Source organism: Thioalkalivibrio sp. ALE25 (assembly GCF_000377285.1).
GTDB lineage: Bacteria > Pseudomonadota > Gammaproteobacteria > Ectothiorhodospirales > Ectothiorhodospiraceae > Thioalkalivibrio.
The window spans coordinates 57,672-115,342 of sequence record NZ_KB897930.1 but is presented as its reverse complement, the minus strand read 5'-3'; the positions used below and the strand labels follow the sequence as shown (position 1 = coordinate 115,342).

The 57,671-nt window shown below is 66.0% G+C and carries 46 protein-coding genes (1 of these 46 only partly in view); 25 read left to right on the top strand and 21 right to left on the bottom strand.

All coding sequences use genetic code 11. The annotated features are described in order from the left end of the window. From C996_RS0106610 to C996_RS0106520, 19 genes are all read left to right on the top strand, one after another. Nucleotides 1–1,602, top strand: the 3' portion of a protein-coding gene (locus C996_RS0106610) for a methyl-accepting chemotaxis protein (RefSeq protein WP_018866666.1). Its footprint begins 645 nt before the window's first position; 1,602 of the gene's 2,247 nt are visible here — the last part of the coding sequence; its start codon lies off the left edge, out of view; it ends in the stop codon at nucleotides 1,600–1,602. Between the two features lie 20 nt (nucleotides 1,603–1,622). After that, nucleotides 1,623–2,444, top strand: coding sequence for a protein-glutamate O-methyltransferase CheR (locus C996_RS0106605; RefSeq protein ID WP_018866665.1), 822 nt, complete (start codon nucleotides 1,623–1,625; stop codon nucleotides 2,442–2,444). Continuing rightward, on the top strand, nucleotides 2,444–3,067 hold the full coding sequence (gene cheD, locus C996_RS0106600) for a chemoreceptor glutamine deamidase CheD (protein WP_018866664.1): 624 nt from the start codon (nucleotides 2,444–2,446) through the stop codon (nucleotides 3,065–3,067). The genes C996_RS0106605 and cheD overlap by 1 nt, the downstream gene beginning before the upstream one ends. Continuing rightward, entirely contained in the window at nucleotides 3,068–4,147 is a 1,080-nt protein-coding gene (locus C996_RS0106595) for a chemotaxis response regulator protein-glutamate methylesterase (RefSeq protein WP_018866663.1), read from the top strand. It begins immediately after the preceding gene. An 11-nt stretch (nucleotides 4,148–4,158) separates the two neighbouring features. Further along, nucleotides 4,159–5,358 carry a methyl-accepting chemotaxis protein gene (locus C996_RS0106590; protein WP_026279228.1) on the top strand — a complete coding sequence of 400 codons (1,200 nt, stop codon included), beginning with the start codon at nucleotides 4,159–4,161 and terminating at the stop codon, nucleotides 5,356–5,358. 123 nt (nucleotides 5,359–5,481) lie between these two features. Further along, complete coding sequence (locus tag C996_RS0106585) at nucleotides 5,482–5,787, top strand: STAS domain-containing protein (protein WP_018866661.1); 306 nt, start codon at nucleotides 5,482–5,484, stop codon at nucleotides 5,785–5,787. 8 nt (nucleotides 5,788–5,795) lie between these two features. Next, nucleotides 5,796–7,574, top strand: a complete 1,779-nt coding sequence (locus C996_RS0106580; RefSeq protein WP_018866660.1) for a SpoIIE family protein phosphatase — start codon at nucleotides 5,796–5,798, stop codon at nucleotides 7,572–7,574. Further along, the gene (locus tag C996_RS0106575) at nucleotides 7,571–9,730 is read left to right on the top strand and encodes a bifunctional diguanylate cyclase/phosphodiesterase (protein WP_018866659.1); all 2,160 of its coding nucleotides are present in this window, start codon (nucleotides 7,571–7,573) and stop codon (nucleotides 9,728–9,730) included. The genes C996_RS0106580 and C996_RS0106575 overlap by 4 nt, the downstream gene beginning before the upstream one ends. Before the next feature lie 272 nt (nucleotides 9,731–10,002). Next, nucleotides 10,003–10,722: an SDR family NAD(P)-dependent oxidoreductase gene (locus C996_RS0106570; protein WP_018866658.1), complete on the top strand. Its 720-nt coding sequence runs from the start codon at nucleotides 10,003–10,005 to the stop codon at nucleotides 10,720–10,722. A gap of 434 nt (nucleotides 10,723–11,156) precedes the next feature. After that, complete coding sequence (locus C996_RS0106565; RefSeq protein ID WP_018873518.1) at nucleotides 11,157–11,360, top strand: cold-shock protein; 204 nt, start codon at nucleotides 11,157–11,159, stop codon at nucleotides 11,358–11,360. 348 nt (nucleotides 11,361–11,708) lie between these two features. Further along, complete coding sequence (gene murJ, locus C996_RS0106560) at nucleotides 11,709–13,289, top strand: murein biosynthesis integral membrane protein MurJ (protein ID WP_018866657.1); 1,581 nt, start codon at nucleotides 11,709–11,711, stop codon at nucleotides 13,287–13,289. Nucleotides 13,290–13,343: 54 nt separating this feature from the next. Continuing rightward, nucleotides 13,344–14,306: a bifunctional riboflavin kinase/FAD synthetase gene (locus C996_RS0106555; RefSeq protein ID WP_018866656.1), complete on the top strand. Its 963-nt coding sequence runs from the start codon at nucleotides 13,344–13,346 to the stop codon at nucleotides 14,304–14,306. 33 nt (nucleotides 14,307–14,339) lie between these two features. After that, nucleotides 14,340–17,186 (top strand): isoleucine--tRNA ligase, encoded by a 2,847-nt coding sequence (gene ileS / locus C996_RS0106550; RefSeq protein ID WP_018866655.1) that lies wholly within the window; start codon nucleotides 14,340–14,342, stop codon nucleotides 17,184–17,186. Then, nucleotides 17,186–17,689, top strand: a complete 504-nt coding sequence (gene lspA, locus C996_RS0106545) for a signal peptidase II (RefSeq protein ID WP_018866654.1) — start codon at nucleotides 17,186–17,188, stop codon at nucleotides 17,687–17,689. Before ileS ends, lspA begins: the two co-directional genes overlap by 1 nt. Nucleotides 17,690–17,703: 14 nt before the next feature. Then, nucleotides 17,704–18,138 (top strand): peptidylprolyl isomerase, encoded by a 435-nt coding sequence (locus C996_RS0106540; protein ID WP_018866653.1) that lies wholly within the window; start codon nucleotides 17,704–17,706, stop codon nucleotides 18,136–18,138. Nucleotides 18,139–18,164: 26 nt separating this feature from the next. Beyond that, nucleotides 18,165–19,115 carry a 4-hydroxy-3-methylbut-2-enyl diphosphate reductase gene (ispH, locus tag C996_RS0106535; protein ID WP_018866652.1) on the top strand — a complete coding sequence of 317 codons (951 nt, stop codon included), beginning with the start codon at nucleotides 18,165–18,167 and terminating at the stop codon, nucleotides 19,113–19,115. Nucleotides 19,116–19,294: 179 nt separating this feature from the next. After that, nucleotides 19,295–20,149, top strand: coding sequence for a formyltetrahydrofolate deformylase (gene purU / locus C996_RS0106530; protein ID WP_018866651.1), 855 nt, complete (start codon nucleotides 19,295–19,297; stop codon nucleotides 20,147–20,149). Nucleotides 20,150–20,259: 110 nt separating this feature from the next. Next, complete coding sequence (locus C996_RS0106525; RefSeq protein ID WP_038035702.1) at nucleotides 20,260–21,105, top strand: S1C family serine protease; 846 nt, start codon at nucleotides 20,260–20,262, stop codon at nucleotides 21,103–21,105. Nucleotides 21,106–21,159: 54 nt separating this feature from the next. Then, nucleotides 21,160–22,110 (top strand): hypothetical protein, encoded by a 951-nt coding sequence (locus C996_RS0106520; protein WP_018866649.1) that lies wholly within the window; start codon nucleotides 21,160–21,162, stop codon nucleotides 22,108–22,110. A gap of 390 nt (nucleotides 22,111–22,500) precedes the next feature. Here the strand turns inward: C996_RS0106520 and C996_RS0106515 are convergent, their stop codons facing one another. From C996_RS0106515 to C996_RS0106470, 10 genes are all read right to left on the bottom strand, one after another. Continuing rightward, nucleotides 22,501–23,607 (bottom strand): nucleotidyltransferase family protein, encoded by a 1,107-nt coding sequence (locus C996_RS0106515; RefSeq protein WP_018866648.1) that lies wholly within the window; start codon nucleotides 23,605–23,607, stop codon nucleotides 22,501–22,503. Next, nucleotides 23,604–24,509, bottom strand: a complete 906-nt coding sequence (locus tag C996_RS0106510) for an HprK-related kinase A (protein ID WP_018866647.1) — start codon at nucleotides 24,507–24,509, stop codon at nucleotides 23,604–23,606. The genes C996_RS0106515 and C996_RS0106510 overlap by 4 nt, the downstream gene beginning before the upstream one ends. Beyond that, nucleotides 24,506–24,811, bottom strand: coding sequence for an HPr-rel-A system PqqD family peptide chaperone (locus tag C996_RS0106505; protein WP_018866646.1), 306 nt, complete (start codon nucleotides 24,809–24,811; stop codon nucleotides 24,506–24,508). Before C996_RS0106505 ends, C996_RS0106510 begins: the two co-directional genes overlap by 4 nt. Nucleotides 24,812–24,861: 50 nt before the next feature. After that, entirely contained in the window at nucleotides 24,862–25,635 is a 774-nt protein-coding gene (locus C996_RS0106500; RefSeq protein WP_018866645.1) for a hypothetical protein, read from the bottom strand. A gap of 254 nt (nucleotides 25,636–25,889) precedes the next feature. Next, nucleotides 25,890–26,624, bottom strand: coding sequence for a bifunctional 2-polyprenyl-6-hydroxyphenol methylase/3-demethylubiquinol 3-O-methyltransferase UbiG (locus tag C996_RS0106495; protein ID WP_018866644.1), 735 nt, complete (start codon nucleotides 26,622–26,624; stop codon nucleotides 25,890–25,892). A 13-nt stretch (nucleotides 26,625–26,637) separates the two neighbouring features. After that, nucleotides 26,638–27,360 (bottom strand): GAF domain-containing protein, encoded by a 723-nt coding sequence (locus C996_RS0106490; protein ID WP_018866643.1) that lies wholly within the window; start codon nucleotides 27,358–27,360, stop codon nucleotides 26,638–26,640. A 152-nt stretch (nucleotides 27,361–27,512) separates the two neighbouring features. Then, nucleotides 27,513–30,848 (bottom strand): VanZ family protein, encoded by a 3,336-nt coding sequence (locus tag C996_RS0106485; RefSeq protein WP_018866642.1) that lies wholly within the window; start codon nucleotides 30,846–30,848, stop codon nucleotides 27,513–27,515. A gap of 279 nt (nucleotides 30,849–31,127) precedes the next feature. Beyond that, a complete protein-coding gene (tviB, locus tag C996_RS0106480) occupies nucleotides 31,128–32,417 on the bottom strand; it encodes a Vi polysaccharide biosynthesis UDP-N-acetylglucosamine C-6 dehydrogenase TviB (RefSeq protein WP_018866641.1) in 1,290 nt (429 codons plus the stop codon). A gap of 102 nt (nucleotides 32,418–32,519) precedes the next feature. Beyond that, nucleotides 32,520–33,650, bottom strand: a complete 1,131-nt coding sequence (locus C996_RS0106475) for a hypothetical protein (RefSeq protein WP_018866640.1) — start codon at nucleotides 33,648–33,650, stop codon at nucleotides 32,520–32,522. 309 nt (nucleotides 33,651–33,959) lie between these two features. Next, the gene (locus C996_RS0106470; protein WP_018866639.1) at nucleotides 33,960–35,072 is read right to left on the bottom strand and encodes a sugar-transfer associated ATP-grasp domain-containing protein; all 1,113 of its coding nucleotides are present in this window, start codon (nucleotides 35,070–35,072) and stop codon (nucleotides 33,960–33,962) included. 533 nt (nucleotides 35,073–35,605) lie between these two features. On the opposite strand from C996_RS0106470, the gene C996_RS0106460 reads away from it, so the two are divergent. After that, nucleotides 35,606–36,565 carry a polysaccharide deacetylase family protein gene (locus tag C996_RS0106460; RefSeq protein WP_018866637.1) on the top strand — a complete coding sequence of 320 codons (960 nt, stop codon included), beginning with the start codon at nucleotides 35,606–35,608 and terminating at the stop codon, nucleotides 36,563–36,565. 39 nt (nucleotides 36,566–36,604) lie between these two features. Here the strand turns inward: C996_RS0106460 and C996_RS0106455 are convergent, their stop codons facing one another. The 3 genes from C996_RS0106455 to C996_RS0106445 are packed head-to-tail and all read right to left on the bottom strand — an operon-like array spanning nucleotide 36,605 to nucleotide 40,432. Next, the gene (locus tag C996_RS0106455) at nucleotides 36,605–37,570 is read right to left on the bottom strand and encodes a sulfotransferase (protein WP_081623682.1); all 966 of its coding nucleotides are present in this window, start codon (nucleotides 37,568–37,570) and stop codon (nucleotides 36,605–36,607) included. Between the two features lie 58 nt (nucleotides 37,571–37,628). After that, the gene (locus tag C996_RS0106450) at nucleotides 37,629–38,864 is read right to left on the bottom strand and encodes a pyridoxal-dependent decarboxylase, exosortase A system-associated (RefSeq protein ID WP_018866635.1); all 1,236 of its coding nucleotides are present in this window, start codon (nucleotides 38,862–38,864) and stop codon (nucleotides 37,629–37,631) included. Further along, nucleotides 38,861–40,432: an acyl-CoA ligase (AMP-forming), exosortase A system-associated gene (locus C996_RS0106445; protein WP_018866634.1), complete on the bottom strand. Its 1,572-nt coding sequence runs from the start codon at nucleotides 40,430–40,432 to the stop codon at nucleotides 38,861–38,863. Before C996_RS0106445 ends, C996_RS0106450 begins: the two co-directional genes overlap by 4 nt. 235 nt (nucleotides 40,433–40,667) lie before the next feature. Between C996_RS0106445 and C996_RS0106440 the strand changes: the two genes are divergently transcribed. Then, the gene (locus tag C996_RS0106440; RefSeq protein WP_018866633.1) at nucleotides 40,668–42,092 is read left to right on the top strand and encodes a putative O-glycosylation ligase, exosortase A system-associated; all 1,425 of its coding nucleotides are present in this window, start codon (nucleotides 40,668–40,670) and stop codon (nucleotides 42,090–42,092) included. Between the two features lie 7 nt (nucleotides 42,093–42,099). Continuing rightward, nucleotides 42,100–43,962, top strand: a complete 1,863-nt coding sequence (locus C996_RS0106435; RefSeq protein WP_018866632.1) for a hypothetical protein — start codon at nucleotides 42,100–42,102, stop codon at nucleotides 43,960–43,962. Nucleotides 43,963–43,977: 15 nt separating this feature from the next. Here the strand turns inward: C996_RS0106435 and C996_RS0106430 are convergent, their stop codons facing one another. After that, the gene (locus tag C996_RS0106430) at nucleotides 43,978–44,979 is read right to left on the bottom strand and encodes a glycosyltransferase family 2 protein (RefSeq protein ID WP_018866631.1); all 1,002 of its coding nucleotides are present in this window, start codon (nucleotides 44,977–44,979) and stop codon (nucleotides 43,978–43,980) included. Between the two features lie 451 nt (nucleotides 44,980–45,430). Here C996_RS0106430 and C996_RS0106425 point away from each other — a divergent pair, with 451 nt between their 5' ends. Beyond that, nucleotides 45,431–46,546 (top strand): polysaccharide pyruvyl transferase family protein, encoded by a 1,116-nt coding sequence (locus C996_RS0106425; RefSeq protein ID WP_018866630.1) that lies wholly within the window; start codon nucleotides 45,431–45,433, stop codon nucleotides 46,544–46,546. A gap of 115 nt (nucleotides 46,547–46,661) precedes the next feature. Here C996_RS0106425 and C996_RS14765 read toward each other — a convergent pair whose 3' ends face one another. Together C996_RS14765 and C996_RS0106415 are read right to left on the bottom strand one after the other, a co-directional pair. Then, nucleotides 46,662–47,747, bottom strand: a complete 1,086-nt coding sequence (locus C996_RS14765) for a phosphotransferase (protein ID WP_231367137.1) — start codon at nucleotides 47,745–47,747, stop codon at nucleotides 46,662–46,664. Between the two features lie 262 nt (nucleotides 47,748–48,009). Continuing rightward, on the bottom strand, nucleotides 48,010–49,812 hold the full coding sequence (locus tag C996_RS0106415; RefSeq protein ID WP_018866628.1) for an ABC transporter ATP-binding protein: 1,803 nt from the start codon (nucleotides 49,810–49,812) through the stop codon (nucleotides 48,010–48,012). Nucleotides 49,813–50,071: 259 nt separating this feature from the next. Here C996_RS0106415 and C996_RS0106410 point away from each other — a divergent pair, with 259 nt between their 5' ends. Then, on the top strand, nucleotides 50,072–51,685 hold the full coding sequence (locus C996_RS0106410) for an amino acid adenylation domain-containing protein (RefSeq protein ID WP_026279227.1): 1,614 nt from the start codon (nucleotides 50,072–50,074) through the stop codon (nucleotides 51,683–51,685). Nucleotides 51,686–51,695: 10 nt separating this feature from the next. Here the strand turns inward: C996_RS0106410 and C996_RS0106405 are convergent, their stop codons facing one another. The 5 genes from C996_RS0106405 to C996_RS0106385 form a co-directional block, all read right to left on the bottom strand. After that, the gene (locus C996_RS0106405; protein ID WP_018866626.1) at nucleotides 51,696–52,517 is read right to left on the bottom strand and encodes a GNAT family N-acetyltransferase; all 822 of its coding nucleotides are present in this window, start codon (nucleotides 52,515–52,517) and stop codon (nucleotides 51,696–51,698) included. A gap of 106 nt (nucleotides 52,518–52,623) precedes the next feature. Then, the gene (locus C996_RS0106400; RefSeq protein ID WP_018866625.1) at nucleotides 52,624–53,592 is read right to left on the bottom strand and encodes a glycosyltransferase; all 969 of its coding nucleotides are present in this window, start codon (nucleotides 53,590–53,592) and stop codon (nucleotides 52,624–52,626) included. Then, on the bottom strand, nucleotides 53,589–54,470 hold the full coding sequence (locus C996_RS0106395; protein WP_018866624.1) for a hydrolase 1, exosortase A system-associated: 882 nt from the start codon (nucleotides 54,468–54,470) through the stop codon (nucleotides 53,589–53,591). The genes C996_RS0106400 and C996_RS0106395 overlap by 4 nt, the downstream gene beginning before the upstream one ends. Further along, the gene (locus C996_RS0106390; RefSeq protein ID WP_018866623.1) at nucleotides 54,467–55,270 is read right to left on the bottom strand and encodes a hydrolase 2, exosortase A system-associated; all 804 of its coding nucleotides are present in this window, start codon (nucleotides 55,268–55,270) and stop codon (nucleotides 54,467–54,469) included. The genes C996_RS0106395 and C996_RS0106390 overlap by 4 nt, the downstream gene beginning before the upstream one ends. A gap of 7 nt (nucleotides 55,271–55,277) precedes the next feature. Then, entirely contained in the window at nucleotides 55,278–55,526 is a 249-nt protein-coding gene (locus C996_RS0106385) for a phosphopantetheine-binding protein (RefSeq protein WP_017941958.1), read from the bottom strand. Nucleotides 55,527–55,794: 268 nt separating this feature from the next. On the opposite strand from C996_RS0106385, the gene C996_RS0106380 reads away from it, so the two are divergent. Beyond that, on the top strand, nucleotides 55,795–57,618 hold the full coding sequence (locus C996_RS0106380; protein ID WP_018866622.1) for an asparagine synthetase B: 1,824 nt from the start codon (nucleotides 55,795–55,797) through the stop codon (nucleotides 57,616–57,618). Nucleotides 57,619–57,671: the final 53 nt, after the last annotated feature.

The following is a 57,671-nucleotide window of genomic DNA, read 5'->3' as shown; positions in this document are numbered from 1 at the left end:
TGGAACGAGGCGGACCGCGAGCGCGCGCGCTTTGCGGCCGCGATCAACGGCGCCTCGTCCTCGCTCATGATGTGTGACGAGAACATGACCATCACCTTCGCCAACGCCGCCCTGACCGCGATGTTCCAGAAACACCGCGAGGCCTTCACCAAGGCGTTTCCAGGCTTCGACCCATACAACATGGTGGGTCAGTCCATTGACCAGTTTCACTCGGTCCCGTCGCATCAGCATTCCATCCTGAAGGACCCGTCCAGGCTGCCGTACGAAACCGAAATCAGCCTGGGCGACCTGCGCTTCTGGATTAACGCGACCGCGATCATCGACGACGACGGCAATTATGCCGGCAACATGCTGGAGTGGCGGGATGTCACCGAGATGCGGACCGCCGAGGCCGAGATCGATGCCCTGATCCGCGACGCGGCAAGCGGCAACCTGGGCGAACGCCTGGAGACCGAGCGCTACAGCGGATTCACCCAAAGTATCGCCGAGAGCCTGAACGAGCTGCTCGACGCCGTCGTCCCGCCGGTGCGCGAGGGCTCTCGGGTGATGCAGGCCATGGCCGAGGGCGATCTGAGCGTGCGCATGCAGGGCGAGTTCCGCGGCGAATTCGCCGAGTTCCGCGACGCCATCCACACCTCGCTGGAGAACCTCGACCAGCTCGTGGGGCAGATCCTCGAAGGCGCGGGCAACGTCCGTTCGGCCTCGGCCGAGATCGCCCAGGGCAATACCGACCTGTCCCAGCGCACCGAGGAACAGGCCTCCTCGCTGGAGGAGACCGCCTCGTCAATGGAAGAGATGACCTCCACGGTCAAGTCCAACGCGGACAACGCCAAGCAGGCCAATCAGCTCGCCAGCGCCGCCCGCGACAAGGCCCAGGAAGGCGGCGAGGTGGTCGACAAGGCCGTGACCGCGATGGGCGAGATCAACCAGTCCTCGAAGAAGATCGCCGACATCATCGGCGTGATCGACGAGATCGCATTCCAGACCAACCTGCTGGCACTGAATGCCGCCGTGGAAGCCGCCCGCGCGGGTGAGCAGGGCCGCGGCTTCGCGGTGGTCGCCACCGAGGTGCGCAACCTGGCCCAGCGCAGTGCGCAGGCCGCCAAGGAGATCAAGACCCTGATCAACGACTCGGTGGAGCGCATCGGCGAAGGCAGCAAGCTGGTCGACAACTCCGGCAAGGCCCTGGAGGACATCGTCGACTCGGTGAAGAAGGTCTCCGACATCATTGCCGAGATCGCCGCGGCCAGCGAGGAGCAGTCCACCGGCCTCGACGAGATCAACAAGGCCGTGACCCAGCTCGACGAGGTGACCCAGCAGAATGCCGCCCTGGTCGAGGAGGCCGCGGCCGCCAGCGAATCCCTGGACGACCAGTCGCGCGAACTGCTGGAGCTGATGAGCTTCTTCAAGGGCGAGCAGGCCGCGGCCGCCGGGCAGGCGATGAGGCAGCCGAGTGCCCGTCCAGCCCCGGCGGGCGCGCCCGCCCAGAGCGGCGCCTCCGCGCTGAAGCGGCCCACCTCTGCCAGTGGCAACGCCGCCAGCAAGCGCCCGGCCCCGGCCCCCTCGCGCCAAGAGGCCTCCGAAGAATGGGAGGAGTTCTGAGGATGGAGGCTCGATGCTAGATGGCCGCCTCCGATCGCCTGAGCGAGCGCGACTTCCGGCGCGTGGCGCGCCTGACGCAGGAACGCACCGGGATCATGCTCAACGAGAGCAAGAAGGAGCTGGTCTTCAGCCGGCTCTCGCGGCGGCTGCGCGTGCTCGGCCTGGATGCCTTCGACACCTACCTGGACCGGGTCGAGGGGGGCGACGAGGGCGAGCTGGAGCAGTTCATCAATGCCCTGACCACCAACCTGACCGCGTTCTTCCGCGAACCGCACCACTTCGAGATGCTGGGCGGCCCGGTGCTGGAGGAGCTCCGGCGGGCCAACCCAACCGGCCCGCTGAAGGTCTGGTCGGCCGGATGCTCCACCGGCGAGGAGCCCTACTCCATCGCGATGACGCTGGCCGAGGCCCTGCCGTCGCCGGAGGATGTGCGCATCCTCGCCACCGATATCGACTCGCGCGTGGTCGCCCATGCCGATGCCGGGGTGTATGACGCCAAGCGCGTCACCGGCATCCCGCAGGCGCGCCAGAAGCGCTGGCTGCTGCGCGGGACTGGCGCCAACGAGGGCCGGGTCAAGATCCGCGACGAGCTGCGCGCCATGCTGAACTTCCGCCAGCTGAACCTGTTCGACCCATGGCCCATGAAGGGCCCGCTGGACGTGATCTTCTGCCGCAACACGCTGATCTACTTCGACAAGCCGACACAGAAGCAGCTGGTGGAACGCTTTGCGCAACTGCTGCGCCCGGAGGGCTACCTGTTCATCGGGCACTCCGAGTCGCTGTTCCGCGTGACCGAGGACTTCCGGCTGCTGGAGCAGACGCTGTACCGGAGGGCGGCCTGATGTCCGCCCTGCCGCAGCTGCACGATGGCGCCTTCGCGCACATCAATCGCTACTGGGACCGGGTGCACGCCTGCCCGGCCGCGAAGCTGTTGCCGGGGGAGTGCTACGTCTCGGTCTCCCCGACCGAACTGATCACCACGGTGCTGGGCTCCTGCGTGTCCGCCTGCGTGTGGTCGCCTACGGCCGGCATCGGCGGCATGAACCACTTCATGCTGCCGGACGGCGCCCGTAACAGCGGCTGGGGACCGGCGGTCTCCAATGCCACGCGCTATGGCACCCATGCGATGGAGTTCCTGATCAACGAACTGCTGAAGCTGGGCGCGGAGCGAAGCGACCTGCGCGTCAAGATGTTCGGCGGCGGCCGCGTAATGGCCGGGATGACCGACGTCGGTGCCGGCAATATCACCTTCCTGCGCCGCTTCCTGCGCGAGGAGAACCTGGACCTGGTCGCCGAGGACGTCGGCGGGCATTGGCCGCGCAAGGTCGTCTTCTTCCCCGCCACCGGGCGCGTGCGCATCAAGAAGCTCGTGGCCCTGCACAACAACACCCTGCTCGAGCGTGAGCAGGACTACCGCCGCCGACTGCAGGACGATCCCTTGCAGGGCGACGTGGAGCTGTTCTAGATGCCTGCCAATGCCAAGCCCATCCGCGTTCTGGTCGTCGACGACTCGGCCCTGATCCGCAAGCTGCTGACCGAGATCCTGTCGCAGGCCGCGGACATCGAGGTGGTCGCCGCCGCCTCCGACCCCTATGACGCGCGCACGAAGATCAAGCAGCACGAACCCGACGTGCTGACCCTGGACGTGGAGATGCCGAAGATGGATGGCATCACCTTCCTGCGCAATCTGATGCGCCTGCGCCCGATGCCGGTGGTGATGGTCTCCTCGCTGACCGAGGCGGGTGCGGATGTGACCCTGGAGGCGCTGGAGGTGGGCGCGGTGGATTTCGTCACCAAACCCAAGATGGATGTCTCGCATGCCCTGCAGGACTACGCCGACGTGCTGATCGACAAGATCCGCACCGCGGCCGGCATCCGCCTGCAGGCCCGCAGCGCGACCCCGGCAGCAGCGCCGCAGCGGCTCGCCTCCGCGGGCGCGGCGCGCTTTCGCACCACTGACCGGGTAATCGCCCTGGGGGCCTCCACCGGGGGTACGGAGGCCCTGCGCGAGGTGCTCACGGCCCTGCCGCCGGACGCGCCGGGCATCCTGATCACCCAGCACATCCCCTCCGGCTTCAGTCGCGCCTTTGCAGAACGCATGGATCGGAACACCGCGCTCAGCGTGAAGGAGGCCGAGGACGGCGACATCGTGATGCCCGGGCATGCCTACGTCGCCCCGGGTACCGACTACCACCTGCGTCTGGCGCGGGACGGCGCCCGCTACGTCTGCCGCCTGGACCGCAGCGGCCCCGTGAACCGTCATCGCCCCAGCGTGGACGTGCTGTTCAACTCGGCCGCAGAACAGGCCGGGGCCAACGTCATGGCCGCCCTGCTGACGGGCATGGGTGACGACGGGGCCCGCGGGCTCAAGGCGCTGCGCGAGGCCGGGGCCCACACCATCGCCCAGGACGAGAGCACCAGCCTGGTCTGGGGTATGCCCGGCGAGGCGGTCAAGCTGGACGCCGCCGACCAGGTGCTGCCGCTGGGCCGGATCGCCGCCGCGCTGATCCGCGATCACCGCAAAGCCGCCGCAGCCGGCGAATAGGAGCCACCGGAATGGACCACCGTATGCAATGGCTGACCCGTGACATCACCCAGAAGGGGCTGGCGCTCAGCCTCGCCGTTTTGCTCCTGCTCGGGGCGATCCTCGCCGCACTGAATGGGGCCGGCTGGATCGCTCTGGGGGCCGCAATCCTGGCCGGACTGGCGGCCCTGATCACCGCAGGCGCGTATCTGCGCGGGCCGGCCCCGGCGGCCGAATCCAGCGCGGACATGACCGCGAGCCAGCCCACCGGCGGCGGCGAACTCTCCGACGCACTGGACCAGGCGATGCGCTTCGAGCTGGACCAGCTGGAGGCGGAGATCGGCCGCCAGCGCGGGCTGATCGCCGATGCCGTGCAGGAACTGGGCACCAGCTTCAACGAGATGCACCAGATCGCCGGCCGCCAGATGGAACTGATGACCAGCGATGTCGCGCGAGAGGGCGCTGACGGTCAGGGTATGACCCACGCCGAGGTCATCACCGAACTGACCCGCAAGTCCGACGAGACCCTGCAGATGTTCATCGACACCCTGGTGCAGATCAGCCGGCAGAGCGTGGAGAGCGCCCACCACATGGAGGACATGAGCCAGCACATGGACGGGGTGTTCAAGCTGCTGGACAGCGCCGGCGCGATCGCCGGGCAGACCAACCTGCTGGCGCTCAATGCCAGCATCGAGGCGGCGCGGGCCGGCGAGGCCGGGCGCGGCTTCTCGGTGGTCGCCGAAGAGGTGCGCTCGCTGTCCCAGCGCTCGGCCACCTTCCACGACGACATCCGCGCGCAGATCGACCAGGCCCGCGAATCGATCAACAAGGTCCACGGGACCGTACACGACATGGCCTCGCGCGACATGAACCAAAGTATGGGCGAGAAGGAACGCATCACCCGGTTGTTCGCCTACGCGCAGCGCGCCACCGACGAGCTCGAGGACCGCATCCGCGAGGAGGCCGAGCTGAGCGAGCGCATGAACCAGGCGGTCGCGACCGCCGTGCGCTCGCTGCAGTTCGAGGACATCGCCCGCCAGTCACTGGGCACCGCGGAGGAGGCCGTGGCACATCTGCAGGAGCTGCGAAGCATCCTGCACGAGGCCCGCTCTACCGAGGACGCGCGGGCCATGGCCACCCGCGTGCGCGAATGGCGCGAGCGCCGCCAGGAGACCTATCACCGCGCAGTCAACCAGCAGAACATGGGCACGGGGGATGTGGAATTGTTCTGAGGATTTTCCGTCGAACCCCCGCGTACCCGATCGCGTACCCGATCGCGTACCCGATCGCGAATCCCGGGGCCGCGTACCAACTCTCACCGGGCATGAAGCCCGCCACAGCGCCAGGAACCGCATATGAGCATCGAGCAGTACACCTCCGACGACGGCAAGGAAGTCCGCATCCGGGTCAAGGGCCGGTTCGACTTCGAGCAGCACCAGGATTTCCGCGCCGCCTACCGCGACACCGGCGGGACCGGCGTGCGCTACATCGTCGACCTCGCCCATACCGAGTACATGGACAGCTCCGCACTCGGCATGCTGCTCCTGCTGCGCGAACACGCCGGCGGCGAGTTCTCCGACGTCAGCATCACCGGTGCCTCGGAGGGCGTGCGCAAGGTACTGGACATCGCCAATTTTGGCCGCCTGTTCCGCATCCAGTAACCGGCCCCGTGGACGACACCGCCCCCGAGCCGCGCTCGACCCCGCCCGGTGACCTGATCTCCGGCGAAGGCCGGGTACTGGTCGCCGACGACGACCCGCACAACCGGCGGCTGCTGCGCATGATGCTGGTGGGCGCCGGCTACGACGTGCGCGAGGCCTCGGATGGCCGGACGGCCGTGCAGGCCTGCCGGGAGCAGGCCCCCGACCTGATCCTGATGGACGTGATGATGCCGGAGATGGACGGCTACCAGGCGACGTCCCGGATCAAGGCGGAGATGGGCGCGCACTTCATCCCGGTGATCTTCCTGACCGCCCTGGACGACGAGAACGCCCTGCTACGGGCGATCGAATCGGGCGGCGACGACTTCCTCAGCAAGCCGCTGAACCTCGCGATCCTGAAGGCCAAGATCCACGCGATGGAGCGCCTGCGCGACCTGCACACCGGCCTGCAAAGCCGCAACGCCGCCCTGCTGCGCGCCCAGGCGCGCCAGGCCTGGGAGGAGGAGACCGCCGAGACCCTGTTCTCGCGCGCCATCACCCGCCGCAACCGCGGGCTGGACCGACTACAGCTGCATCGCTGCGCGGCCTCCACCTTCAGCGGCGACGTGGTGCTGTCCGACTACACGCCCGACGGGGCCCTGCGCGTGCTGGTGGGCGACTTCACCGGCCACGGCCTGAGCGCGGCGATCGGCGCCTACCCGGTCAGCGAGACCTTCCACACCCTGACGGAGGCCGGCGTGGACGACCAGGAGCTGCTGCACGAGCTGAACCATGTGCTGCACGATTTCCTGCCGCCGGCGATGTTCATGGGGGCGCTGCTCGCCACCTTCTCCGCGGATGGCCGCCAGGTGCGTCTGTGGAATGGGGGCATGCCGGATGCCTGGCTGTGCAATACCCGCCAGGACCGGGTCCGGCGCATCCAGTCCCAGGCGATGCCCCTGGGTATCCTCGACCGGCTGGACCTCGACACCGGGGCGCGCAGCTACGAGCTCGACGACGGCGACTGGCTGACGCTGGTCAGCGACGGCGTCCTCGAAGCCACCGACATCGCTGGAACGGCCTTTGGCGAGGACGCGATCTTCCGCCACTGCCAGGCCAGCGAATCGGCCGGGACCGCCTTCGAGCGCATCCGCAAGGCGCTGGATCTCCACTGTGGCGATCAGACCCCCGCCGACGACATGACCCTGGTCACCATCGACTGCAGCCCGGCGGTAGTGACCGAGAGCGAACGACCGCAGAGCCGCGAGCTTCGGGGCACGCTGCGCTGGTCCCTGGAGGCCAGCGACCAGCGCCTGGCCGAAGTCGACCTGGTCGGCGCGGCTCGCAACCAGCTCCGCGAATGGCTGCCGAATCTGGGGGGCGGGCACGCCGAGGCCCTGCAGACCGTGATTGCGGAGCTGTGCAACAACGCCTTTGAACACGGCGTGCTGCGGCTGGACTCCGGCATGAAGGCCACGGTGGAGGGCTTCGAGCAGTACTATCACCAGCGCGCCGCGGCCCTGAGCGACATCCGCGGCCGGATCGCCCTCTCCCTGCGCTACCGCCCGCTGGATGGTCAGCACTGCATCCGCATCCGCGTGCGCGACAGCGGACCGGGCTTCGACCACCAGCGGATCCAGGAAGCCCTGGAGGGCCGCGGCGACCAGCGCCTGTGGGGGCGCGGACTGACTCTGGTGCGCCAGCTGTGCGAACAGGTGCGCTATCACGGCAGCGGCAACCGGGTCGAGGCGGACTACCGCTGGCAAGCGGACCCCGACGCCCAGCGCGAATCCGGCGATACGCCATGACCTGCGCCCTGGAGCCCCGTCAAAGCCCCGCCCCGCTCGATCTGGTGAACGCGCTGAGCGAGGCGATCCTCTTCGTCACGGCCGACGGCACCGTACGCTACGCCAACCCGGCGGCGGAACGCCTGTTCGGCACCACCGCCTGCAGCCTGGACGGCCGCAATCTGGCCCGCCTGATCACGCCGCGAGACCCGGCCTTCGACCTGCACGAGCGGCTGCGCGAGGCGACCCGGGCAGAGGGCTGGATCCCGCGGCGCGACCCGGTGGACCTGGTCCGCGAGGACGGCCGGCCCCGTCCCGCCCTGATCGACATCGGGACCTGCCAGCACGCCCTAGAGCCGCTGCAGTTCGCGGTCCTGCGCGAACAGCGCGCGGACCGGCCGGACGACACACCGGAGCAGGCCGAACACCTGCGCGAGGCTATCGACCTGCTGACCCATCAGGTGCAGGAACGCATGCGCGCCGAGCAGGCCCTGCAGGACAGCCATCAACGCCTGCTGGCCGCACAGCGTGTGGCCCGCATCGGCCACTGGGACCTGGACCTGGAGACCGACGAGGTCCACCTCTCGCCCGAGGCAAGCAAACTCTTCGGACATGGCGACCAGCCCCGCACCCTGACCCGCGAGGCCCTGGTGGAGGCCACCCATCCGGATGATCGCGCCGCGCTGGCATTCGCCCTGCTGCGCCTGGCCAACGGCCAGACCCACCGCTTCTCCATCCGGCATCGCCTGCTGCTGCCCCACGGCGAAGAACGCTACATGCTGGCCGAAGGCGAACGCGCAGAGGAGACGCCCACGCGCATCCTCGGCATCCACCAGGACCTGACCGAGCGCGAGAAGACTGAACAGGCCCTGTTCAAGCTGGTGAATTTCGACGCCCTGACCGGCCTCCCCAACCGGACCGGGCTGCGCACCCGCCTGCGCGCCACCCTCGACGAGGCCGAGCGCCAGGGGGAACCACTGGCGGTACTGCTGCTGGACATCGACCGCTTCACCTCGATCAACAGCACCCTGGGACACGACACCGGGGACGCCCTGCTGAACGCACTGGCACAACGGCTGCAGCATCAGTTGCAGCCACGCGACACCCTCGCACGACTGGCCGCGGACGAATTCGCCCTGGTCCTGACCGCGATCGCGGACCCGGCCGAGGCCCGTGATCGCGCGCAGGCCATCCTGCAACACTGCGCCGAGCCGTTCGCCCTGGGGGATGGCCAGCATGTGGCGACGATCAGTGCCGGCGTCAGCCTGTTCCCGCAGGATGCACGGGGCAAGGACGACCTGCTGCGCCATGCCACCAGCGCCCTGCACGAGGCCAAGAACGCCGGCGGCAACACCTGTCGCTTCTACACGCAGAGGCTGAACACCCAGGCGCGCGAGCAACTGGAACTGGAGCAGGGGCTGCGCACGGCGCTGCGCCAGTGCGAGTTCGAGCTCCACTATCAGCCGCAGACCGGCCTGAATCGGGGTGACACGGTCGGCATCGAGGCCCTGGTCCGCTGGCGCCACCCGGAGCGCGGGATGATCTCGCCGGCGGATTTCATCCCGCTGGCGGAACAGACCGGGCTGATCGTGCCGATCGGCGACTGGGTGCTGCGCACCGCCACGCAACAACTGGTGGAGTGGGACCGCAAGGGCCTGCCGCCCCTGCGCCTGGCGATCAATCTCTCTGCGCGCCAGTTCGCCGACCCCAACCTGCCCGAGCGCATCCTCGAGACGCTTCAGGCAGCCGGGCTCGCCCCCGAGCGCCTGGAGGTGGAGGTCACCGAGAGTGTCCTGGTCGAGGACATCGACGCGGCCGCGGCCATGCTCCAGCGCCTGGTGCACCTCGGGGTGTCGGTGGCGATCGACGACTTCGGCACCGGACAATCATCCCTGCGCTACCTCCGGCGGCTGCCGCTGACCACACTCAAGATCGACCGCGAGTTCACCTGGGGCATCGGCAACGACCCGGACGACGAGGCCATCACCCGCGCCATCATCGGCCTGGGCAAGACCCTCAAACTGCGGGTGCTGGCCGAAGGCGTAGAGACCGAGGAGCAGCACCGCTTCCTGCGCGAGATGGGCTGCGACGAGATCCAGGGCTTCCTGCTCGGCCGCCCGATGCCGGCCGCCGACCTCGAACGCCAGTGGCGCGAACGTCCCCGTACGCCGGGGTAGTCCTTCTTAATTCACCACGAAGCACACGAAGGCACGAAGTAGGGCCAGATCAAGAGCATTTGCACAGGAAGATACGAAGACCGGAAGAGGGATATGGGATGAAGCGCGAGTGCTATGCCGGACTTCTCGGGTATGCCTCAGACGCCCATCCAGTACCCACCAAAATCCTTCCAGACTTCCCGTCTTCCTGTGAACCGCCCTTGCCCTTCTTCGTGCCTTCGTGCGCTTCGTGGTAGACAATTCAGACATTCGGAATCTCGAAGGAGAGCGATATGCAGGACGGCCGTTTTGGTTCGGCGCTTGTGACCGGCAACTCCAGCGGGCTGGGCCTGGGGCTGACCCGGGTACTGCTGGAACAGGGCGCAAACGTCTATGGCATGAGCCGTCGCGGCTGCCCCGAGGCCGGGGTCAGCGGTGACGAGCGGGTGGACCTCGGCGACTTCACCGCCACCGGGGCCGCGATGGAACGCCTGCTGCAGGGCGTGGACTCGCTGGACCTGGTGGTGCTCAACGCGGGACTGCTGGGCCACATGCAGCGCATGCAGGACGCGCCGATGGACGAGCTACGCCTGCTCATGGACGTGAACACCTTCGCCAACAAGGTGATCCTCGACGCGCTGCTGAAGCACCGCGTGCGGGTTGGCCAGATCATCGCCATCTCCTCCGGCGCCTCGGTCTCCGGGCATGCCGGCTGGAGCGGCTACTCGCTCTCCAAGGCGGCGCTGAACATGATGATGCAGCTCTACGCCCACGAATTCCCGGAAGAGACGGCGATCAACGCCTTCGCCCCGGGCCTGGTGGATACTGCGATGCAGGACTACCTGTGCGACGAGGCCGACCGCGAGAGCTTTCCGGTCCTCCAGCGCCTGAAGGCCGCGCGCGGCACCCGCGACATGCCCAACCCCGAGGACGCCGCCCGCGCCATCCTCGACGCCCTGCCCCGCCTGCACCAGACCACCCGCGGCAGCTTCGTCGACATCCGCCAGCTCTGACGCAGCGCCGTCCCAGCCACCCAAAAGATCAAGGACGGGTGACAGGAAGACGGGAAGATCCGAAGGGGGATCGGGCTGAAGCGTTGAGGGCAGGGCTGACGAGCAGGGGCATGCACCGACATCCAGCCCCCTGTCCGTACCCAATCAATAATTCTTCCGACCTTCCCGCCTTCCTGTGAACCGCCCTGGCCCTCCTGCGTGCCATCGTGCGCTTCGTGGTGGCCCCCGGCGTGCGGAAAATCCGCGTCGCAGCGCCAAAAAAAGTTCATGGAGGGGCGTTGGATTTCGCCGGGGATGCGGCGTATAGTCGGAGACGTGATTCGTGGTTGAGCGGCAACACTAGGAAGTTTCTAGTTTCTGAACCAGTGCTCCCGTTGATCTGTTGGCAGCATGCCGCGAACACATTTGTTAGTTACATGAAGAGGTTACAAGTTGTGAATACTGGTGTTGTGAAGTGGTTCAACGAGAGCAAGGGTTTCGGTTTCATCACCCCCGATGATGGCGGCAAGGACGTGTTCGTCCATTTCTCCGCGATCAACGGTTCGGGTTTCAAGACCCTGGCCGAAGGCCAGAAGGTCTCCTTTGAGATCCAGGAAACCGCCAAGGGCCTCGCCGCCGGCGAAGTGACCGCCATCTAAGGCGCCACTCCCATGGCTGACGGCTCCTTCACTGGACCGTCCAAGAAGGCCGCCTCCGGGCGGCCTTTTTCGTGCCTGACGCCCTGTATTAACCACGAAGAACGTCAAAAGCGTTTTACAGGAAGGCGTGAAGACTGGAAGAGGGACTGGGGTGGGCATACAGGGCAGGCCTGACGGTCCGAGCATGCCACGAGCCCTCAGCCAGTACCCGCACCCAAATAACCCTTCCTGTCTTCCCATCTTCCTGTGAAACGCTCTTGATTTGACCCTTGCTCGTGGCGAAGGCGGCGGTCCGGTGCGGGTGATTCAAGTACACTGCGGGGCTTTCCCGTCGGCCGCCCGCACGCGATGAACCGCCTGTTCCGCTCCACCGCCGTTGTCAGTGGCATGACCATGATCTCCCGGATCATGGGCTATCTGCGCGACATGGTGCTGGCGGTCACCTTCGGCGCCGGGCCGGCGACCGACGCCTTCTTCGTCGCCTTTCGCATCCCCAACTTCCTGCGCCGGCTGTTCGCCGAGGGCGCCTTCAACCAGGCCTTCGTGCCGGTGTTCGCGGAGTTTCGCGAGAAGCGCGGGCGCGAAGCCCTGCGCGATCTGCTGGATCACACCGCCGGCACCCTGATGACCGTGGTGACCGTGGTGACCCTGATCGGGGTCCTGGCGGCACCGGCGCTGATCTGGGTATTCGCCCCGGGCCTGGGCACCCAGGAGGCCGGGCGCGAGGATCTGGCCGCCACCATGCTGCGGATCACCTTCCCCTACCTGCTGTTCATCTCGCTGACCGCGATGGCAGCCGGCATCCTCAACAGCATCGGGCGTTTCGCGGTGCCGGCGTTTACCCCGGTGTTCCTGAACCTGGCCCTGATCGGGGCCGCGCTGTGGCTGGCTCCGATGTTCGAGGAACCGATCATGGCCCTGGCCTGGGGCGTGTTCATCGCCGGGGCCCTGCAACTCGCCTTCCAGATCCCGTTCCTGTGGCGCGCGGGACTGCTGCCCCGCCCCCGCTTCCGGCGCGCCCACGAGGGGGTTCGCCGGATCGTGAAGCTGATGCTGCCGGCGATCCTCGGGACCTCGGTGGTGCAGATCAACCTGCTGGTGGACACCCTGATCGCCTCGTTTCTGGTCGCAGGGTCGATCTCCTGGCTGTACTTCGGCGACCGCTTCGTGGAGCTGCCGCTGGCGCTGTTCGGGATCGCCATCGGCACGGTGATCCTTCCGCGCCTGGCGCGCCAGTACAACCAGGCCGACCCGGCCGCGTTCGGCCGTACGCTGGACTGGGCCCTGCGCCTGGCGATGCTGGTGGCGCTGCCGTCCATGGTCGGACTGGTGGTGCTGGCGGTGCCGATCCTGGCCACGCTGATCCAGTACCAGGCCTTCACCCAGTTCGACACCTACATGACCGCGATGGCGCTGGCCGCATATGCGCTGGGCCTGCCCGGGTTCATCCTGATCAAGGTCCTGGCACCCGGCTTCTTCGCCCGCCAGGACACGAAGACCCCGGTCAAGATCGCGATCATCGCCATGCTCTGGAACATGGTGCTGAACGGGGCCTTCGTGCTGCCGTGGTATCTCTCCGGTATGCCGGGGGCGCACGCCGGGCTCGCGCTGGCCACCGCGGCCTCCGCCTACATCAACGCCGGGCTGCTCTATCGCGGGCTGATCCGCGAGGGCATCTACCAGCCGGGCCCGGGCCTGCGCCGGCTGCGGCTCGGGCTGCCGCTGGGCCTGGCCGCGATGATCGGCGTGCTGGCCTGGCTCTCGCCCGAGTTCGGCCAGTGGACCGAGTGGTCCATCGATACACGCCTTATGGCGCTCGCGGGTCTGATTCTGGCCGGGACCGCCACGCTCGCCGCCACGCTGTGGCTGGCCGGGCTGCGTCCGCGTCACCTGTTGCTGCGCGAGTCCACGGAAGGCGCGGATCAATGATGCCCGGGGTGGCCCCGGCGGGTTATACTCGCGGTTTTGCGCGGGATCGGGGCGATGCGGCTGATTCGCGGCCTGGGGCCGGCCGACAGCAAGGCGTTCGAGGCGGCCGGCCTGCACGGCGCGGTGGTGACCATTGGCAACTTTGATGGTCTCCATCGTGGCCATCAGGCTGTTCTGGGGCGCCTGCTCGAGGCGGCGCAGGAGCGCCAGGCGCCGGCGCTCCTGATGACCTTCGAACCGCTGCCGCGCGAGTACTTTGGCGCGCGGACCCAGGCCCCGGCTCCGCCCGGGCGCCTGCAGCGGCTGCGCGACCGCCTGGTCACCCTGGGCGACAGCGCCCTGGATGCCGCCTGGATCCTGCGCTTCGACGCGCACCTGGCCGGGCTGTCGGCGAACGCCTTCATGGAGGAGGTCCTGCACCAGCGGCTGGGGGCGCGGCACGTCCTGGTCGGGGACGACTTCCGCTTCGGCCGCGGCCGCGAGGGCGACCAGGCCGCGCTGCAGACCGCCGGCCGACGCCTCGGTTTCACTGTGGAGTCCACCCCGACGGTGCGCGACGCCGAGGGCCGTATCAGCAGCACGCGGGTGCGCGCCGCGGCCGTCGCCGGGGACTTCGCCCGGGTGACCGAGCTGCTCGGCCGGCCCTACCGCCTGCACGGTCGGGTCGCGCATGGCGAGAAGCGCGGGCGCACCATCGGCTTCCCCACCGCGAACCTGCGCCTGGGGCCCTGGCCGCTGGCGCTGCGCGGGGTGTACTCCGGCTGGCTGCGACGCGCCTCCGGCGAGGCCCTGCCGGCGGTCGCCAATATCGGCTGGCGCCCGACCGTGGACGGCACCGAACAGCGCCTGGAGGCCCACGTGCTCGAGGGCCAGCCCGACCTGTACGGCGAGGCCGTGTGCTTCGAGCCGGTCGCGCAGGTGCGCGGCGAACAACGCTTCGAGGGCCTGGAGGCGCTGCGCGCACAGATCGCGCGCGACGTCGAAACGGCCCGCATGCAACTCTCCGAACTCGACTGAAACCGGCCCCCAGGGCCGATCCGGAACTCGCTCATGGCACGCAAACCGGCACCGCCGAATCCCTACAAGGACACCCTCAACCTGCCCGAGACGGCCTTCCCCATGCGCGCCGGCCTGGCGACGCGGGAGCCCGAATGGCTGGAGGCCTGGAAGGCCGAGGACCGCTACCAGCGCCTGCGCGAGCACTGTGCCGGGCGGCCGCGCTTCGTGCTGGCGGACGGCCCGCCCTACGCCAACGGCTCGATCCATGTCGGCCACGCGGTCAACAAGATCCTCAAGGACGTGATCGTGAAGAGCCGCACCCTGGCCGGCTTTGATGCGCCCTACGTGCCGGGCTGGGACTGCCACGGCCTGCCGATCGAGCTGAAGGTGGAACAGAACCTGGGCAAGGCCGGGCGCGACGTGGATGCCGCGACCTTCCGCAAGGCCTGCCGGGAATACGCCCAGGAACAGGTGGACGGCCAGAGTGCGGACTTCCAGCGCCTGGGCGTGCTGGGCGACTGGGACAATCCCTACCTGACCATGAACTATCAGGTGGAGGCGGACACCGTCCGCGCGCTGGGCACCATCTTCAAGCGCGGCCACGTGCAGATGGGCGAGAAGCCGGTGCACTGGTGCGTGGACTGCGGCTCGGCCCTGGCCGAGGCCGAGGTCGAGTACGAGGACAAGATCTCGCAGGCGATCGACGTGCGCTTCCGAGTGGTCGACGACATCGACTTCCTGCGCCGCTTCGACGGCATCGACGGCTCGCGCGGCCCGATCAGCGTGGTGATCTGGACCACCACGCCGTGGACCCTGCCGGCCAACCAGGCGGTGGCCCTGCACCCGGAACTGGACTACGCGCTGGTGGAGCTGGAGCACGAGCGCATACTGCTGGCGGAGGACCTGGTCGAGGACTGCCTCGCACGCTACTCCCTGGGCGAAGGCAAGATCGTCGCCCGGGCCAAGGGCCAGGCGCTGGAAGGCCTGATGCTGCGCCACCCGTTCCTGGAGCGCGACGTTCCCCTGATCCTGGGCGATCACGTGACCACCGAGACCGGTACCGGGGCGGTGCACACCGCCCCCGGCCACGGCCAGGAGGACTACGCGGTCGGGCTGCAGTACAGCCTGCCAGTAGAAAATCCGGTGGGCCCGGACGGCCGCTTCCTCCCGGACACCCCGCATTTCGCCGGCGAGAACGTGCATCAGGCCAACGGCCACGTGATCGACGTGCTGAAGGAACACGGCGCGCTGATCGTGGCGGTGAAGTTCGAGCACAGCTACCCGCACTGCTGGCGCCACAAGACGCCGATCATCTTCCGCGCGACCCCGCAGTGGTTCATCAGCATGGATCGCGCGGAGCTGCGCGCCGACGCGCTGAAGGCGATCGCCGACACCCAATGGATGCCGAGTTGGGGCCAGGCGCGTATCCACGGCATGGTGGTGAACCGCCCGGACTGGTGCATCTCGCGCCAGCGCAACTGGGGCGTGCCGATCCCGTTCTTCGTGCACAAGGAGACCAACCGCCTGCATCCCCATACCCCGGAGCTGGTCGAGAAGGTCGCGCAGCGCATCGAGCGTGACGGAATCGAGGCCTGGTTCCAGCTGGATCCGAAGGAACTGCTCGGCGACAAGGCCGGCGACTACGTGAAGCTGAACGACACCCTCGACGTCTGGTTCGACTCCGGCGTGCTGCACTCCACGGTGGTGGAGAAGCGCCCGGAACTGGGCGGACTGCCGGTGGACCTGTTCCTGGAAGGCTCCGACCAGCACCGCGGCTGGTTCCAGTCCAGCCTGCTGACCAGCGTGGCCATGCGCGGCGCGGCGCCGTACAAGGCGGTGCTGACCCACGGCTTCACCGTGGACGAGAAGGGCGAGAAGATGTCCAAGTCGCGCGGCAACGTGGTCGCGCCGCAGGAGGTTGTCTCCACCCTGGGCGCGGATATCCTGCGCCTGTGGGTCGCGGCCACTGACTTCTCCGGCGAGATGGCGATCTCCAAGGACATCCTCGACCGCACCGCCGATGCCTACCGCCGCATCCGCAACACCACACGCTTCCTGCTGGGCAACCTGAACGGCTTCGAGCCGGCCGAGCACGCCCTGCCCCTGGACGAGCTGCTGCCGCTGGATCGCTGGATCGTCGCCCGCGCGCTGCAGGTACAAGGGCAGGTCACCAAAGCCTATGACGACTACCTGTTCCACCAGATCTACCAGCGTGTGCACAACTTCTGCTCGGTGGAGCTGGGCAGCTTCTACCTGGACGTGATCAAGGATCGCCAGTACACCACGCAGGCGGATTCGCACGCCCGGCGCTCGGCGCAGACCGCGCTGTACCACGTGGCCGAGGCCCTGACCCGCTGGGTGGCCCCGATCCTGACCTTCACCGCCGAGGAGATCTGGGAGCTGCTGCCCGGCGAGCGCCCGGACAGCGTGCTGTTCGCGACCTGGTACGAGGGGCTGGCCCCGCTGCCGGAAGACGCGGCGTTCTCCGACAGTGACTGGGACCGCATCCTGGAGGTGCGCACCCACGTCGCCCGCGCGCTGGAACTCGCCCGCAACGAACAGGGCATCGGCGCCTCGCTGAATGCCGAGATCGACCTGCATCTGCCGGCCGACTCCGCGGCGCGCACGCTGCTGGAGCGCCTGGGCGACGAGCTGCGCTTCGTCCTGATCACCTCGGAGGCCCGCCTTGCCGAGGGCACCGCCCCGGAAGACGCGCATACCGCCGAACTGGCAGACGGGACAGCGCTGGGCGTGGTGGTGCACAAGAGCGAACAGCCCAAGTGCGTGCGCTGCTGGCACCGCCGTCCGGATGTCGGCGAGCACGCGCAGCACCCGGAACTGTGCGGACGCTGCGTCAGCAACGTGGAAGGCCCGGGCGAGACCCGGCACTTCGCCTGATGCAACTGCGGGGTTCCGGTCTGGGCCCGGGGCTGCTGATCGCGGCCGCGATCGTGGTCGCGGACCAGGTCACCAAGGTCTGGGCGGAGCACGCGCTGACGCTGTTCGCGCCGGTCGAGGTGACGAGCTTCTTCAATCTGTCGCTGGTCTACAACCCCGGTGCGGCCTTCAGCTTCCTGGCCGGCGCCGGGGACTGGGGCCGCTGGCTGCTGACCGGCATCGCCGTGGTGATCGGGCTGCTGATCATCGGCTGGCTGGCCCGCCTGCCGCGCCGGGCGTGGTGGTCGGTGACGGCCCTGGGCCTGGTACTGGGCGGGGCCGTGGGCAACCTGATCGACCGCGTGCGCTATGGCGCGGTGGTGGATTTTCTCGACTTTCACTGGGCGGGCTATCACTGGCCGGCCTTCAACGTGGCGGACATGGCCATCGTGGTGGGGGCGATCACGCTGATCGTGGCGACCTTCATCGAGGGTGACCACAGCCATTCCGAAGACAAGCACTGAACACGGGAGCACGCATGACCACGGTCACCAAGGGCGCGCACATCGAGATGCACTATCGCCTGATCCTCGAAAACGGCTTTGTAGTGGACGGGACCGGCGACGAACCCATTACCCTGGAGATCGGCTCCGGCGAGATCCTGCCCGGCCTAGAGGATCTGCTGGTCGGGCTGGAGGCCGGCGACCACCGGGAATTTGCGATCGAGGCCGGCGTCATGTTCCCGTTCCGGGATCAGGCGGCGGTGCAACGCATGCCGCGCTCGCAGTTCCCGGATGACCTGCCGCTGGAAGTGGACTACATCTACGAGTTCAACAGCCCCTCCGGCGAGGCCGTGCCCGGCCGCATCGAAGCGGTGGAGGACGACACCGTGACGGTGGATTTCAACCACCCGCTGGCGGGGCAACACTTCACCTTCGAGGTGGATGTGGTATCCGTACGGGAGCCACAATAGGTCGCGACCGACCGCAGGAGAACACCATGAGTATCCAGGCCCAGCTCGCCAATCCGCGCGGTTTCTGCGCCGGGGTGGAACGCGCCATCGAGATCGTGGAACGCGCCCTGGAGATCTACGGCGCGCCGCTGTACGTGCGCCACGAGGTGGTGCACAACCGCCACGTGGTCGGCCGCCTGACGGATGCGGGCGTGCGCTTCGTCGAGGAACTGAGCGAAGTGCCCGACGGCCAGGTGGTGATCTTCTCAGCGCACGGCGTGCCGCGCCGCGTGCAGCAGGAGGCCGAGGATCGCGGCCTGACCGTGTTCGATGCCACCTGCCCGCTGGTCACCAAGGTCCATCTGGAGGTGGCGCGCTACGCCCGCGAGGGTCGCGAGGTCGTACTGATCGGCCACGCCGGGCACCCCGAGGTCGAGGGCACCATGGGCCAGTTCGACGACTCCCGGGGCGGCTGCATGATGCTGGTCGAGACCATCGCGGACGTCGAGAATCTGGAGGTTGCGAACCCGGACCGTCTGGCCTTCGTCTCCCAGACCACGCTGTCGATGGACGACACCGCCGGGATCATCGATGCCCTCACCGCGCGCTTCCCGAAGATCGAAGGCCCGCGCAAGATGGACATCTGCTACGCCACCCAGAACCGTCAGGATGCGGTGAAGGACCTGGCGAAGCAGTGCGACCTGCTGCTGGTGGTCGGCTCGAAGAACAGCTCGAACTCCAACCGCCTGAGCGAGATCGGCGCCCGCATGGGCGTAGCCTCCTACCTGGTGGACGGTGCCGCCGACATCGACCCCGCCTGGCTGGAGGGCAAGAGCCGCATCGGCGTCACCGCCGGCGCCTCGGCCCCGGAGGTCCTGGTCAACGAGGTGCTCGACTTCCTGCGCGGGCACGGCGTCGATACCGTCTCCGAACTCGCCGGCCGCGAAGAGACCATCACCTTCTCCATCCCCTCCGGCCTGCGCCGCGAATCCGCCTGAAAGGACGATCTACAGGAAGACGCGAAAACTGGAAGAAGGGATTGGGTGATGGCGCCCAGGACATGACAAGGGTTCGGGGCATACCCCAAGCCCCAAACCATGGCCCTCACCCCAAAAACCTTCCTGTCTTCCCATCTTCCTGTTAACCGCCCGTGACCTGATTCAGGACTCCAAACGACATGGATGATCGACCGCGTTTTCGGCTGAGTATTCGCTGCCCGGATCAGCACGGGATCGTCGCGCGCATCGCCAACGCGATCGCCAACACCGACGGCTGGATCACCGAGGCTGCACAACACACCGATGCCGAGGCCGGCTGGTTCTTCATGCGCTGGGTATTCTCGCTGCCCGTCGATGCCGAGCCCGCCCTGCGCGAACGCCTGGACGAGCTGGCCCTCGATCTCGGCATGGACTGGTGGCTGGCGGGCGCCGAAACGCGACCACGTGTGGTCCTGATGGTCTCGCGCGAGCCGCACTGCCTCAGCGACCTGCTGGCCCGCTGGAGCAACGGCGAACTGCCGATGGAGATCCCGGCGATCCTCTCCAACCATCGTGACCTGGAACCGCTGGCCCGGTGCTACGGCATCCCGTTCGAACACATCCCCGTGCCGCGCGAGAACCGCGAGTCCGCCTTCGCTACCCTGCAGGCGCGGCTCGCCGAACTCGCACCCGACGCCATCGTACTGGCGCGCTACATGCAGATCCTGCCGCCCACCCTGTGCGACGAGTACCCTGAGCGCATCCTGAACATCCACCACAGCTTCCTGCCGTCGTTCGTCGGCGCACGGCCCTACCACCAGGCCTTCGCCCGCGGCGTGAAGCTGATCGGTGCGACCTGCCACTACGTCACCGAGGACCTCGACGCCGGGCCGATCATCGAACAGGACGTCACCCGCATCCGCCATGATGACGGCGTGCAGGATCTCATCCGCAAGGGCCGCGACGTCGAACGCTGGGTCCTCGCCCGCGGCCTGCGCTACCACCTCGAAGGCCGCGTCCTCACCCACGGCAACAAGACCATCGTCTTCAACTGAACATTCGGCTTAACGCCTCCGCCGGCCACTACCCGCGTCACCTAACGCACTGCCACCACGATCGGAGACGCCTGGCCTAGACTTGGACCATCAACCGGCGGGGGTGGCCCATGAACAATACGACGAGCACGCGATCCGGCCTCTTGTCACCGGCCTCTGCGCCATGCACCCGCCCGCGCAAATGGCGGACGCTGAAGGCCCTGGCCGCGGCCAGCCTTCTGGCCCTTCTGGTCCTCCAGCCCCCGGCCGCGGCCGATGCGCTGCCCGACACCATCGAGCGCATCAAACCCTCGGTGGTCAGCATCGCCACCCACCAGCCCGCGCGCAGCCCCCGGGCCCATTACCTCGCCACCGGCTTTGCGGTCGGCGACGGGAGCCTGATCGTCACCAATCACCATGTGATCCCGACGTCCCTGGATCACGAGAACCGCGAACAACTCGTGGTGGTCAGCGGCGAAGGCCGTGACACCTCCATCCACAGCGCGGAACTGGTGGCCCATTCGGCGGACGACGACCTGGCCCTGCTGCGGATTGCCGGGCCCCCGCTGCCACCCCTGCAGCTGGGATCCTCCGATGCCGTGCGGGAAGGCGAACAACTGGCCTTTACCGGCTTCCCGATCGGCATGGTCCTGGGCACCTATCCCGCGACCCATCGCGCGAGCGTGGCGGCGCGCACCCCCATGGCGATCACCGCCCGGCGCTCGAGCGAACTGAGCGAGGCGCGCATCCGGCAACTGCGGGCCGGCGCACCCATGGTGTTTCAGCTGGATGCCACCGCCTACCCCGGCAACAGCGGGAGCCCCGTCTACCGGATCGACAGCGGCGAAGTCGTCGGCGTGATCAATCAGGTCTTCGTCCAGGGCGGACGCGAGGCGGCGGTCGGCCACCCCAGCGGGATCAGCTACGCGGTGCCAGCGGACCGGATTCGTCCGCTGCTGGCAAACGCCCGGGAGTAACCCATCGACGCCCGCACACGTCACGGCAGGCCCTGCCCGGTAGAACGCACGCCCATGGCCGCGCCCCCTCTCGACGCCCCCCGCGTCTTTCGTCAGATCCACATCGACGTGGCGCGCAACGCCACCGACGACTTCAACCCGTTCCATGACGGCGACAAGTGGATGCAGATCCGCGGCAACCCGTTTGGCGGCCCGATTGTGCTGGGCTTTCAGCTGGAATGCCTCGCCGAGGCCCTGATCACACAGGTACGCCAGGCGGAGGGCGACAGCGAGAACACCCGCGAACGGCCGTTCCGGAACTACCAGTTCACCTTTGCCGGGGCCCTGCGCCCGGACGAGGCCCTGACCACCGTGGTCAAGTCCACGAACCGACGCATGGATGAGGCGGGACGGCCGCAACTGTCGAACCGCATCGCGATGCGCACATCCGGCGGTCTGGTGCTGCTGGGACACGTGCGCGACACGGCCACCCCCCGAGCACTGCCGGACACGACTCTGCCCCTGCCCGCGGGTGTCGAGCTCGACCGGCTCGAGGACCGCTGCGAAATCGCGGACAACGGTTGGTTCCACAAGCGTAAGTTCATGACCAATAGCAACGCGAAGAATCTGCTATCGGGTTCGCTCGTGCGCCAGGCCGACTACTTCGACGAGCTGGAGGACCGGGTCAACTTTCCCGACATGTTTCCGGCATCCCTGATCTCCTGCGCCCTGCTCGAGAAGGCGCATGCCGACGGCCACGATTTCTATCGCGATCCCATGATCTACACCGCGCACCACATCAGCGTCGACCAACGTCTGGCGCGCGCCCTGCGCAGCGCCGATGCCCTGCATATGCTGGTGAGCCCGGTCGAACACGTGGACACCTCGGATCGCGGCCTGGCCGGCTCCGGGATGGCACAGCAGCGCTACCGCTGCCTCGGCCTGGTGGCCGGCCCGCGCATCCTGTTTCGCGCCGAGCTGCTCCTGGCACCCCTAAGCGTAGAGGCGGACCCCGCTACCGGGTAAAGGCCCGCTGGTCGGGTAGACGGGCGGCGGTCGAGCTGCGGGTTCGGGAGCGCGCGGACCTCAGGGAGACGCTGATTGAATCGCACGTCCGCGCTCGAGTCGCTTTTGCGTACGAACAAGGCGCGGTGACTGCGGTGCAGTCATTCTGCACAAGGGAACCGCAACGCCGTTCCCGCGCCCGTTTTTGATCAACAACGGGCGGCCGAGCCCCTGCTTTCAATGGCTTGTGGGGTTGGTGCCCCCCGATTCTGAATGAATATGGCCCGATCCTGCGTTGCGCCCCGAATCCATCAGAAACGGGCGGGTAGAACCACTACCCGCTGCACGACGCGCCTTGTCTCGGAAAACAGGGGGCACCAACGCGGACGTGCGATTCAATCAGCGTCTCCCTCAGGGTTCGGGCCGTTCCCGCTTCCCCTTGCGCTGGTCCTTGACCGCCTTGCGCACCAGATGAGGCAGGAGCAGGTGGAGCGGCATACGCAGGTAATGGGAACGCACGTACAACAGCCAGCGCGCGGCGCCGGACCCGACGCCATCGCAGCTCCAGTGATGGGGTATCAGGCCGCGACGGAACAGCCCGTCCATCAGCCCACGCAGAGGCGCCGACGGGCGCGCGCGGGCCAGGGCCGCGAAGGCCGAATCGGGCACGGGGGTCTGCAGGAATTCGCGGCCATAGCGCAGGGCGTAGAAGAGCGGGCGTGCCAGATCCATCTCGAAGGCGCGCGCCGGCAGCCGCTCCCAGAAACCCGGATCCTCGGCCACAAAGTACCGCAGCAGCGCATCCAGATCGGCCAGATCCCGCAGCCCATTCTCCAGCTCGCCGTCGTGGAACAGGTGCGTCGCGCTGTGCAGGACCATGTCCACCGGAGCCGGGATATACACCCCCGGATAGTCGTCGAGCGGCAGCGCCGCCTGCCACAGAAGATCCGGATCGGGATGCAGCCGCGCGGTCGGCGGCAGGATGGTGTGGTGCACGTCCAGCACGCTCTTGCGCTGGATGTGCGTGAGCGGCGGCAGTTCGTGCATCCACTGGCGGTAGTACCGCTGGTCATAGGCATCGTAGCCCTCGCAGACCCAACCCTGGACAAACAGGTGCTGCTCCGCCTGCTCAATCCGCGCCTGCGGGACGAGGATGTCGACATCGGAGAACTGACGCCCCGGGGCGCAGGGCAAGCCCGCCATGACATAGGCAGCGCCCTTGAGCAGCATCACCGGGATCGCCTCGGGCGCCAGGGCCTCGTGGATCCGCGCCACCTCCCAGCGGACCATGGCGTGCTGACGGTCCGCCAGGACCCGGGCCGCGTGCAGGTGCCGTCGCGGCGCCGGTGGCACCTCGGGCAGTGTCCCGGCCTCCTCGATCAATGCATGCAGCCGCCCTTCCAGGGAGGCCACCCGCGCCACCCGCACCAGCAGGTCCCAGTCCGCCAGCGAAAGCCGCCCGGCCGACTTCGGAGCGCCCAGGACCGCGAGCAGTTGCGTCAGCGCGGAGGATGTCACGCGCCCCCCGCGGTCAGGTCGTTCAGCAGCCCCAGGGTGGCATCCAGATCTGCGTACTCGAGCTCGAGGCACGCACTCTGCTCGATCAGGTCGGCCGCGGCCTCGAAGCCCGCGGCCCCCACCACGCTGTAGTTGAACGACGACCCGACCAGCCGCTGCAGGGCCACGGCCCGGTCCAGCGGCGCAAGGTGGTCACGGCCCCCCGCGGCAAAACGCGGGAAGACCAGCCAGGCCGGTCGCGCCGGGTCGTGCATCTTCTGAATACTCGCATCCGGCGGTCTCAGATGCGCCACGGTCCCCTTGCTGGTGTCATGCGAGGCGGGCCCGATGACCGCCTGCGGGTAGCGCTCGCGGATCAGGTCAATGGCTGCATTCTTCAGGCTGACCGGGCGCGGCAGGGCCACCAGCTGCCCGTCCGTCAGGGAAAGCAGGGCGAATTCGTCCGACAGCAGGCGCCAGCCGGACAGGGTCAGCGCGGCGGTCAGCGTGCTCTTCCCCGCCCCCGGCTCGCCCGGCATCACCAGCGCCCGACCGTTACGTTCCAGCACCGCCGCGTGGATCATCAGGAAGTCGTGGGCGTGCTGGGCAATGCACCAGTTCAGTCCCCACTCGAACAGCGGGTAGGCGTGGGCGTGCGGCAAGGGGCGAAAAGGCGAGCGCCCATCGAGAAAGAAACGCGCCTGCGGCCGCCAGACCGCGCGCAGGCCGGAGGACCCGGCGAGGGTGACGTGGAAGTCGGCAAACGGCGCGCTGCCCGCCGGCAGCACCTGCCGGTCATAGAACAGGGCCACGGCGCGCGCGATCCGGTCCAGCCGCGACCGCAAGCGCACCACAAAGGGCCCCACCTGGATGGCCAGGCCGGCGTCCCGCAACTCGGCCCTCAGGTCCGGGTGCCCCGTCACGCCTCCCGCGACTCCGGCACACGACGGACCAGATCGTGCTGGCGCAACTGGCTCAGGCCGGCCTGCATGGCATCCTCCAACTCCCCCTCCGCGGCGTCGTAGCGCTGTTCAAGGTACTCGAACAACGCCTCCGGCGTCATCGGACCGCCCTGCAGGGCCTGAAAAAGATCGGCCAGGGGCGGCTGCAGCACGTGGGTGGCACCACAGCGCTGGTCGTAGACGACCACCGCCTCGCCCCACGCCCGCACGTGAGCGGCGGGCAGCGGGATCAGCGCCAGGGGAGTCTCTTCAGAAACGGACACGCGGACCTCGCGGACCGTGTGGGCTGATGTACCGGGCACGGCGCCGGGGGTCAGCGATTGCGATTGCCCTGCAGGTTGGATTGGCTGGTGCGCACTTCCACGCACACACCCTGCTCGTTGCGCGAGTAGCCATCCTCGCAGTCGCCCTGGCTGTTGATCGGGCAGAAGCGCTCATTCATGTAGACGAAGACGTTCTTCACGGCCGTGTACTTGTCCGCGTCATCACGGGCCATGGAATAGGCCTTGATCACTTCGTCCACCGAGGCGCCAAAGTCGATCGAGGTGCAGGCCGCGTTCAGGACCGCGCCCACCGCATGCCAGTCCAGCGAGCCACTGCACACGCCACTGGACTGGAGCACCTCCATCAGCGACGGCGAGCCACTCAGGCACTCCGGCTTGTAGCCGAACACCGACTCGAAGGAGGTCGCGCCACCGGGATGCACCGTCGCATCGAAGCGGCGGCACTGACTACCCGGGGGATTGGTCTCGTGGCAGGTCCCCGGGGAGTAGCCGGTGCAGTCCCAGGCGAACCAGTTGTTCTTCCAGAAGCCCGGCGTGCAGCCATCGCCCTCGGTGCACTCGTGGTCGATATTGGAGACGTTGGCGGAGAAGATATTGCCCGACAGCGAACACTGCCCCTGTGCACCCCAGACCGACTTGGCGGGGAGGGACACCAGCATCGCGCCACCCAGGCCGGCGGTGGTCAGACGGCGGCGGGTCCGGCTGCGCGGGCCGGCTGAAGCCTCGTCCCGATCCACGGGGCTGCCGGACGGATCCTCGCCCTCCGGGCCATGGCTGTGGTTCTGATCGTGTTCGTCGCTCATTCTTGCCTGCTCCAGGTCCGTCCCCGGCGTCACGCCGTTCGCGCCAGGGCACCCGCCTCCACCCGCACCGGGGGAATTTCGGGGCACACTGCAATCAGACGCTTTCTACCAAGAGTTAGCAAGCGCAATGCCACTCCATCGAATAACGGGTAACTCACTGATATCGAGGGCCGCCTCACCAGACCTCGAGTTCGCAAGGGAGCTCGTCGCCGCCAAGTGCAAAATTTCCCGACAGGGGCCGGACGACTGGCGCATCACGCCCTGCGCAAGCGCAGAATGAACGAATGGCTCAGCCATGCCCCGGCGACCGGCACCGTCTGCAGCACGCCACGGGTGGCCCGGTTCTCCAGCAGTGGCTGCAGGCGCGCGAGACGCCCGGGTGCCAGCGGCAACCAGTCCAGTTCCAGCGCCACCAGACCCTCGGCCTCGGCGGTGGCACGCAGGGCGGCGGGATCGTCGTAGCGCAAATGCGGCGGCCGGCCCCGGCGATGGCGCCGCCACTCCCGAAGCGCCGTGGGCAGACACCGCAGGTTCAGCGCATCGACCCAGGCCTCGCCACCGGGACGCAGGACCCGCCGGATCTCGGCCAGTGCCGGCGCAGGCTCCGACAACGCCTGCATTACGCCAAAACAGAGTACCCCGTCGAACGCGGCCTCCGGCAGCGGAAGATGCTGGATATCCGCCGCCAGCCACGGGATCGCCGGATCGCTGCGATCCCTCGCCTTCGCCAGGGACGGGTTGGAGTAGTCCAGCCCCCACACCGCATGACCCTGCGCATGCAGCATTCGCGTGTAGGTACCCGCGCCACAGCCGATATCGAGCCAGCGTCCGGGCGCATGGGCCGCGTCCCGCCAGAGACGCTCGAACTGCCGCACGCGGCTGTTCAGGCCAGTCGGCGTCCAGCCGGCGATCCCGGCGTCATCCTCCAGGCTCGCCCCGCGTTCGAGGAAACGCTGGCGCCAGCGGCGCTCGAATCCGGCGTCCTTCATGGCACCCTCGCCGTCATTGCCGCCCCTCGCTCACCTGGCCGATCAGTTCGGTCGCGGCCGTCAGCACATGATCGCGGGAAAACCCGGCGCGGCTCATCTCGTCGTACAGCGTGCGCGCGAGCAACCGGGCAACGCGCTCCGGTGCGTGGGTAATGGGCCCCGTCGCCGCTCCCGGCTGACGGGCCAGCGCCATTTGCGTGAAACTGGTGCGCAGCAGCCCCTTCAGCCGATGGACCAGTACGGACTTGGCCACCACCAGCGCCAGGATCGACGCCATGCGCAGATCCTCCTGCGTCAGCCGCCGCTGATCACGCGGGGAATCAATATTGATCACGCCGATCACTTCGCCATCGAGCAGCACCGGCACCGCGATCACGTCGACCGCCTCCACCTCGTGGCAACGGCGGGCGTCGCCGGCAAATTCGGAATGGTGGAGATCGTTGATCAGGAGCCCTTTGCCGGATGCGGCGACCTGTCCCGCGATGCCGGTCCCGAAACGCTGGGACTCCCCGTAGGCCTGCGGCACGAGCGCCCCCTGGTGCGCCTCGACCCGGAGGCGTGGTTCGCCGGTCTCCGGATCCTGTTTGACCAGCATGATCGAGCAATGCCGGCAGTCCATGGCGTGGCCCACCAGGACCGTCAACTGGTGCAGCCCCTTCTCCATGGACTCGGCTTCTTCAACAAACCGGGCCAGCTCGAGCAGGTGCTCGTCAAACGCCTCGAAGGCCTTGTTCATCTCCCGGGATCCAAGGAAGGTCGGTCAAACGAGAGTAGCAGCGGGATTTCCCGACAGGTACCCGCCCCGGGCCATGCCGTCTGCGCGACCGTGAGCCGACACGAAAAACCCCCGGTCTGGCGAAAAGCCAGCACCGGGGGTTACCGGCCAGCTCAGCTGGCTCCAGGCCCGGCCCGCGCCGAAACAGCGTTAGCATCCAAACCGGCTCGCAGCGGCGCCGACGCCACGCCCAGCAACAGCGTCAGGTAAAACAGCAGCGCGATTCGTGGCGAGAAGAACAGCGTGCTGAACAGTCCGATAGCCAAGGCCCCCGTAAGTGCGGCGGCGGCCCCCAGCGCCACCCGATCGCCCGTCAGGCCACGCCGCAGCAGCAGGACGAGGGCGGCCAGGGTGAGCCAGACGAAGGCCAGCAGGCCGAGCCCGCCCTGGTCGAAGTAGATCTCCAGCCACTGATTCTCGACCCGCCACGGGCGAAGGTGATCCGTCGTGAAATACCAGTACCGCCCCAGCTGTCGGAAATCGGCATTGGCCACATATTCACGGCCCTCCGAATCGCGGATCTGCACACTGTAAAATTCGACGACAGACTGCTGCCGGGCATCGACCGCCAGGGACAGCACCAGTCCGCGCTGGAACGGCCACCGGCGCGACTCCATCGGCTCCAGATCGAAACGCCACTGGAAGGACTCGCGCCCTCCCTCCTGCAGACGCATCCCCTCACTGCGACAGGCAAACGAATGCCGGATCGGCTTTTCGCAGACAAACACCCGGAAGCCAGCGGCCTCGGCACCGGCCACCCGCACGCTCGCGGTGTACTGACCGTCGCGGGGCAGACGCACGCGTTGGTTCACGAACAGCGAGTCGCCACCCCCGATGTGCAGGCGCGGCTCACCCTCTTCGCGGCTGAAGGCGAGGTTCGCGGGCAGGCGTCCGTCGCGGTTGCCCGTACGGTAGTGCTCGGGGAAACTGCCTACCCCGCGCCCTAGCAGCGCGGCCAGAGAACCGCCACCGGGCAGTTCCAGGGCCTCGCGCCAGTGGTCTGCACGGGTGCCGAAATCGCGCTCGATCTGGCCCAGACGCTGTTCGGCGAAACCGCCCAGCGTGGTGCCCGCCACCACGGCTATCGCCACCAGCGGCAGCAGCACGCCCACTACCGCGCCGCGGCCCGGGCGCGCGCGCCCGGCCACTGTGGCCAGTACCACTCCGAGCAGCAGGATGGCCACGGCCACCGCCAGACCGAGGTAGCCGCCGCGAGAATAGGTCATTGCGACCGCGTAGGCCGTCCCCAGCGCCAGCACGGCGGTGCCCGCGAGCATCAGGCCGGGACGCTGCCGCCAGCACCAGACCAGGGCCAGCGGAAAGGCCAATACCAGGAAGCTCTCGATACTGGGGCCACCGGCCTGCATCTCCGAGAACAGGCCGGAGAGCCGGTAGCCGCTGTCGAAATCCAGCAGCCCGGGGTAGGTGATCCGTTCCCGCACCACGAAGGCCAGCTGTGCCAGCAGGGCCAGGGCCACGCCCGGGAGAAACCAGCGTGTCACCTGCTCCCGGACCGGAATGGGCGCCACGCGCAACACCGCCAGCAGCACCACCGCCCACAGCAGTCCCTTGGCCACCCGCAGCGCATTCCATTCGTGGGCAAAGTGCACCGCTGCGCCGGGATTCCAGCCTCCGGGCGGCCACAGGGCCAGCGCCAGCCCGATCAGGGTGGAGACGACCAGCAGCCCCAGTGGCCAGCGGATCCCGCGCGGCAGGAGCGATACGCCCGCATGCAGCGCATGTGGCCCCCGCCACAGGGCCACGGCCAGGGTCATCAGCAGGAACAGATCCAGCTCGGAGACGAACAGGCGCCCGTGGTAGAGAGTCAGGTCCAGCGTGGCCAGCAGAACCGGGATCACGACCAGCCAGGCCTGCGGGCGCCAGGCCAGCAAGACGGCGTAGGCCAGCAACCCCGCGGCCAGCGCGACCGGCGCCACCGGCCAGGTCACCGCCGCCAATACGGCCACCAGGGCCAGGAGACCGCCAAGGGCCTGGCGCAACCGCTGCAGAGAGCCCTCGACGGGGCCTGGATCACCCGGACCCGGGACAACACTGCGGGGCTCGTGTCGCGACGCGACGGCCGGTTGCGCGACACCCGCCACGCTCGCGCGTTCCAGCCACTGCAGTGAGGCCGCCATGAACCCGGCCGCCAGCCCGGCCAGGACCAGGCTGGCCGGGTCCGGGCGGGCACCGTCCACAAACAGCTTGGCGGCCTCGACCGCCAGTGCCAGCGCAACCCCCGCGACGACGGCCAGCAGGTTCAACGCGGCCGGTTGCAGTGGATGACGCAACTGCCAGAGCCAGACCAGCATCCCCAGAGGCGCGTACATGGCCAGGTGCAGCGCGGTACTGCGCAGGGCGTGGATCTCGTCCACGTGGTAGTGGTAGTAGAACGGCCACAGGTTCAGGTCGGCCCACTGGGCACGGACCGCCTCCCCGTCGGCGTGAAACGCACCGAAGCCGTGGTTGAGTGCGACCAGCAGCAAGGCATAGGCGACAGCGCCGGTCACAAGCAACGGGGTGGCGAACTGCTGCAGCGTCCGGATCACGCCATGGGGATGCACGGGCAGGCGCCGGAACAGGACGAGGCCGATCCCCATCCCCAGTGCCCGCAGCAGCACGGAACGTCCTTCGGCAATCCCCGACAGAGTCGCCAGATTCAACAGCTCCAGCAGGCCCGCCAGCAGCAGGGCCAGGGGAATCCCGGCCCCTAGCAGCGAAGCTCCGCGCCGCTGCAGCCAAAGCGCCAGGAGCAAGCCCACCGGTACACTGACCACCAACTCCAGCGTCAGCCAGCTGATACAGCGGAGACCACCCGTGCAGGCGCCGGCCGCCACCCACCAGCCCCAGGCATCCGATGCCAACCGGGCCCGCAACTCGTCCGCGGCCAGTACAAAGTCAAAGGGGACGAAGCCAATCAGCACGTAGAGCGCGGCATAGACCACCAGACCGGCGGTCAGGGTCTGCGCACCCGCGCCTTCCAGCACCTGCCGCCAGCGCACCAGCGGATCGCGCAGGGCCAGCCAGACGAGCGAACCGGCCACGGCCCCGGAAAAGTTACCGGCAATATCGGCGCCCGCGGGGTGCCGATAGGGCAGCCAGACCTGCAGGAACTCCACGCTCGCCGTAACCGCCAGCCCCAGGGCTGCCACGAAGGTGAACACCGCAAACGCCGTCAGTCGATTCCGGCGGCCATGGGTCAGCCACGCGGTCCAGAAGAACCCCAGCGGCAGGAACATCAGGGCATTGGCCATAAACTGCTGGCGGCCGCTGGTCCCGGGGCCGGTCAGGCTCATGCCGCGGTAGATCTCCCAGGCACGCTCCAGACTAACCGAGCCGAATTCGAACGGCAGCAGCGTCAAATAGATCGCCGCTCCCAGCGACAGCCAGGCCCAGAGCGCACAGGTGCGCAGCGACAGAGGTTCCACAGCGGCGGCCGGCGGGCTCATCGAAGGGTGGGGGAAACGCCGATCCAGGGATGTATTCCGCCACGCGCCGCCCATGGACGCACAGCGGGCGCAGCACCGCCGCCGTCAGGCTGTACGGTGGAAACCATGGGGCAACAACGCGGAGGGATGCATGCTTAGGCGTCTCCCGGGACGAAGGGCGTCCCGCCACTTTAAACCTGCCCTCGTCCGGGAACAGCGCAGGCGTTATGCGGGCGTGCCGTTCACCAGCCGCGCTGCGCGCCGGTATCCCGGGAGACGCGAAGCGAAACCGCCCAGCTGCTAAAGGCGCAGATCGGTCGCCGCGCGCGGGAAGACCGATTTCACGTCGAAGATCACCGAGTCCGGGCGGGCCAGTTCGCGGATCGCATCGATCCCCATCTGCAGGAACTCGCGGTGCGGCACCGCGACAATGATCGCATCGAACTGCCCCGGGGCCGGGGTCTCGGTCACCGGGGTGATGCCGTATTCGTGCTCGGCCTCGGCCGGGTCCACCCAGGGGTCGAAGACGGTTACCTCGGCGTTGTAGCCGGCCAGGGTCGCGTGGATATCGATCACGCGGGTGTTGCGCAGGTCGGGGCAGTTTTCCTTGAAGGTCAGCCCCATCACCAGGATGCGTGCGCCCACCGGATTGATGCCCTTGCGCACCAGGGCCCGCACCGTGTTGTCCGCGATGTGGGCGCCCATCGAGTCGTTCACACGGCGCCCGGCGAGGATCATCTCCGGGTGGTGCCCCACCGCCTGCGCCTTGTGCGTCAGGTAGTACGGGTCCACGCCGATGCAGTGGCCGCCCACCAGCCCGGGGCGGAACGGCAGGAAGTTCCACTTGGTCCCGGCCGCCTTCAGCACCGCCTCCGTATCCAGCCCCAGGCGCTCGAACAGCAGCGCCAGCTCGTTGATCAGCGCGATGTTCACGTCGCGCTGGGTGTTCTCGATCACCTTGGCGGCCTCGGCCACGCGGATGCTCTCGGCCTTGTGCGTACCGGCGGTGATCACCCGTGCGTACAGCGCGTCGACGAAGTCGGCCACCTCCGGCGTGGAGCCGGACGTGACCTTCATGATGGAGGTCACCCCGTGCTCCTTGTCGCCCGGGTTGATGCGCTCGGGGCTGTAGCCGGTAAAGAAATCCTGGTTGTGCACCAGGCCGGACTCCGCTTCGAGGATCGGCACGCAGTCCTCCTCCGTGGCGCCCGGATACACGGTGGACTCGTAGATCACCGTATCGCCCGGCTTGAGCACCCGCCCCACACTGCGGCTGGCCCCGAGCAGCGGTCCGAGGTCGGGGCGCTTGTGCCGGTCGATGGGGGTCGGCACCGTCACCACGAACACGTTGCAGGCCCGCATCGCCTCCAGGTCCGAGGTGTATTCCAGATGCGGCGTGGCCGCCAGCTTGTCCGCCTCCACCTCGCGCGTGCGATCCACCCCGGCCCGCAGCTGTTGCACCCGTTCCGGGTCGATGTCGAACCCGATGGTGGACCAGTGATGTCCGAATTCGACGGCCAGCGGAAGGCCAACGTATCCAAGTCCGATGACCCCAATGGTGACTTCATCCAGCGCGGGAAGCGTATGCATAAGATGTCCGTTCTCGTTGCTCTTCGTCATGCGGCACCCCGGCGGGGGCCGTTCTGTCCCTGGACCGCGTCCGGCTCAGGGAAACGTGGGATCCATGTTTCCCTATTGGCAGGGCGCGCAACCCGGCACGCGCGGCCCGATCCCCTCCACACGACCGGGGTTGGGTCCCGGCGGACCGGCATAGGCGCCCCAGACCGATCGTTCGCGCAGGCGGCCATTGTAATCGCGATCCGCGCCCGCGATTGCGGGCGAACTCACGCTGTCTCCACGTTCCCGCAAACCGCCCGCGCGCGGGTAGAGATCCAGGGCATCCAGCCCAGCATCCGGGGCCACGAGGTAACGGGCCGCGGCTTCGCGTGAGGCCGTAAAATTTTCGGCTCCCGCGATACCGCCTGAGAGCTGCAACGGGTGCCCGGCGAACACGGCGTTGCCCGCCACCACCTGCTCGTGTGCCCGGTCGGGCTCGTCCACCCGAATCCCGAACCCGGTCGCCAGGACCGTGTTGTTCACAACGTGGATCTCCCGCGGCACATGGTTGTGCGGGCGGACCAGCAACGCATCGCCGACATCATTCACGAACAGGTTGTCGTGGATCAGAAGGTTGCCCTCGCCCTGGAACAGTCGCTCGTGCGGGTTCTGGTAGAACAGATTCCCTTCGATGCGATAGCGGTCTTCAGACCCCGGGCCGGTGGGCGGGAAATGCCCCACCAGCAGATTGGGGCGGGCCCGGGCCCCGTCGCTCCCGCGTTCTGCCTTGTTCAGAAAATTGAAGCGAATCCGCGTCTCGCGCGGGCCCGGGTCCTGATCCGGAATCATCTCCCTTTCCGTCTGGTGCTTGATCTGGATGTTGTACCCCAGAGTGCGGTGCACATGGTTGTGCTCGATCACGCCACCGACAAACGGGCTGGTGCCATCCGGCTGTCCGAGATACATCCCGGTACCCACATCATGGATCTCGTTGTGCCGGATCACCCAGCCCCAGGCCGGCACGCGCGTCGTGATCCCCGTGTTGCCCTGCGAACGGTCATAATGGCGGATGGTCAGGTGCTCCAGCGTCACGTGATGCACGCCGTCACCGCGCGCCTCCGCCACCACCCCCGCAACCGGTTCCCCGCCGCCATCCAGCGTCAGATGCCGGATCACCAGATGTTCCGCATCCACCAGGCTGATCGTGTTCTCCCCGCGGCGCCCGCGCAGCACGGCCGGCTCACCTTCCGCTGGCCCGCTGATCACGATGGGCCGCTCCGGCGTCCCGCGCACTCCGTGTAACCGCAGCGAACGCGGATAGTCCCCTGGCTCCAGCCGCAACCAGTCACCGGGCTCAAGCGCATCCACCGCCACCCGGTAATCCTCCGGCCCCGCGCGCACGACTTGCGAGGCCGAGAGCGCGGACTGCGCAACGGTCGCGACATCCGCCGACACCGCGGGTGTGTAAGCCACTGCTGCACTGCCGGCCAGCACCGACACGATGAAGCGGACCGGCCAGCAGCTGGATGTCCAGTACCACTGTCGCTGCAAAGCCACGACCTACCTCCCGGCCCGTCAATGCTTCAAGGCGTTGTCCAGCTGACTCCTTAGTTCGCCCCAGGCGTTGTCAGGGTCGAACCAGTAATTACCCTCGATTAACACAGGCCCCTGAGGGGTGATCGCGACATCCCATCCAACCAGACGAATCGGATAGAACGCTTGCGCGGCCGCCAGGGCAAGTCGCCGTGTTTCCTCCCAGTGCGGCAATGTTCTTCCAACCAATTGGGATCCGGTATTGGGGTGGCTTTCTACCTCCTCCAGGCCAATGCCCGAGGGTGATGCGCGGACTACCCGGAGAATCCGGCCAGAAAGAAGGTCCAGTCGCGCGCGCAGGTTTCCGGTATCCCCGTAGTTGAAGTTGTCGTTATCAACATTCGTGACTACAGAGCGCCAACTTGCCGAGATCAATTTCGGGCTGGAGCCGGGACTCGCGGGCATGGCGGTCGCGATCCGCACGGTCTGGACCGTTTCAAGGCCCGTCCAGCCCGCAATGGACGGATGATTTTCAAGCCTGCGTTGCAGGACATAACACGTCTGCCCTTTGAGCTCAGCAAGCAGATCCCCAAGGTCGAGGATGCGTTTACCTTCCTGCAACCATCCCTCCACGACCCGAAAGCGGCGAATCCCGGCCCCATACACACCGTTGGCAGGCTTGAGGATCAACTCACGTCCCTCTTCTCTATTGAGGGCGTTCGGCATGTCCTCGCTGGACAAGGGCTCCAGGGAATCCGGGATTCGCACAAGGTCCCGCGAGAGAAACGCGACGGTCTCGGGAATAGGCAATCCCAGTTCATGGCAGTAGCGATAGAAGACCGCCTTGTCCTCCAGCAGGGCGGCGTGTCCAACAGGACTGTGCCTCGCCTGAACCTTCAGCATCTCGCGCTTGCTGACGTATTGCTCGAGGGCCCTCTGGCCGAGCCCAGGATTCATCAACCCCCAGAGTTTGATTTCGCGCGCCGAGAATCCCCGGGAGACCAGGTAACGGTAGCGGCGGAATGCACTCGGAAGCCGAGCCTTGAAATGGACCTGTTCGTCCTTCAGGTGACGCCAGGTATCCCGGGCATCGAAGAACCGGCCGCGCAAACCCGTTCGTAGCCGACGGGGGCTCAACAACTTCCAGTAATCCATGGCCCACCCCCTTGAATGGCACCGGCGGACTGTCCGAAAAAGAACCGCGAGCAAGGCAACACATGCGCGCTGCCCCGGCCGACCAACCCAACGAACAATCGGACGCAGGAACGTAACACCTTGATCCTAGACCTACCTAAAGGTGGACCGCTCACCCGCCCTTGTCACGCTCCCTTCTGACCCCGCGATATAACGAGTCATTCACGGAGGGCCGGCATGTTTCTACAGGCACGTTAGAGTAAATCTGAAGGGGAAGCTGGACCGGTCTCAAAATCCCGCCAAGGATACGAGAAGCGTCCGTCGGCACCGCCGTGAACAGGACCTGACGATCCACTCATAGAACACCGCGACAACCATGAAATCTCATCCACCATGCAAAACCATGCGAGCGGTCGGCGCCCGGCCGAGCGTCATGAAGATTGGATCAGCGCCGTACAAGCTGGCGCGGGTCAGCCAGGCCGGCGAGCAGATCGCCTCCATCATCGCCCGGAGTCTGGATCACGAGCCGCGCGCTCGCACTGCGGGCTGATCCGATGCTGCTGCGCTCGCTGCTGTCCCTGATGTCGCCTGGTGGTTCCAGGGGGCGCCTGTCTATCCTGATCTATCACCGTGTACTGCCGGAACCCGACCCGCTGCTGGATGGTGATCCGCACGCCGATGACTTCCGCTGGCAGATGCGCCTGCTGGCCCGCCACATGAACCCATTACCGCTGGCCGAGGCCGTCGAACGCCTGCAAAACCACACCCTGCCGCCACGGGCCGTATGCGTGACCTTTGACGACGGCTATGCCGACAACGCCGAGGTCGCGCTGCCGATACTGCAAGAGGAAGGCATGCCAGCCACATTCTTCATTGCCACCGGCTATCTCGATGGCGGCCGGATGTTCAACGACACCCTGATCGAGACGGTGCGCCGCCTGCCGAAAAATGCCGACATGAGCCCGGAAGGCCTCGGGGAGTGGGCGCTGGAGACCCACCAGGACCGCCTGAAACTGATCCACGCGCTGATCGGCCGCTTCAAGTACCAGCCCGCCGAACAGCGCCGGGCCGGTACCGAGGCCCTGGCCGCGCGTTTTGGCCTGCAACTGCCGGACAACCTGATGATGAGCGGCCAGCAGGTGCGCGAACTCGCGAACGCGGGCATGGAAATCGGCGGCCACACCGCCACCCACCCCATCCTGACCGAGGTGGACGCGGCCACCGCCCGCGCCGAGATCGAGAAGGGCCGGAACGACCTCGAGGCGCTGCTTGGGCGGGCACCACGCCTGTTTGCCTACCCCAACGGACGCCCGAACAAGGACTACGCCGCCGAACATGTGCAGATCGCGCGCGATTGCGGCTTCGAGGCCGCCGTGTCCACCGCGCCGGGCGCCGCGCGTCTCGATTCCGATCTCGTCCAGCTCCCGCGCTTCACCCCCTGGGATCGCACCCCCCTGCGCTTCGGCCTGCGCCTGGCCCGCAACCTCACGGGGCCGAGAGAAGTACGCGCTTGAGGCGACACCGATCAGTCTGGCCAGCGTTCCGCAAATGGCTCAAAGAAACCACTTGCCCACCAATGAGGGCGTGACGACCTCTTCGATCCAGGACACTTGCTGCTCCGTCAGTTCCTCGCGCCATTTGGCGATCTGAGTCTCCGGCGCCCGCTGCACGTCGAAGTAACCGGACTGGCCGCAACGAGAGGTCAGCGACTGAACAAACCCAGCCGTTTGTTCATTCCAGTCAAGCCCTGCGTGGGCAAAGATCTTTCTGGTTTCCGCCTCGGTGGACCGGGACAACGCCTCATGAGTCACACACATGTAGGCCTCGTGGGTTTCGAGTGATCGGTAAACGAATTCGTTAACCACCATCCACTCAAAGGCCAACTGCTTCTCGATAGGCCAGCTCTTGACCTCCTCTCGTTGCCACGCCCACTGGTCCGCATAGCCCGCGTCGAACAGGCTGTTGATGTAGACCCGAGAGTCCATAAGGCCCCTGTCGGCTCCGCGCAGTCTGGATGCAATGACCCCAGCCGGATGGCGAACGATATGCACAAGCCGCACACGGGGCAGCGCATCCGCAAACAACGGTGCCCGCGCCACCGAATTCACGCTTTTGATGACAGTCACCACGTTATCGGGGGCACCCCGGCCAACCATGTCCCGGACGGTGTCTCGTTTCTGTGCGATCCCCACCCGGTCCAGCAGGCGAGCGGCCGCAACATTGAGCCGGTAAGCGGCCTCTCTCGGGCTGGACCGGTAAGACTTGCGGAAGAAGGGCTCCTTGCCGCTGACCTTAAGCGCCCGAACATTCTCCAACCGCCTTAAATATTCGCCCGCCTGACGCAGACAGCGTTCCCGATCGTCCGGCCCGGGAAGAAACGGGATTGACCTGTCGACAAGTGCCCAGTCCGGTTCGTGTCGATACAGAACACGGGGGTGACTGTCGAGAAGTTTGGCCAGGAATGTCGTGCCGGAACGCCCGCTGCCCACGACAACGATTGGAGAACACCGCTGGCTCATGGGCGTTCACCAGCCTCGGCCTGCCTGCTCGGGTCGAGGGCAGCGATCGGTTGCTTGTTCACACCAGGATCTCCACCGGTTCCGGATGACTCAGAAAGCGCGTCGGGCTGGCGGTGTAGCCGTAGGCACCCGACTGGAAGACCACGATCAGATCGCCCACATCGGCGCGCGCCAGCTCCATCTGCTGGGCCAGTACGTCCAGCGGGGTACACAGCGGGCCGACCACGTTCACCATTTCTCGCTCGGTACCGTGCACCCGGTTGCCCACCACCACCGGATAGTTCTTGCGGATCACCTGGCCGAAGTTGCCGGAGGCGGCCAGGTGGTGGTGCAGCCCGCCGTTCGTGATCAGGAAGACCTGACCACGGGACTCCTTGCGGTCCAGCACCTCGGCCACGTAGATGCCCGCCTCGCCGACGAGATAGCGACCCAGCTCCAGCATGATCTCCGCATCCGGCAGCGCCTCGCGCACCGCAGGCAGGCGGTTTTCCAGATGATCGGCGATGGGGCCCAGGTCCAGAGGCTGGTCGCCGGGAAAATACGGGATGCCGAAACCGCCGCCGATATTCAGCATCTCGACCGGCCCCGGTGCCGACTCGGCCAGGCGCAGGGCGAGATCGAAGGTATGCCCCTGCGCCTCAACCAGGGTTTCCGGGCGCAGGTTCTGCGAGCCGGAAAAGATGTGAAACCCGCGGAAGTGCAGGCCCAGCTCGCCGATGCGGGCCAGCAGCTCGGGCACACGCTCGGCATCCACGCCGAAGGCCTTGGGCCCGCCGCTCATGCGCATACCGGAGCTCTTGAGCTCGAAGTCCGGGTTCACCCGGACCGCCACATGCGCCTGCCGACCCGTGCTTTCTGCAATGGCCCCGAGCCGCTCCAGTTCGGTCGGCGATTCCAGGTTGATGGTGATCCCGGCCGCCACCGCCGCCTCCAGCTCTGGTATCGCCTTGCCGGGACCCGCAAAGCTGATATCCCCCGGCGCCGTGCCGGTATCCAGTGCCACCTGCATCTCTCGGCTGGAGGCCACATCGAGCCCATCCACCAAGCCAGCCATGTGCTGCACAACCGCCGGCATCGGGTTCGCCTTGATCGCATAGTGCAGCGACAGCCCCTGCGGCAGTCCCGCGCGCAACTGCGCAACCCGTTCGGTCATAGCCTCCCGGCTGTAGGCATAGAAGGGTGTCTGGCCGACTCGGGCCGCCAGCTCCATCAGCGACTGCCCGCCAAGTTCCAGGCAGTCGTCCACCACCCGGAACGGATGCAGCGCACAGTGCTCGGGGCGGGTATCACTCATGCCGGCACCCCCTCCCGGAACAGGTCTCCGAACTCGGCGGCCAGCGCCTTGCGATCGATCTTGCCGTTGGCGTTGCGCGGCAGCGGCTCGGTGCGCAGCCCCACATGCGCCGGCAACATGAACCCCGGCAGGCCGGGGCGCAGCGCATCGATCAGGGTCTCCGGGCTCAGATCCGGCTGCTGCGGCAGGGCCACCAGTACGATGGCCTGCCCCAGCGTCGGATGCTCCACCCCGAGCGCGGCGACCTCGGCCACCAGCCCGGAGGCATAGGCCGCCTCTTCCACCTCGTTGGGGCTCACGCGATAGCCGGAGGTCTTGATCATCTCGTCGCGCCGCCCCACGAAATAGAGAAAGCCATCCTCATCCATGCGCACGGTGTCGCCGGACCACACCGCTATCTCGGGCAACGGCACGCCAGGCGGCTGCCCGGGTGCGGGCCGAAACCGCTCCGCCGTGCGCTCGGGGTCGTTCCAGTACCCCATGGCGACCAGCGCGCCACGATGCACGAGTTCACCCGGCTCGCCCGGCGCACAGGGGCTGCCATCCGGCCGCACCACCTGGATCTCCGCATTGGGAATCGCCCGGCCCATGGACCCCGGACGCCGATCCAGTTCCTTGGGTGGAAGGTAAGTAGAGCGAAACGCCTCGGTCAGGCCATACATCAAATAGCAGTCGGTGCCGGGCAGTGCGGCTCGCAGGGCCGACAGCGTCTCCTTCGGCATCGCGCCACCGGAGTTGGTGAGATAGCGCAACTTCTCCCGCGCCGCCTCGGGCCATTCCAGACGCGCAAGCTGAATCCAGAGCGGAGGCACGGCCGCCAGCCCCGTGATGCCGTAACGCTCCACCGCCCGAATCACGTCGCGCGGGAGCAGGTAGTTCAGCAACACGGCCTGGGCCCCGGTGCGAAACGCCGTGGTCAACTGGCTCAGGCCGTAGTCGAAGCTGAACGGCAGCACGGCGAGGAGACGATCCTCGGGCCGGTTCTCCAGATAGGTCGCAACGCTTTGCGCCCCCGCGACCATGTTGCGATGCGAGAGCACAACCCCCTTGGGACGTCCGGTACTCCCGGAGGTGTAGAGGATCGCCGCCATGTCCGTATCGATCACCCGGTGCGGGCGCAAGCCGTCACGCTCCGGCGCGGCATCCCAGGCATCCACTCGGACATGCCCGACCTCGGCATCGCCCGAGTCTTGGCTCGGCTCCCGCCCCACCAGCAGCACCGTGTGCAGATCAGGGCAGCCGGCGAGGACCGGACTCAGCGCCGAAAGGCGGTCCGCTGAGGTAACGAGGATGCGCACATTGCAGTCGCGCAGGATGTGCGCCACCTGCTCCGCCTTGAGCAACGGGTTCACCGGCACGAAGACGCCACCGGCCCGGCTGGCGCCGAACAGGCCATGCACCGTCTCCGGACGCTTGTCGAGGTAGACCGCCACCCGTTCCTGGCGCCCCAGACCACACCCCAGAAGGCGCGTAGATGCCCGCTCGATACCGGTCGCCAGCGTCGCGTAGTCCTCGCCCTGGTCCCGAAAGCGCAGGGCCGGGGCGGCCGCTGCGGTGTCGGCTTGCATCCATACGGAATCGTGCACAAGAAAGGACATCTCGGCGCCCAGGGCTATCGGAAACTGACGGCTCGATCATACCCCAGGCACCAGCCGCTTCCGGCCGCGGCCCGGGCGCACCGTTAGTAGCCCGTTCGTCGGCCCGGGGTTACACGGGAGCGGCCGCGTGTAACATGCGACGAAACGGGCCATGAGCCAGCCCCTATCGCCTGAACCAGCCACAGCGGCGCGAGGTTCGAACTGCATGCGTGACTACCTGCTCGCCCTGATCGTCGTCGTGCTCGTGCCCCTGATCGTGCGCTACGCGTGGATCGGCATCCTGGCCTGGTTCTGGGTCGGGCTCTTTGCGCCCCAGTGGAATACATGGACCTTCATGCGCGGCGCACCGCTGGCGCAGTACGTGGGCGGGGCAACCCTCATCGCGCTGTTCCTCACAAAAGACCGGAAGCCGATCCCGCTCACCCGCGAGACGGTCATGCTTTTTGTGCTGGCAGGCTACCTTGCAATGACCAGCTACTTTGCGGTCAATTCCAGCGGGGCGTGGGACTTCTGGATCCACTTCATGAAGATCCTGCTGATCACCTTCATTACCCCCATGTTGATCTACGGCGAGCGCCGAGTCGTGTGGCTCCTGCTGGTCATCACCGCATCCATCGCCTTTTACGGTTTCAAGGGCGGGCTTTTCGCTATCCAGACTGGCGGAGCCCACCACGTACTCGGGCCTTCCGGGTCTTACCTCTCCGGTAACACCTATATCGGCCTGGCGATGCTCATGATCCTGCCGCTGATCCTGGCCACTGCCCGCATGTTTGATCGACGATGGGCAGCCGACCTGGGAATCGAACTTCTCAACCGCTTCTCTCGCCCCATCGGATGGTTCGTCTACGCCGTCTTCTGGCTAACAGCGATCGCAATCCTCGCGACGCATTCGCGAGGGGCCTTCGTAGGCTTGCTGGCCATTATCCCGTTCCTGTTCTGGAAAATGCAGAAAAAGGGCCTGATGCTCCTGGCGGGGTTTGTCCTCGTGACCGTGGTCGGTGTCACCGCACCAGAACCGCTGGTCGAGCGATGGCAGACGATCCAGACGTACGAGGAAGACAACTCCGCGATGATGCGCATTCAGTCATGGGGTGCGGCCTGGAACATGGCCATGGAGCGCCCCCTGACAGGCATGGGGTTCCGCAGTCACCACCTCGGCTACGACTGGTACATTTCCTACGCGAATTTTGAGGGCGCATGGCGCCATGCGCTGTCGCCGCACAGCGTGTACTTCGGACTCATGCAGGAGCACGGGTTTGTGGGCCTCGGGCTGTTCCTGATGCTCATGGCCTTTACCTTTATGACATTCAACCGGATCCGGCGCACTGCCCGACACCGTACGGGTCAGACATGGCTCGCCGAGTATGCCTGGGCCCTGCAGATTGGCCTCCTGGGATACCTGATCGCCGGCGCATTCCTTGATGTAACGTATTTCAATCTGCTTTACGCTTTTGTCGCCTTGGCTGTGATTATGCGTCGGGAACTTGAAACGGCCCCACATCCCACCACCGTTCCGGTCACCGATAAGCCCGCCCAACCGGAACCGACTTCCCAATCGGAGTCGCTCGGAACCGACAAGGACACGGTCATGTCCGGCACCCTGATGGGGCCATCGTCATCCCGAAACTGATTCGATTGTGGATGACGCCCTGATGGAGGCCTTCCCGCTCAACGCCCCCTTTACCCAGACGACGGCCGCACTGGACCAATGCATCGGTAACCTGACCGGCGCGCTGCTTGCCAACACCCAGCCCGGGGTGGGCCTCTACGACCCAGTGGACGAGGCCCCTACGCCCGGGGACCACTACGGACAAACCGCCGCCTCGCTGGCACTCGCCATCCAGGAGGGCCCCGATACCGGGTTTTGGCACCGCCCCCTGGATGCATGGGAGGCCCTGCCTGAGGACCAGAGAGGGCACGCCCCCTTCAACCGATTCCTCCTGAATGTGCTCGCAGAGTACCTCGAGCAATCCGGCGCATCCCCAGGCGAGGTCTTTCACATTCGACGCCTGGCGCAACGGTGCAAGCTTTCCCGCGGATATCCCTCCAACAACTGGACCCTGCTGGCCCGGTTATGCGAATTACAGGAAGCCAGCGGCAACGCCAGAATCCGCGCACATGCGCGCCTGCGGGGGCTCTTTGATCGCTGGGTCACGCCTTCTGGTGCATTCGTCGATTACCCAGCCCGCCCCGGCATACCGGAACGCGGGGCGACACCCACGGCCTACCACCACAAGGCGCTTTTCGTCGCCGTCACAGCCGCCGAGCTTGGCGAGTCGGAGGCGTGGCAACCGACAATCGAACGCCTGCTGAAATGGAGCCTGCACGTGTGGGATGGCCACGGCCATGTCGGCGGCCTCGGCCGGAGTAGCCACGCCCTATTCGGTGACGCCTGCCTGATGGCAAGTTTGATCCTGCTGGGTGCAAGCCAATCGCAGGCCCAAGACACTCCCCCCGGCCGGATGTTGCACAGCATTCTGCAACGCTTGCAGGAACAGACCCGTCCAGACGGCTTCATCGCGCTAAACCCAGCCGACCGGAAAACACCCGGTACAGGCTGGGACACCTACATGTACCTATCGGTGTACAACGCCTGGGCGGCCGCCATCATCACCTGGGCCAAGGGCCGGACCACACGCGCAGACCGCGCTCCCGTTCCCATCGAGCTACGGGCACTCGAACCTTCTGTCACGGACAAACCGCATGCGGTACCGTTTCGTGTCGGCGCCCCTGGTAAAGCCTTCTTCCTTATTTCCGGTTGCGGCCAGCCACCTCAGGCCTTCAGCCGAAGCGAGGTGGAGCTGCGCTATGCCGGGGGCATGCCGCTGCATGCCGCCTGGCAGGGTCTCCCTTTGTGCCCAGCACCCGTCCGGATTTCCAGGCAAGCGCTGGAGGCAAATGCGGCCCTGGCTGGGTGGACGCCGGTCTTTGAAGCCCAGGGCATCCTGTTCGGGCTGACCGATTTCGACTCGTGCGATATCAAGCGCGGCGACCGAATCGTACGGATCAGCCTGTCAGGTCACCCCCGGGCGCTCGTGCGCCCCGCAACCAGCGGCCTGGGCCAGCACGCACTGGCCGCGCTCGACTGGCGACTGCTGGGCGGTGCGCTGGGTCGCCGAGCCGCTCTGCGCCGCCCCAAACTCGCCCACATCAGAGGACATCTCGAATGGACCATCCACCTTGACCAGCCGCGCATCGAACAAACGCTGAACCTGGAGCATCGCGGCGAACCGGGCATACGCTACCTGAATCCCGGCGGCCACGCGGTCACTGGCGCTGCAACCTCAGAATGCTCATTTCTGGCGGAATCCGGGCATACCGAACAGGGGCAGACACCAACCCCCGATGCCTGGCTGGAGACACCGCTGCCATCCGCAACGGCTGGCGCCATCGGTCGTAGCCGGCCCTCAATTGAACTGCCCCTGGGTCAGTACCACGCGGAGCTCATCGTCACATGGACGGCCCTGGCGAGCCAGGTAACGCGCCAACCCGACCGGTAACCGCTCTTGTCCGTCCTATGGCCGGTCACCCCGATTCATCAGACGGTCCGTCATCAACCGCAGGATATTCGGCGCCACCAGCAGCGCGCCGACAGGATCATTACGAAACGTCTTGATGACGACCGACCAATCCAAGCGCTTGCCCTGCCGCAATTGATGCAGCACTCCGGCCAAAAACCCACGGCGCGATTCGCCGAGCTGGGCACGTACTAACGCCTTCTGCCGGGCGCTCAGTGGAATCTCGTCCAGGATCATCTGCGACAGCGCAACGTAGTTGCCGGCAAGTCCCAGATAGCCCTCCGTATTCCAGCCTGACTTGTCGAAGATATTCACCCCTTCCCCCTCGTCCGCGTAAACGCGTGGCGAGAAGGCGACACGATCCAACCGCGCAGCCAATCGGAGCTTGAACAACCGATCTTCCCCATGGAGCAGACTCACCGGAAACCGAAGATCCGGGAAGCGGTCGAGCCGATAGGCCATGGTGTTCGCGCTGATGACATTGCTTCGGCGAACCAAGAGGTCGACAAAATTTCCTACAAACTCGTAGATCTCATGTTGCGGGTCAACCAGACGATGCTCGTCAAGGCGGATGTTGTCACCCGCCGACCGTCCCCAATTGAACCGGGTTCCCGAAACCCCGACCCTCTGGCTATCGCCCACAAACAGATCATAGCCCTGCTCCAGCGCCCTAACCGCATCCTCCAGAAATGGCCCGGTCCACTGATCATCGGAGTCCAGAAAGGTCACGAACGGTGTGCCGCTCACATGATCCAGGCCTGCATTCCGTGCCGCCGCGGGCCCCGCATTCTCCTGATGGACAATGCTAACTGCCCCACCATCCTCCAAATCCCCAATCTCGTCTTCTGCCGGAAGGGGCGAGCCATCATCCACCACGAGAACCCGGACCCTCAAACCGCCCCTCGAATCCAACACGGACTGCACGCACTGCCGTAACAGCCCCGCCTCTCGCTGGAAGTACGGAATCACGACCGCTACCCGCCATCTGTCACTCACCACGCTGCCCTTCTCCTTGTAACGAGGTACCGATTCCCCAGCGGCATACCCTGTAATCGTCACTCCAAACCAGCCCCCGACTCAGCTGACTAGGCTCTCTATCCGCTGCTCAGAGCCAGAGAAACCCCACAAAACTTCGCCCCCCCCCGAGTAGAATGCCCTTACTCCCGAATTTCACTCTTCGCAATACCACACTCCATCGCATCCGTCAGTTCCGCCCCCTGCCCCTCACATGCCGCAACCGCCCGGCCGACCCTGGCGGTACCGCAATATCATCGGTCCGAGCCCTCCCGGTGTCCGGCTCTTTAACACCATCACCCGCTCGATCCACTCGAATCCGGCGCATGTCTTCGTCAAACGCATCTCCAGACAGGCCATCGACCATGCGCTAAAGTATTCCTGAAGCCCCTAGGCACCGTATACACCGCAGCGAGCCCACACGAAGGAAAACACCATGAAGGACATCGCTGTTATTACGGCGCACAACCCACTAAACGCGGGGATGCTCTCGGTCGATCTCGCCGCCGAAGATTTCCTTCGCAAGCACGGCGCCACGTTTGACATCTTTAAATCCCATAACGCCTCGCCCCACTCCAATTCTTCCTTCGCTGGCCAGCCTACAACGCCCCTTCACGACCCCAACCAGCTCAGAGACTACTCAACCATTCTGTACTGGGGGGATTTCCTGAACTCGCCACTGTATGGGATACACGACTTCACCCAATTGGACATCCGTCATGGTCACAGCCGGACCAACCAGGAAGCCCTTGAGAAATGGAAGCGCCTATTCTTGCTGAAGAACTACCATCGCAGTCATCAGCGCGTGATCTCCGCGGGAAACAACTTTCAGGGGCTTTCCGCTTGCCGACAATTGCTCAGCCCTCAGGACTGGGAAGAGATCGTTCGTCTGTATTCATCCAGCTTCGACGCGATCTTTCCACGAGACCCGGCATCGACTGAGTCCCTGAGGACACTCCTGCCTGAGAATGGCCGCCCGACCATTCAAACAGGCCTAGATACAGCTTTTCTACTGAATCCCGCACCCCTCTTAAAAACCCGCCCACCCGATCTCAAGCGAAAGCACTACCGATTTTTCTTCGGGCGGTCCGGACTCAAAGGCATTACCATGCTCCGACTCGCCCTCTCTGTATCGAAATTGCAGAGCTCAGAACGGTTATCCGGTTGGTTCGACATCGACCCGGCTAGACCTGGGAGGGTCCAATTGGGTGGTCTTCTTGACAACATTCGGCACAGCTCATTCATTGTGACCGACACATACCACCTATGTGTCAACGCCATGAATCTTGGCGTCCCGGTGGTCGGAATTGGCGTCAACGCCGCCGACCAAGACGGGACCCTAGGAGATTATAAGAAGGAGGCCCTGTTCAAAATGCTTGGGAAAGAGAAACAATACGTTTCCGTCTCTGAACGGCGGCTTGGACCCGTGGGAATCCATCGCGCCATCCAGTCGGTATCCAAGGCAATGAATATCGACGACACGAATAACAGTACGCTCCACAAAGCGCGAGCTGATTTCGAGCGAATTCTTGCAAGAGCACTAGGCTTGTAAAACTAAGTCAGTGGCCGCCCCTCCCAATCATAAGAAACGCGTGAGAGGCGCCGCGAGAGACATATGAACTGCCAGTACGCCATACCTACCGAATCCTCGATCCACGCTTAGCGATCTAGGCTTGCACCAAATTTTTCGCCTCTTGGATTAGCTTGCGAGCATGCTTCCTCCGCTCCAGCTGCCGCAATGGGTTTGCGTCACCCCGACCACTGAAACCTAGGATCCGAGAGGCAATCAAAGCGAAGCGAATTGCTTTGAACTCGGGAGCGTGACGCCAAGATTCATCAGAAGAAGATGGGGCCCCATAACCTTGGAGGAACCCCCGAACCAAGGTTTTGTGAAGCGAACTACGAAAAGCACGCCGAGCGAAGAAGGTTTCAGTCTGAAACACGAAATACCCGACATCAAGGAGCGGCGAACCGAAGCCGTTACTGGACAAGTCGAGTCCGGTCATGCTGTCTTTTGCGGAGAGCAGGTTACCCGGATAGAAATCCCCGTGAATGATGGAATTAGGGCGATCGCTTTTGGCCACCACCTGTAGATTCGATGCGCCTTTCTCAAGGTGCTCCATGTCGGCCAATGAAAAATCGAGGGTACCTTGAGCCTGCGCCTCGGTGAGCCGCATGACGGCTTGTTCCAGTAGAAACGCCAGGGTCTTGACAGGAACGGGTTCCTGAGTTTCGTGCTGCGAGGGGCGAAAGTCTTGCGTAATCACCTGGAAATGGCGAAGCCATTCGCCTGCCCGGAAAAAGGCCTCTTCGAGGTCGCCGACGAACACAGGTCTCCACGGAACGAGCGGGATGGTTTTCAAGCTGTCTTGAAGTCGATTTCCGGGTTCGTGTCTGGTTACGATAGTCCCCGTCTCCGGTATGCTCATAACCACGCTGGGAACCCGAAAACGTGGATCTCTGTGGGGGCTAGCGAGAAAGTATTCGGAGATCGCCGCATCTCGCAGTGTTTGCCTTGCCTTCCAAGACTCGATACCGCTTGGGCCTTTTAAGGTCTTGATCCATAGATCAACTTCTTGGCGCGCCACCTGGACCCGAACATGATGAACGGATGAACTTGGCCGGGACGCGACCCGGAGAGGCGCGATAGATTGTATTTCTCGTTCGAAATGATTCTGAAGCTGGATATAGACATCGCTCGGCGCGTTATCGTGCGCGATCGGAAAGGCTTTGTTCGGTGGTACGTTGGTCATAGAGTCGCCTGTCCCAGGTGTTTCGTGCTCAAGTAAAGGCCAGAGACGGGCATCGCCCTCCAAAGGAAGAGTTGGCGGGGCCGATTACGTCCGGGGAAAAGAGGCAGAAAACGGCGCCACAGGAAAACGCGCGGCTTGCGAATACGGAGCCAACTGTGGGGGCGTGCGAGAATGTGGTCAGGCAGGACCAGAGACTTAGGGGCACGAAACGCCACTCGGATGACTTCAGGTTCTCTCGGCGTAGTCATCTCGAAGCCGCGCGCTATGAGGAGCCGGCAGCTAGACGCCGGAAGGGTACACTCCGGTCCGAGAGTTCTTCGTAGGTGCCACAATCCGCCAAAGCACCCTGTTCCAGGACGTAGATTCGCGAGCAGGGACGTACCGTGGTCAGGCGGTGCGCGATCAGGATGATGGTCTTTTCACCGGATAGATTGTGCAGAGCTTCCATCACGGCATGCTCCGTCGCGTTGTCGAGAGCACTGGTCGCTTCGTCGAAAAAGAGTACGGCAGGATCGCGATACAAGGCTCTGGCAATGCCGATACGCTGGCGCTGACCACCCGAGAGCCGCGTGCCGCGTTCACCAATGACCGTACTATAGCCAGCCGGCAAATCGCGGGTTACGAATTCGTGCACGTTAGCCAGGCGAGCGGCCTTTTCCACGGCGGCGTGATCGATCTTGTCTTCCGGCACCCCCAGAGCGATATTGCTGGTCACGGTCTGGTCCGCCAAAAAAATGTGTTGCGGCACATAACCGACAGCCGCTTGCCAGTTGCGGATATTCTGCCGAGTAAGGGGTTGGCCGTCGATCTGAACGGTGCCTGCCTGGGGCTCGAGCAATCCCAAGAGCAGGTCGACTAGCGTGCTCTTGCCCGCACCGGACGAACCGACAATGCCCACCGTCGTTTGAGCCGGAATCTCGAGCGAGACTCCATCCAGGGCAGGGCGCACATGCCCCGGATAGTGATAGGTGACATCGACCACCTTGGTCGAACGCTCTGGAACGAGGGGCTCCGGCTGCTCATTGCGCGCAAGCAAAGGGGTGCTCTCCGGACGGGGGCCCAAGTCCTTGAGAATGTTGTCTACGGCGGCCGTACTGAAGCGCAATGATGCCACCTGCTGAAAAATCTTTTGGAAGGCAGGGATCAGTTGGCGTCCAGCAAGAGCATATAGGCCAATGATCGGCAAGGCTTGGGCCAAGCCGCCTTCGCCCGCCATCAGAACGAGAATGAGCAAGAGCACCCCGCCGAAGGCGATGGCCTCGATGGCGTATTGCGGTAGATCCTTAAGCAAGGCGGCATTCGCCTGATGGCTCGCAAAGCGCTTGGAAGGCTGGCGATAACGCTCCAGATAATCGCGCTCCCGGCCAAGAAGGCGAATCTCCTTGGCCCCTGCGAAGGCTTCCGCGGCGGCCGTGAAGCGTTCGCGGTTCGCCTCTACGCGGTCTTCCCCAATGCGGTTTAACCAAGTGCGCGCAACGATGTAAATGGCAGCGTAAACACCGCCGAGGCTGACAGCCACAATCAAGGCGAGCCATGGTTGCGCGATGACCAACAGAGAAATGATAAAAAGAGCCAGGAGCCCCTGGCTTACCAGCCTCAACATGGGCATCAATGCCCCATTGATAGCCTGGGTCGTCTCCTGCAGGACGGTCTTCGCAAGGTCGCCCGAATTGCGGTTGAGGAAGAACGTGAAAGGCCGACTGAGGTAGTCGCCCATCAGGCGCCGCGACAGTTCGTACTGCTGCATGTGGGTGAACCGCGTGATGGCCCATTGGTTCACGGCCTGTAACGCGGTTCCGCTCACGAAGAGCACAAACGCCGCCACACCCAGGAAATGGAGAAAGCTGCCAGTGGACTCGAAGCCAAGCCATTCGTAGGCGAGGCGCAACATCTCGTTGTCGTGGACCATGTTCGGGTCGGACAGCACCGCCAGGAACGGCATGACCGAGGCAATGCCCGCGGTCTGCATGAAGGCCGTGACGATCATGAGAATCACCAGAAGTCCGACCTTCCCGCGATCGCGGGGGTCCAGCAGGGCATTCAGCTTGCGCAGGGTTTGCAGCATGGTTTCGCCGACCCGGATCCTTCATGCGAGGGGCCTGGGCGGCCCCCGGGGGAACCGCCATCAGGCAGCCGTTAGCCAAGCCTGGCGGCTGGCTTCTCGTTTCGATTGTACGAGATGAGGTGATCACCGATGCTCTTGTTGACGGCACCGTGGACGCGCGAGCGCACAACGGCGCGAACGGATGTCCAGTGCGGGCCGACCGGAAGGTCCCGGAAGCCGCGTCGGCAAAGGGTTTTGGAGCAGATCGAGGGCCGCAGCCATGCCAAACGCCAGGCTAACGAGGGGTGTTCTGACCGGCTTCCTGCGCTCGGCGGAACGATTTCCCGACCGACCTGCGCTGGACGTGGAAGGCCACGTGTTCACCTACCTCGAGCTATTCGAAGCGGGGGCGAATGTCGGTCATGCGCTGCAACAGGCCCTGAGTGCAAGCGAACCAGATCGGGTCGGCGTACTGGCGCAGCGGTCGCTGCCGATGTACCAGGGCATCCTGGGCACCCTGATGGCCGGCCAGACGCTGGTCCCGTTGAACCCGGGCTTTCCTACGGAACGCACGCTCGCCATGGCCGAGCAAGCCGATCTGTCGGCGCTGCTGGTGGATCATCAGGGGCTGGAGCGGCTCGATGAATTGCTGGGGGCATTCTCCCGCCCGCTCGTGATCCTGCTGCCCGATGCAGAGCGGCTGGACGAGCTCCAGGCGCGCTGGCCCAGGCACGACTTTCGGGTGGCCGGAGACGCCGCTCGACCCACGGACTGGGTACCGGCGGCCGTATCACCGGACGACCTGGCCTGCCTCTTCTTCACCTCGGGCAGCACGGGCATACCCAAGGGCGTTGGCGTGCTGCATCGCAACGTGGCCCGGTTTGTAGAGATGTCGCTGGAGCGGTACCGGGACTTCGGCATCAACGAGACCGACCGCTTCTCGCAGTTCTACGACATCACCTTCGACTCGTCGATGTTCGATCTGTACGTCTCGTGGGCCTTTGGCGCTTGCCTGTGCTGCCCGTCCGCGAAGGAGTGGTTCAATCCCAACCGCTACATTGCGGACAAGGCGCTTACGGTGATCGACATCACCCCCTCGGCCGGGCACGGGATGAACCGTCGCAACGGCTGGGCGCCGGGGCGTTTCCCGGACCTGCGCCTGTGCCGCTTTGGCGGCGAGGCCCTGTCGGCGGAACTGGCCGAGGCGATGGCCGTTGCCGCGCCCAACGCCTGGATCGACAACGCCTACGGCCCTACCGAGTGCACGGTGGATGCCTGTTTCTATCGCTGGGACGCGGAGCAATCGCCGGCCGAGTGCGAACATGGAATGGTCCCGATCGGCTATCCGGGCAACCAGGTGGAACTGCGGGTGGCGGACGAGGCCCTGCAGGAGGTGCCGGTCGGGTCCGAGGGCGAATTACTGATCAGCGGCCCCCAGGTGACCCCCGGCTACTGGAAGGATCCTGAGCGCACGGCGCAGGCATTCGTGCACCTGGAGGACGGTCGCGTGCACTACCGGACCGGCGATCTGGTGCGCCGCCCGGGCCCGGGCGAGCCGATCATTTTCCTCGGGCGCCTGGACCATCAGATCAAGATCGGCGGGGTACGCATCGAGCTCGGCGAGGTAGAGGCGGCGCTGCGCGAGGCCGCCGGCACGGACCAGGCGGTGGCCGTCGGATGGCCGCGAACGGAAAGCGGCGCCTCCGGGATCGTGGCCTTCGTGGTCGCAGAAGGCGCCGACGAAGCAGCCCTGCGCGATCGGCTGCGCCAGCGCCTGCCCGCCGTGATGGTCCCGCGAACCATCCACTCGCTGGAGAGCCTGCCACTGAACGCGAACGGCAAGGTCGACCGCAAGGCGCTGATTTCGGGCCTTGAGGTGGCTGCATCACGGTAAGAGCGCACGACTACGCGGTCACCACGCCCGGGACCGCAAGATATGTGTGCCGCAAATGCGAGACCTCGAAGCCCTTGCGGAGGTGGTTTTTATAGGACTGGTCCGGTTTGTCCGCTGTCCCCACGGCGGTATCGGTGATCACCGAAGTACAACCATGGAGGGACGCATCTCTGAGACGTGCGGAAACCAGGGCCCCGTGCAACCCTCGCCCTCGATAGTCCGGGTGGGTCGCTGCCCAGCCGGTCCAGGCCACCCCATCTCCCAGATACACCAGACCGGTTGCCACAACCTTCCCTTCATCGAGTGCCAGCCACTGGCGCCACTTCGGAGAATACGGAAGCGCTGCCAGAAGTGCCGTTACCTCCTCGGGAACGGAGAAGGTTTGCGCGGCCAATGCGGCGCCTGCATCGTTGTCTTCTGGCTGCCAGGGGCGAATCTCGAGGTCGGTTGTGACCTCGGGAACATCGTGGGTGGAGCGCACCAGAACCGCCGAAGGCGCACCACGGCGAATCCTGCGATCCCGCAACCATTGGGGGATGGGCTCGGGGCGGGCATGCGGGCTGAGCTCCACTGCCCAAGGAAGCTCATGCGGCGCGTACAGGGCCGCGAGTTCGTCAATATAGTCTTCGCTTGCCGGCTCCGCGACACCCAGTGCCAGCACCCGGTTAAAAACCAGGATCTTCTTCAGCCCCGGCGCAACGAGCGCGAGGCCCGAGCGACTACGAACGGCCCGAAAACCCGGAATGCCTGCGGTTTCGGCCACCCTCATCATGCTCTCGTAGGCTTCGGCCTCGATCAGCTCGGCCTGTTCGGGAGTGGGTTCCGCATTCATGGGACACCTCCTTGGATCGGCGACGGTTCGCCGGAGAAAACGTTCTTCTATCGAGTGAAATCTCTCAATCGCCCCCGGACGATTCGGAGCGCAGCCATCCAGTCATTCAGTGGGCCTTGCGACCGACACTTTTCCAGGCGCTCAGGGCAAGATACGCCCAGGCAGAAGCGGACCAGGGATACCGGAGAGCCGACTGACGAAAAGACCGCAGTGCCAGTCTCGGGTCCCCCTCCCAGTAGTGGTGATAGCCGAAACTGAAGCATGTCTGCGCAAGTCGCCGACGGATTGCACCGAGCGATGTCTTCTCTCCGCGCGGACCAAGCCGCCCCCAACGACGCAGCGCCTTGCGGACCACCTCGTATTCATAGTTCGTATCGGGATACTTGGTAATACAGCCTTCGCCATGCAGGCGGTACAGGGCGGTCACGAGGTTCAACTGGTGGATTTCGGTCAGTCTCGAAGCCCGCAGCCAGTAATCGTAGTCCTGACCCCTCTTGAGTTCGGGGTCGAACTGTCCAACGCGTTCGACCAGATCGCGCCGCATCATCACCGTAATGGTATGGGGGAGCGAACCGAAGAGCAGACGGTTGTACAACCAGCCGGATCCGCGCTCCACAAGCGATTTCCCATCGGGGTTCTTCGGGTGCACGCCCTCGGCTGAATCGGGTTTCAGAAACGTCCCGGATGGATCGGGCTTCCAGTTATGCCAGGCCGTGAAGGTCATCCCGATCTGGGGATGCTGGTCCATGTAGCCCACCTGCGCCGCGAGCTTTCCCGGCAACCAGACATCGTCGGAATCGATGAACGCGATGTAGTCGCCGGAGGCGGCGGCGATGCCCGCATTGCGGGCCACGGCCGCGCCCTGGTTCTGCTGGGTCAACAGCGTCAGGCGGTCGCCATATGCGCGCAGGACCTCGATCGTCCCGTCGGTCGAGCCGTCGTCCACCACGATCAACTCGACGCTGGGATAATCCTGGTCCAGAACACTGTCAACGGACTCGGCAATGTATGCGGCCGTGTTGTAGGCCGGCATGATGACCGACACCAGCGGCTTCTCGGGGTCCCGCGTTGTCATGGTTCTGTGCCTGTCACCGGAAGGCCGCGTACCCAGTCATCGGTCCAGTTCGCCACCTGATCGCGCCACTCGCGTCGGGAGAAGGTGTGGTTCGCGTCGGGCAGCTCCTGCAGGGTTACCCGCGACTCCTGTAGCAACCCATTCCAGACGGGCGCGTTGGTCGCCACATCGCGAAACTCGGCGGCGGTCAGGTCGTCGCCACTCAGGATCACGAGGATCGGCCCCTGAAAGCGTTTCCAGCCCGCAGCCATCCGCTCCGGCAGGGGGCCATGGTCCGTGTCGGGACCCGTGTCGTGCGCACTCGAACCGGTAGCCCGCGGACGCAGGGCGGCCCTGGCCATGCCCGCGAGGGATTTCGCGGAGTTCCATGGGTTCAGTCGCCCACGCAGAGCCCCGGTCCAGAAATCGCGACTGGCCAGACGCTGAAGGTAGTATGTCCTCAAGTAGGCCCGCGCCAGCCCGTCACTGGTTCGCACCCAGGGATTCACCAGGGCCAGGCCTGCCACCCGGTCATCCCGCCAGGCATAGAACAGGCCGGCCGAAGCGGCGCCACAAAGCCCCCAAATCACGACCTCGCGCATCTCCGGCGCCTCGGCCGAAAAGGTATCCATCGCCGCCCGCATGTCGTCATGGACCTCCTTGAACGTCCGCTGACGACCGGAAGAGTCCCCCATGCCGCGAAAGTCGAAGCGGAACACGGGTATCCCCTGCGCCGCCAGGTGGCGCGCGAGCAGCAGGAACTGGCGGTGACTGCCCACTCGGTACTGCGGCCCGCCCACCGCGATCAGCACACCACGCCGGGCGCCCTCCGCGCCGGGGTGCAGGATACCCAGCAGTTCCTCCTCCCCCACCCGGAAGACAACGGCGCGCTCGCTCATGCCAGGGCCTCCAGGCGCTGCGTGGTCGCCTCCAGCAATTGCGGCACCTCGATGATGTCCTGGGTGGACCAGAAGGCGTCGCCACCCACGACCGTTGCGGTTACGGCCGCCTCATCTTCGCGCCAGCGCTCGATCAGGCGTTCGGCCGCCGGCGGCAGCGGGGCATCGTCCTGTGCTGCGATGTCGAGCCAGGCGACGGATGCCGCGCGGGGCTGCTCCAGGCGGGCGGTGGCAAGGCGCTCGGCGAGGGTGGGCGCAAGCGTGTAGCCCGCCACCTCCAGTGCTTCGCCATCCCGCAGCCGCGAGCGCAGATCAGCGGTGGATTCCTTCTGCCCGCCCATCATCCCGGCGGCCATGCGCAGGCGGAGGAACTGGGTCAGGTGCTGTTCGCCATTGGTGACGGGCGCCCAGTAGATCGCGGCGGCGGCCTGTTCGGCACGCGCGGCCAGGAAATCGCCCGCCAGCAGACAGCCTGCGCGCAAGCCCCAGACCAGAAGGGGGGCCGGGCAGCCGGCCTCGAGGTGGTCATTACAGCGGGCAAGGTCGTCCAGCCACAGGTCCCAGTCGGCATCGCCGAAGTCGCCGCCACTGTCGCCGCATCCGTAGAGATCCGGGATCAGCACGGCATACCCGGCCTGCGCCATGCGGCGAGCCTGCAGGTTCACCATGCGGCGGGACTTGTTGAGCTCTTCGGCAAACGGCGGGAAAAACAGCACACGACCACGGACGGAAGGGCCTTCCGGTCGATGCAGCACATGGAACACCGGTCCGGCCTTGCCCTCCAGGAACCCGGCTTCCATGACCGAGTTAGTCGAGCTTGGCGTCGATGAAATCAGCGAGGGTGCCGACGGTCTCGAAGGTCTCGGCGCTGACGTCGTCGTCATCGATCACGATGTCGAAGTGGCTCTCGATCGCGGTGATCAGCGAGACCACTGCCATGGAGTCCAGCTCGGGGACACCGCCCAGCAGCGTGGTGTTGCGGTCGAACTGCTGAGCGCGTCCGTTCAGGCTCAGGGCACTGTCCAGCAGATTCCGGGTGTGATCGAGGGTCGACATATAAAGGTTCCTGATGGCGGGTATCCGTGCCCGGCCGGGGATGCGGGTTACCCGGCAGGTTACCGTATCTGCACAGGCTGTCCAGATCGTCACTGACAGGCCGCGGGTCCCGCGTGATCGGCTCGTTAACCCCCTGCACCCGGCCCGCCTTCGAACGCCCGACCCCGGACGTAGAATAATGACCCATACGGCACGGATTGCCGGGCCCACGCCCGGGTGCGTACATCAACCAGCGTTTCCCTGGACCGACCAGGCAACAGGCGGACGGATGGCGGGACTTTGTGGATGGTTCGCGGTCAATGCCGCATCCCCGGGCGACGCCCTCGAGGCCCAGGGAGCGGCCCTCACGGGGGTCCCCGGGGCACCTGAATGCCGGTGCACGAACCGTCTGGGTGGCTGCCTTGTACGGGGCGGCTGGACCGCGCAGGAAGGGGACGTCATCGCCGCGATCACCGGCCACCCGCAATGGCGCAAACTCGCGCTGGCGGAGTGTGCGCGCGAACGCGACCCCGCGCAGGCTCTGCTGGAGGCCTGGCGGCAACAGGGCAGCGGCCTGTTCGAACAGATAACCGGCGACTTCGCGCTGGTCATCGTGGATGCAGGCCAGGGGCACCTGGTAGCCGGCACCGATCGTCTGGGCCAGACGCCTTTGCACTTTGCACGGTTGAATGGCGGCGTAGCCTTCGGCACCACCGCGGGGAGCGTGATTTCCCATCCAGCGGTCGCCACCGAGGTGACCCGCGAGGGGCTCTACCACTACTGCTTCTTCCACATGCTGCCAGCCCCGGTCAGTCTGTTCGCCGGGCTGGAAAAGCTGCCCGCCGCGCATCGCCTGATCCACAACGGCGACCGGGCCGAAGTGAACGCCTACTGGCGCCCCGTCTTCGCGGAGGACGGCAGCGCCGCGCCGGTAGCGCTGGAACAGGAGCTGCGCGACCGGATCCAGACGGCGGTGGACCGGCGCGCGGATGGCCCGCGAACCGGCGCTTTCCTGAGTGGCGGCCTGGACAGCTCCACGGTCGCGGGCATGCTCGCCGGCATCCAGCCCGGGGCCGACAGCTTCAGCATTGGCTTTAACGCCCCCGGCTACGACGAGATGGAGTACGCGCGCATCGCCGCGCAGCACTTCGGCACCCAGGCACACGAGTACTACGTAACTCCCGAGGATGTCGTCGAGGCGGTACCCCGGATCGCCGCTAGCTACGACGAGCCCTTCGGCAATTCCTCGGCGCTGCCAGCCTATTTTTGCGCGCGCATGGCCAAAGACGCCGGCATGACCCGGCTGCTCGCCGGCGACGGGGGCGACGAGCTGTTCGCCGGGAATGCGCGGTACGCCAAGCAGGGCGTGTTCGAGCACTGGGGACGCATCCCCGCGCCTTTGCGGCGAAATCTGCTTGATCCTCTGTTTACCCGCCTTCCGCGCGCGCTCCCCGTGGTCGGCAAGGCGCGCAGCTATGTGGAACAGGCGCGCATCCCGCTGCCGGACCGGCTGGAGACCTACAACTACCTGCACCGGCTGTCACAGGAATCGATGTTTACGCCGGACTTCCTCGCGGGGCTGGATCGTGAAGCGCCATGGGAACTCATGCGCCGGATCTATACGCAGCCGGAGGATGCCTCCACGCTGAATCGCATGATGTATCTGGACTGGCAGCAGACGCTGGCCGACAACGACCTGCGCAAGGTGACCGGCATGTGCCAGCTCGCCGGGGTTGATGTGACCTTCCCTATGCTGGACGACGACTTGGTCGAGTTTTCCTGCCGCGTGCCGTCCGCGTTGAAGCTGAAGAAAGGACGCCTGCGCCACTTCTACAAAGAGGCGTTCACCGGCTTTCTGCCGGAGGCGATCATCGACAAGAAGAAGCATGGCTTCGGCCTGCCGTTCGGGGTGTGGATGCAGGAACACGCGCCGCTACAGGAACTGGCCTACGACAGCCTGCTGCGGTTGAAGGGACGCGATTTCCTGCGCGACGACTTCATCGACGAACTGATCCGCCTGCATCGCGAGGAACACGCGGCGTATTACGGCGAACTGGTGTGGATCCTGATGATGCTGGACCTCTGGCTGGAGTCGCACCCCGCGGCCCGCTAGCCGCCTGCGCTCGCTATTTGTTCACCACGAAGGGCACGAAGGCACGAAGAGGG

What these genes read in the sequence shown, in the direction of transcription:
- C996_RS0106470 (WP_018866639.1), bottom strand. Translation starts at nt 35,072, where the DNA reads ATGGATTACTGGAAGTTGTTGAGCCCCCGTCGGCTACGAACGGGTTTG.
- C996_RS0106410 (WP_026279227.1), top strand. Translation starts at nt 50,072, where the DNA reads ATGCCAAACGCCAGGCTAACGAGGGGTGTTCTGACCGGCTTCCTGCGC.
- C996_RS0106495 (WP_018866644.1), bottom strand. Translation starts at nt 26,624, where the DNA reads ATGAAGGACGCCGGATTCGAGCGCCGCTGGCGCCAGCGTTTCCTCGAA.
- lspA (WP_018866654.1), top strand. Translation starts at nt 17,186, where the DNA reads ATGCAACTGCGGGGTTCCGGTCTGGGCCCGGGGCTGCTGATCGCGGCC.
- C996_RS0106445 (WP_018866634.1), bottom strand. Translation starts at nt 40,432, where the DNA reads ATGCAAGCCGACACCGCAGCGGCCGCCCCGGCCCTGCGCTTTCGGGAC.
- C996_RS0106490 (WP_018866643.1), bottom strand. Translation starts at nt 27,360, where the DNA reads ATGAACAAGGCCTTCGAGGCGTTTGACGAGCACCTGCTCGAGCTGGCC.
- C996_RS0106380 (WP_018866622.1), top strand. Translation starts at nt 55,795, where the DNA reads ATGGCGGGACTTTGTGGATGGTTCGCGGTCAATGCCGCATCCCCGGGC.
- C996_RS0106540 (WP_018866653.1), top strand. Translation starts at nt 17,704, where the DNA reads ATGACCACGGTCACCAAGGGCGCGCACATCGAGATGCACTATCGCCTG.
- C996_RS0106440 (WP_018866633.1), top strand. Translation starts at nt 40,668, where the DNA reads ATGCGTGACTACCTGCTCGCCCTGATCGTCGTCGTGCTCGTGCCCCTG.
- ispH (WP_018866652.1), top strand. Translation starts at nt 18,165, where the DNA reads ATGAGTATCCAGGCCCAGCTCGCCAATCCGCGCGGTTTCTGCGCCGGG.
- C996_RS0106390 (WP_018866623.1), bottom strand. Translation starts at nt 55,270, where the DNA reads ATGGAAGCCGGGTTCCTGGAGGGCAAGGCCGGACCGGTGTTCCATGTG.
- C996_RS0106485 (WP_018866642.1), bottom strand. Translation starts at nt 30,848, where the DNA reads ATGAGCCCGCCGGCCGCCGCTGTGGAACCTCTGTCGCTGCGCACCTGT.
- C996_RS0106455 (WP_081623682.1), bottom strand. Translation starts at nt 37,570, where the DNA reads ATGAGCCAGCGGTGTTCTCCAATCGTTGTCGTGGGCAGCGGGCGTTCC.
- C996_RS0106415 (WP_018866628.1), bottom strand. Translation starts at nt 49,812, where the DNA reads ATGCTGCAAACCCTGCGCAAGCTGAATGCCCTGCTGGACCCCCGCGAT.
- C996_RS0106605 (WP_018866665.1), top strand. Translation starts at nt 1,623, where the DNA reads ATGGCCGCCTCCGATCGCCTGAGCGAGCGCGACTTCCGGCGCGTGGCG.
- C996_RS0106585 (WP_018866661.1), top strand. Translation starts at nt 5,482, where the DNA reads ATGAGCATCGAGCAGTACACCTCCGACGACGGCAAGGAAGTCCGCATC.
- ileS (WP_018866655.1), top strand. Translation starts at nt 14,340, where the DNA reads ATGGCACGCAAACCGGCACCGCCGAATCCCTACAAGGACACCCTCAAC.
- C996_RS0106450 (WP_018866635.1), bottom strand. Translation starts at nt 38,864, where the DNA reads ATGAGTGATACCCGCCCCGAGCACTGTGCGCTGCATCCGTTCCGGGTG.
- C996_RS0106405 (WP_018866626.1), bottom strand. Translation starts at nt 52,517, where the DNA reads ATGAATGCGGAACCCACTCCCGAACAGGCCGAGCTGATCGAGGCCGAA.
- cheD (WP_018866664.1), top strand. Translation starts at nt 2,444, where the DNA reads ATGTCCGCCCTGCCGCAGCTGCACGATGGCGCCTTCGCGCACATCAAT.
- C996_RS0106590 (WP_026279228.1), top strand. Translation starts at nt 4,159, where the DNA reads ATGGACCACCGTATGCAATGGCTGACCCGTGACATCACCCAGAAGGGG.
- tviB (WP_018866641.1), bottom strand. Translation starts at nt 32,417, where the DNA reads ATGCATACGCTTCCCGCGCTGGATGAAGTCACCATTGGGGTCATCGGA.
- C996_RS0106460 (WP_018866637.1), top strand. Translation starts at nt 35,606, where the DNA reads ATGCTGCTGCGCTCGCTGCTGTCCCTGATGTCGCCTGGTGGTTCCAGG.
- C996_RS0106425 (WP_018866630.1), top strand. Translation starts at nt 45,431, where the DNA reads ATGAAGGACATCGCTGTTATTACGGCGCACAACCCACTAAACGCGGGG.
- C996_RS0106595 (WP_018866663.1), top strand. Translation starts at nt 3,068, where the DNA reads ATGCCTGCCAATGCCAAGCCCATCCGCGTTCTGGTCGTCGACGACTCG.
- C996_RS0106500 (WP_018866645.1), bottom strand. Translation starts at nt 25,635, where the DNA reads ATGAGCGACGAACACGATCAGAACCACAGCCATGGCCCGGAGGGCGAG.
- C996_RS0106525 (WP_038035702.1), top strand. Translation starts at nt 20,260, where the DNA reads ATGAACAATACGACGAGCACGCGATCCGGCCTCTTGTCACCGGCCTCT.
- C996_RS0106400 (WP_018866625.1), bottom strand. Translation starts at nt 53,592, where the DNA reads ATGACAACGCGGGACCCCGAGAAGCCGCTGGTGTCGGTCATCATGCCG.
- C996_RS0106520 (WP_018866649.1), top strand. Translation starts at nt 21,160, where the DNA reads ATGGCCGCGCCCCCTCTCGACGCCCCCCGCGTCTTTCGTCAGATCCAC.
- purU (WP_018866651.1), top strand. Translation starts at nt 19,295, where the DNA reads ATGGATGATCGACCGCGTTTTCGGCTGAGTATTCGCTGCCCGGATCAG.
- C996_RS0106575 (WP_018866659.1), top strand. Translation starts at nt 7,571, where the DNA reads ATGACCTGCGCCCTGGAGCCCCGTCAAAGCCCCGCCCCGCTCGATCTG.
- C996_RS0106570 (WP_018866658.1), top strand. Translation starts at nt 10,003, where the DNA reads ATGCAGGACGGCCGTTTTGGTTCGGCGCTTGTGACCGGCAACTCCAGC.
- murJ (WP_018866657.1), top strand. Translation starts at nt 11,709, where the DNA reads ATGAACCGCCTGTTCCGCTCCACCGCCGTTGTCAGTGGCATGACCATG.
- C996_RS0106395 (WP_018866624.1), bottom strand. Translation starts at nt 54,470, where the DNA reads ATGAGCGAGCGCGCCGTTGTCTTCCGGGTGGGGGAGGAGGAACTGCTG.
- C996_RS0106555 (WP_018866656.1), top strand. Translation starts at nt 13,344, where the DNA reads ATGCGGCTGATTCGCGGCCTGGGGCCGGCCGACAGCAAGGCGTTCGAG.
- C996_RS14765 (WP_231367137.1), bottom strand. Translation starts at nt 47,747, where the DNA reads ATGACCAACGTACCACCGAACAAAGCCTTTCCGATCGCGCACGATAAC.
- C996_RS0106385 (WP_017941958.1), bottom strand. Translation starts at nt 55,526, where the DNA reads ATGTCGACCCTCGATCACACCCGGAATCTGCTGGACAGTGCCCTGAGC.